Below are 57,287 nucleotides of genomic sequence, written 5' to 3'. Positions count from 1 at the left end.
GGAAGTGGCACTGCGATCTGGCCAGAAATAGCGATTGACGAAAATCAACCGAGGCGCGGCCACCGACTGTCTCGACAGCTCGTTCATGGCGTTCTCGGACGCTTTGCAACGTCATCGACCTGGCCGACCGCAATTCCCGTTACCGATCGTATAGCGGCGGGCAGATCAATCCCCTCGCGCCGCATGAGCGCCTCGATCTCCTCGATCCGGATGTCGACGTAAAGACGGTACCAGAAGCCCTGCAGGACATGGAACTGAAAGCCCCGCCTCCCGTCGAGAAAACCGAGCGCGAAGACGTAGCGCAGGAGAAAGAACGCCAAAGCGCGCAAGCCCGAGGGTAATCGACGGTAGATACGATCCTTGATCCATCGCTTGATCCGCGCCTGCCGCGTCATGGTCAGTCCGGTGGACTCTTCCCTCCTTTCGTTCAGCAGGAGTTCGATCGCTTCGCGGTTGGCATAGGCCTGGTGTTTGTCGGTCCACCAGGCAAGATCGTTGAGATTGTCGTCAAGCAGTTCGATATCGAGTTTGGCCACCGGCCCATCGACGACGATGTGTTCGTCCATCCAGCGCGCCTCGCATCGGCCAAGTCCGGCGCGAAACAGACGCAACTGCCGCGTGCGGGCGAGGCCGCGCCTGATTGGTTTACCGCGAAAGGTCATCGTGCGCGTGAAGGTGAAGCCTGCGGCTCCCGGGCGGTCGGCAAGTTGTTCTGCGAAGCGGCGATACCAGCCCTTTTCGAGTATCTCGTCCGCGTCGAGACGCAAGACCCATTCCGCATCCTTGTCGACAAGCCGGAGCCCATGATTGAACTGGGCGGCGTGATTGACCCAGGGATTGGTTTCGAAGCGCGCTCCCATTTCCCTCGCGATGGCTTCTGTCGCATCGGTACTGCCCGAATCCAGGACGATGACGCTGTCGCTATCAGCAGCCACGCTGGCGATAGCACGGCGCAGATGTCGCTCCTCGTTTTTGGTGAGGATGATAGTCGTGACTCGCGGATCGTTCATCGGTCGGCTGGCTGCTCGGTGATCAGCTTGTTGTCGGCGTCTTCCACGAACAGGGCACTTTCGCTGACGGGCCGGGCGGGATTGCCGGCGACCACCGTGTTCACGGCTACGTCCTTCATGACGACGGCGCCGGCGGCCACGACCGCACCTTCGGCCAGGGTGACGCCGGGTCCGATCAATGCCCGAGCCGCGATCCAGGCCTTGGCCTTCAACTCGATCGGGGCTCCAACGAGTGTGAAGGCGCTGTCGAGCGTGTGGCTCGCCGTGCAAAGATACGACTTCTGACTGACGGTAGCCCCACGCCCGAGCCGTACCGGCGCGACGTTGTAGCAATCGGTTTCCGGACCCAGGCACGAACCGTCTTCCATCACGAGATTCCACGGTGCCCAGATCCGTGCCGATGGATAAGCGTTCGTCGCCCGTCCCATTCTCGCGCCGAAAAGTCTCAAGAGAAAGCGTCGCCATGTATGAAGCGGGACCGGGGTAGGGCGAAACATGGTGAACCAGACGAACGTCCAGGCAAACCGCTTTACTCGAAGCGGGAAATCCGGCGGGGGAAGCGGGTCATGAGCCATGATGAATGCAACGCGCCGAAACCGGACCTGTCCAGTCGCGCCCTTCGATCCCGATCACGTGATGGCGGCGAGGGCCGCGGCGGAAGGGGTTGATTTAAACGCGCCGCCATTTCAACGCAACCACCGACTCGAGCGCTGGCAGCCGGACCGGATGATGCCTTGGCGGAACGATGCCATCCCGGCGGTTCACGTTCGCGATCCGAACCAGCTGACCATAAAGGGAGGATACCCGTGACGTTATCGGTGGGCATGGTCCTAACCAGCATATCGCGCAATGCGGGCGGTTTGTTCAATTCGGTGAGAGCGGCAGTGCAGCAGCTCGAACTGGCCGGTTGCGAAGTCAGTGTCTACGCCATCCGCGACGAATTCAGCGAAGCGGACCTTGCCGCCTGGCGTCCGATCGTCCCGCGTCTGTTCGACGCCGCAGGTCCACCTTCGCTCGGCTACGCGCCCACGTTATCAGGCGCGCTCGGTGATCACGACGTGCTCCATCAGCATGGCCTCTGGCAGGCTATATCGATTACGACTGCGCGCTGGGGACACCGTACCGGTCGTCCTACCGTGATCGCGCCACGCGGCATGCTCGACCCCTGGGCGCTTCGAAACAGTGGCTGGAAAAAAAGGATTGCGAGCGCGCTGTACGAGAACCGCAATTTGCGAACCGCTGCCTGCATTCAGGTTCTCGGTCTGTCGGAAGCGCGATCGGTGCGCGCCGCCGGGCTGGCGGCGCCCCTCGCCGTCATACCCAACGCCATCACCCCGCCGCTGAAGGACTGCGCGGAACGCTTCGATCGTTCCGGACGGCGAACACTGCTTTTCCTCGGCCGCCTCCATCCCAAGAAAGGTCTGTCCGAGCTGATCGAGGCGTGGGGCCACCTTGCGCAAAGCAGTCCCGCTCTGGTTCGCAAGTGGCGACTGGAACTGGCCGGGTGGGACGATGGCGGACACCTGGAGGCGCTGCGACGGCAGGCGGCGAACTTGCCGGATGCGTGCGAGGTCATCTTTCCCGGCCCCGTGTTCGACGATAGCAAGCACGAGGCGTTCTGCCGCGCGGACGCCTTCATTCTCCCCTCCTATTCGGAAGGCCTCCCGATGGCGGTCCTCGAAGCATGGGCCTATTCCCTTCCGACTTTCATCACAGATGAATGCAATCTTCCCGAAGCGTTCGCCGAGGGCGCCGCAATCCGGATCGAAAGGGATCCCCGAAAACTGGCCGAAACTCTGTCCGCGCGACTGGAAGAGAACAACGAAGCGATCGGAGCACGCGCACGCCAGCTATGTGCAGAACGGTTCACCTGGTCCAGCGTCGCTGGCAATCTGATACAAACCTATCGCTGGCTTCGGTTCGGAGAAGAGATGCCCGCGTGCGTGATTCCGCGCGCCGGAGCGGTAGACGACTTCACTGGTTTCGGAAAAAGGCAGAACCCGGCGCATTAGGGACAAAGTGGCTTTATGCGTTTTCGTACGACGTTCGGCTCGGGGCGAGCGTGAACGTCTCCTGGCTGGGTCGCGCCGCCCGCATGTCGGATCGGAACCAGCACACACTTGATTCGCTCCCCTTCTCGAAGGGAGACTACTCATCGCCAAACCCCAGATCGTATGGTTGCGCCGCGACCTGCGCCTGCGCGATCAGGCAGCATTCTGCGCCGCCGCCGATGCCGGCCCGGTAATCCCGGTATACGTCCTCGATGACGAGACCCCGGGAAATCGAAAACTGGGCGGCGCGGCGCGCTGGTGGCTGCACCATTCACTGAAGTCGCTCGATGACGATCTCGGCCGACACCATTCGAAACTTGTCCTGAGACGGGGAAGGGCTGCGGACATACTGGCCGAACTCGTCGCGCAAACCGGTGCCGGTGCCGTCCACGGCATCCATCATTATGAGCCCTGGTGGCGCGAGGCGGAAAGGGACTTGGCCGAAAGGACAGAATTGCACCTGTATCACGGCAATTACCTCATGCCGCCCGGCAAGGTTACGACTGGCGCTGGTGATCCGTACAAAATCTTTACCCCGTTCAAGAACGCCATGTTCGACCGCATTCACGGCTTCGACGTGCTGGAAGAGCCTTCGTTGACCAATCCAGACGACTGGCCCGAAAGCGACAGGCTGGACGACCTGAACTTGTTGCCGAGTACGCCTGACTGGTCGGGCGGCATCGGCGAGGCGTGGACGCCGGGCACCAACGCTGCAATAGCAAGATTCGAGGACTTCCTGGACAAGGTTTCCGATTACGAGGATGACCGCAATCTTCCGAGCGAAGACGGGTCTTCCCGCATGAGCCCCCACCTGCATCACGGCGAAGTCTCGCCACGAATGCTGTGGGACGCCATGAGCCGGCATACCAGCGAAGGAGCGCGTACCTATCGTAGCGAGCTGATCTGGCGCGATTTCGCGCAGAACCTAATCTATCAGTTCCCCGACTATCCCGAGAAATCGTACCGCGACGGGTATGACGACCATCTGTGGCGAAACCCCAACCGCGGTCACTTAATCGAGAGTGAGCTGGAAGCCTGGCAGAACGGGCGGACCGGATACCCCATTGTCGATGCGGGAATGCGGCAGCTCTGGCAGACAGGCTGGATGCACAATCGCGTGCGGATGATCGCAGCGAGTTTTCTCATCAAGCATCTGCTGATCGACTGGCGTCACGGCGAACGGTGGTTCTGGGATACGCTTGTCGATGCCGATTACGGCTCCAACGGGTGCAATTGGCAGTGGGTCAGCGGAACCGGCGTCGATAGCAATATGTTCGTTCGCATCATGGCACCGCTCAGCCAATCGGAAAAATTCGACGCGGCGGACTACATTCGCAAATTCGTACCCGAACTTGCCGACATGTCGGATGAGCAGATACACGATCCCCCGGACGAGTGCCGACCCGAGGCCTACCCGGCGAAACTCATCGGCCACAAGGAGGCCCGCGAGAGGGCGCTCGAGGCCTATCATGCGATGAAGGATTAGAGGCGTTCCGCATCTTGCCGGTGTGGAGCCGCCTCGTCATAAGGCCGACCATGCACGGGACGAACGCGCGCGGCGGTGAATTGTTGAAGGGTGGCAGGCGGTTCGGTCCGAAGCCCGGTATGCTGACGCGGATAATTTCGCCCGGTGCGCGGAAGATCCTGAACAAGATCGACGGCGGTCTGAAGACCGGCACGTTGATCGGACATCTGCCGGACGGCAGCACCGTAACGTTAGGCGGGCACGCGCCCGGTTTCGAGTGCGAGGTGACCGTTCACGACTGGCGCGCGCTGATGCGGCTGGCACTCGGCGGATCGGTGGGTTGGTACGAGGCGTGGGCGGCGGGGGAGTGGTCGAGTCCCGACCCGGTGCCGCTCTTCGCCCTGTTCATGGCCAACACGACAGGATTGGGTGACATCGCGCGGGCCAAGGGGCCGTGGCGCCTGGCTGCCAAAGCGTTCCATTCACTGCGTGCGAATACGCCGGCTCGCGCTGAACGGAACATTCATGCGCACTACGACCTCGGAAACGATTTCTATGCAGCATGGCTCGACCCGACGATGAGCTACTCATCGGCTATAGACATGCAGGCAACCGCAGCGCTCGAGGATTCGCAAGTCGCGAAATGGCATCGCCTGTCCGAGCGAGTGGGCGATCCCGACACGGTTCTCGAGATCGGCTGCGGCTGGGGGGCGTTGTCGGCGTATTTCGCCGAGAAGGGCTGCGACGTGACTGCTATCAGCCTCTCGGATGAGCAACTGGAGTGGGCGCGCGAGAGGTATCCGGACGTGCAGTTCCGCAAGCAGGACTACCGTGCCGTTCGCGGGCGGTTCGATGCCATCGTCAGCGTTGAAATGGTCGAGGCCCTGGGCCGGGAATACTGGCCGGACTTCATGGATTGTCTTGCCCGCAACCTCAACCCCGGAGGATGCGCCGCCCTTCAGTTCATCACCATTCGCGAGGACGTGTTCGATGCCTACGCCGCGAGCGCGGATTTCATCCAGGCTTACGTATTTCCCGGCGGCATGCTTATTTGCGCCAGCGAATTTCGGCGACTTGCCGAAGAACGAGGGCTTTTGTGGAAGGATCAGGAAGATTTCGGTCTCGATTATGCCGAGACACTAAGAGCATGGCGCGAGAATTTCGATCGCGCGGTGGCCGAAGACCGGTTGCCTGCGGGTTTCGATCGCGGCTTCTGCGACCTGTGGCGCTACTACCTCCAATACTGCGAAGGCGGTTTTCGCGGCGGGGGGATAGACGTGAGCCAGGTCACGCTCATTAAACCGCTTGGCGGAAAAGGGTGAGCGAAGCGGTAGGACTAAGTTTACGCGCCGCTGCTAGGGCGCGGGGGTGGTCGATCTGTCTCCTCAATCGCTTGCCCGGACGCAGGATGTGACGCGCGTCCTGCTCGTCATCGGCACACGTCCCGAAGCGATCAAGATGCTTCCCGTCGTGCAGGCGCTCCGAAACCTGCCCGAAATCGACCTGAGTGTGGTCACTACGGGGCAGCACCGGCACATGCTGGATCAGGTTTTCGTCGTCTTCGGTGAGCGGCCTGACATCGATCTCGACCTCATGCAGCCCGGGCAATCATTGGGCGGCGTTACCGCAGGCGTCATGCGGGAAATGGAAACGCTGATTGCCGAGCGTCAGCCTGGCCTGGTCGTGGTCCACGGCGATACGACGTCCGCGATGGCCGCTTCGCTGGCGGCATTCTATGCGCAGGTTCCCGTCGGGCATGTCGAGGCTGGATTGAGAAGTCATGACATTCACCGCCCCTGGCCCGAGGAATATAACCGGATATCCATCGATTCCGTGGCCGAACTCCTCTGGGCTCCGACCGAAGGAGCGGCCGACAATCTGCGCGCCGAACGGGCGTATCGACGGAACATCACCATCACCGGCAATACCGGCATTGACGCATTGCTGCATGTCGCGTGCAGGCTCACCGGGGACGAACTGGGCACCCTGAACCTTTCTCTCGACCCGGCGAAGAAGCTGGTCCTCGTCACTGGACACCGCCGGGAAAGCTTCGGCGAGGGTTTTTCCCGCATCTGTGATGCTCTCTCCCGACTGGCGACTCGGGGTGATGTCGAAATCGTCTATCCGGTCCACCTCAATCCTAAAGTGAAAGACGTGGTGGAAGAGCGACTGGGTCATTGCCGGGGCATCCACCTCGTCCCGCCGGTCGATTACGTAACGATGGTCGCCTTGATTAAGGCAGCGCATCTCGTGCTCACCGACAGTGGCGGCATTCAGGAAGAAGCGCCTGCGCTCGGCAAGCCGGTGCTCGTCATGCGAGACGTGACCGAGCGGCCAGAGGCGGTGGGAACAGGTGTAGCCAGTCTCGTCGGAACCGATTCCGCGAAGATCTTCGCGGCGGCGTCACGCCTGCTCGACGACGACGATTACTACGCCGGCCGCGCGCGCGCGGTGTTCCCCTACGGCGACGGCACGGCGGCCGAGAAGATCGCTGCGAGTGTGGCGCAGTTCGTGAAGGCGCGGGCGCGATGAGGATTTGCACCGTCGGCCTCGGTTATATCGGGCTGCCCACCGCCGCCATGATGGCCAGCCGCGGGCATGAGGTCATCGGCCTCGATGTCAACCAGGCGGTGGTCGAGGCAGTCAACGCGGGGCGCGCGCATTTTCAGGAACCGGACCTGCAGATGCTTCTTTCGGCGAGCGTCGATACCGGACGTCTGCGCGCGACGACGACGCCCGAACCGGCGGAATTCTTCGTCATCGCCGTGCCCACACCGTTGGTTGATGAGGGACCGGACATGACCTTCGTTGAACGGGCGGCGCGAATGATCGCGCCCGTGCTGGAGAAGGGCAACGTCGTCATCCTCGAATCGACGTCGCCCGTCGGCAGTACGGAGCGGCTGGCTGAAATCTTCACCGAAGAACGGCCCGATCTCGCATTTCCCCGCTACCGCGACGAGGACAGCCGCGCCGATGTGGCACTGTGCCATTGTCCTGAACGGATTTTGCCCGGACAGATGCTGCGCGAACTGGTCAGCAACGACCGCATAATCGGCGGCATGACTCTCGACTGCGCGCACAAGGCGGCACGACTGTATCAAAGCTTCGTGATGGGCACCTGTTACGTCACCGACAGCCGCGTCGCGGAACTGTGCAAACTTTCCGAGAATGCCTATCGCGACGTCAACATCGCCTTTGCAAACGAATTGTCGATCATCTGCGAGAAGCTGGGCACGGATATCTGGCAGGTGCGCGAGCTGGCGAACCAGCACCCCCGCGTCAACATCCTGCAACCGGGCGCGGGGGTGGGCGGGCACTGCATCGCCGTCGATCCCTGGTTCATCGTCCATTCCGCGCCCGAGGAAGCGCGCCTCATCCGCACGGCGCGGATCGTGAACGACGACAAGCCGCACCGCGTCGTCGCCACGGTCGCGCGGCTGGCCGACCGCTTCAAGCGACCCACGATCGCGTGTCATGGCATCACCTACAAGCCGGACGTTGACGACGTGCGCGAAAGCCCGGCGCTGGAAATCGTGGAGGAAATCGCAAAGCTGGACGGCGCGCAGGTGCTTGTCGTGGAACCCAATCTCGACCGGTTGCCCACATCGCTGAGCGGGCGGGAAAACGTGCGCCTCGTATCCTCCGACGAAGCGCGCGGCGCTGCCGACATCGTCGCCTTCCTCGTTGGGCACCGGCAGTTCCGGCGGCTGGACGCGGACAGCTATTTGTCGAAGGCCGTGGTTGATACGACCGGCATGTTCTCGACACGCAAGGCAAGGGCGATGGAGCGGGATTGAGGAGTCGTATCGCGCAACGGCCAACGCTATATCGCGTTTTCGGATGACATGCCGGATAGCGGTCAGACAGTCTCGTTTTCCCCCGTTCCGATCCGTCCGCATACCACCGGCGGAACATTCAGGTTCATCGCCAACTGGGATCTTGCGGGAGGCGGAACGGTGCATGCGCACGACGGTGGAGTCGCGCTCGTCCTCAGACGGGGCCAGGGTGGCAAGGGTTGGGCACGCAACGCCCTGCGCAATTATGGCCGCTTCGAACTTTATCGCGAATCCTGCGGTCGCCTTCGCATTGTCTCACACTTGATCGCTTGATCGAGCGCCGAAAGACGTTTTCGCGATGCGCTAGCCGCGATAGGTGCCGTCTCCGCGATAACGGGCGAGGATGTTGTCGTGCACGATGGGCGAGAGCAGATTGGAAAACGCGCAGCCGGCGACCCCGTTTTCCCACCACACGACCTCCGATTGCAACGATTCGAGACCCGGCAGGGTCAGCCAGCAGATCGAGCCGACATGCATGCGGTTCAGTGCGGTGGCCGAAAAGCCGCTGAGCGAGAGGTCGTTTACGACCGTCTGAAACGAACGCATACCGGAGGTGCGCAACTGCGCCGGGATGACGATCTTGGTGCGGACAGCGCTGCGATCCTCCTGCGCGGCGACTTCGTAGCGGCCAAGCGTGTTCTGCATGGTCATCGTGCGGGTTCCCCATCCGTCGTTGGTGCGTGGCACGATGAAGACGAAGCTTCGCGCCGTGCTTTTCGCACAGTGTCGCAGACTGCCTAACAACAGATTAGCGCGGATGGTTAATCGGGTTCGGGAACCCGCTCACGATGCAGATTGGCAAAGTCCTCGACGCAAAGCGTGGCGATCCGATCCGCCACCACGTCCGGCGACTTGACAGTCTGCGGATCCTCTCCGGGATAGGCGCGGGCGCGCATCTCGGTGCGGGTAGCGCCCGGATCGAGAATAGCCACGCGGTTCTCGGAAATGCGCTCCACCTCCTGCCCGTAGGTCAGCAGCAGGTTGTCGAACGCCGCCTTGGTGCTGGCATAAGCGCTCCAGAACGGTCGCGGTTCAGCGCCTACCGAGCTGGTAAGGCCGATGACCCGCCCGGCTTCGGCGCGTTTGAGCAGCGGATCGAAAGCGGCGAGCAGCGCCTGCGTGGCCAGCAGGTTGAGGGTTATCGCCTGATTGAACTGCTTGCCATCGATCTGGGTCACCGGGGTCAATGTCGGCAGGTAGGCCGCCGCGATGATAAGGATATCAAGCTTTTCCCACCGCTCCGCCACGGCCTGGGAAAGTTTGGCGATCGAATCGCTTTCTGCCAGATCCATAGGGGCGATGGTGGACGTGCCGCCGTCGGCATGAATAGCATCTTCGACATCTTCCAGCTCACGCACCTTGCGTGCGGTCAGGATCACGTGAGCGCCGTGTGCGGCCAGCGCTTTCGCGGTCGCCGCGCCAATGCCCCGGCTGGCTCCGGTGACGAGGGCGACCTTGCCGGCGAGCGGCTTGCTTGCGTCGGTTTCTGCCATCAGGCTACCTTGTTCACGGGAAGGGTAAGCTGCGCTTCGCGGTCGTGCCGCTGCGCCAGATCAGTCAGCGGCGTCGGATATTCGCCAGTAAAACAAGCGTCGCAGTATTGCGGACTGTCGCCATCGCGAGAAGCCAGACCGACCGCGCGGTAAAGGCCATTTATCGATACGAAGGAAAGGCTGTCGGCCTGAATGAATTCCCGCATGGCGGACAGATCCATCCGTCCCGCCAGCAACTTGGACCGTTCGGGCGTGTCGACCCCGTAGTAGCATCCATGACCAGTAGGCGGACTGGCCACGCGGAAGTGAACTTCGGCAGCACCTGCATCGCGCATCATCTGTACGATCTTGAGACTGGTCGTCCCGCGCACGATGGAATCGTCGATGAGCACGATGCGCTTGCCTTCCACGATCGCGCGGTTGGCGTTGTGTTTTCGCTTCACGCCCGCATTGCGGGCTCCGTCGGAGGGCTGGATGAAAGTCCGGCCCACGTAATGCGAACGTATGATGCCAAGCTCGAAGGGAATCTCGGACTGCTGCGAGTAACCGATGGCGGCCGGCACACCGCTGTCGGGAACGGGCACCACGAGATCGGCGTCGCATGGCGCCTCGCGCGCGAGTTCGATGCCGATGTTCTTGCGGCTTTCGTAAACGCTGCGCTGATTGAAAATGGAATCGGGCCGGCTGAAATAGACGTGCTCGAATATGCAGGGCCGGGCCTTGCGCTCGCCGAAGGGCCGGTGAGAACGGACCGTGCCGTCGAAATCGACTTCGATGAATTCGCCTGGATCGACCTGTCGGGTGAATTCCGCTCCCACTACGTCCAACGCCACGGTCTCGCTGGCGAAGACGATCGCGTCCCCGAGCTTGCCCATGACGAGCGGCCGAATGCCGAGCGGATCGCGGCAGGCGGCCATGCCACGCGGCGTCATCACGATGAGGGCGTAGGCACCCTCGACCAGTCGAAGCGCGTCGATCAGCTTGTCGAGCATGGTGGGATAGCGACTGGTGGCGACCAGATGGATGATGACTTCCGTGTCGCTGGTGGACTGGAAGATCGCACCCTTGCCGACCAGTTCGGATCGCAAAGCGCGCGAATTGGAGATATTACCGTTGTGCGCAACCGCGAAACCGCCACTCGCCAGTTCGGCATAGAGCGGCTGCACGTTGCGCAAACCTGCCCCGCCAGTCGTCGAATACCGAACGTGACCCATCGCCACGTGTCCTGGCAACTCGGCAATCGAATCGCCGGACGAAAAATTGTCCGCGACATGTCCCAGGCCTCGGCGCGTGAAGAATTCGGCACCGTCGAAACTGGTTATGCCGACCGCTTCCTGCCCCCGGTGTTGCAAGGCGTGGAGGCCCAGCGCGGTTGCGGCGGCGGCATCTGCCCCCCCGATGACACCGAACACGCCGCACTCCTCGTGCAGTTTGTCGTCGTCCGTGTCGCGCGGATTCTGGGCGAAGGTCATCGGATTACCGTCGAGTGAGAGAGGCGATGCTCCAATGGCGTCGTTGCCGCCCGATTACAAGGGTAGCTACGGCTCGCGAGCGCGTTCGCTACTGGTTTCGCCGGGTCGCTCGATCTTGTGCCGGGCCTGAAGTCGCTTGGCGAGCAACGAGGCGGCGGCGGCGAAACAGGCCCCCACGAACCAGCCGGCGAGGACGTCGCTCGGCCAGTGTACGCCGAGATAGACGCGCGTGCAGCCGATCAGCAGGACAAGCATGACCGCGGCACCGATCAGATAGACCTGCAATCGCCTCTGCTCCTGGCCACGCGCCACCAGCACGGCGAGGGTAAGGTACACTATTGCCGAGTTCATCGAGTGGCCGCTGGGAAAACTCGCCGAACTGACATCGACGAGGTGGGGCACGATTTCCGGCCGGGCGCGGTCGAACAGGCTCTTGATGACGGTACTCAGAAACGCTCCCCCAGCGATTGTAGCGGCGACGAAGACGCTGTGTGCGAACTTCCGCTGGGCCAGAAGGAAGCCAGCCGCGAAAATGGTGACGAGGGTCAGGACGGGGGCACCACCCAGCGCGGTGAAGGACACCATCGCCGGTTCCAGCCAATGCGGCCCGATCGGGACAGCCGGATCACTCGCCTGGCGCAAACCTACCACGATGGCCTTGTCGAGCGCGAAGGTATCGCCTTCAGCCACCTCTGAAGCGAGCATGATCAGCCCGAGCAGGGCTGCCGCGAACAAGAGAAACGCTACAAGGATGCGGCTGTCGGTCCGGTGCGGACGGAGGATTCGGGAAACTGCCGGGGCCTGGTTCATTGTGGAATTCCGCTCATGGCGCAGCCAACGCGCCGGCGGCTGCATAGGTTTCGCGAGGACGGGAGAACGGCAGGTAAGAGGGCGAAAGATGCAACGCCAGACGGGCTCGAGGGTTTGGCGTCATGCAGAAGAAGTCAAGGAGGACATCTCGATGAAAGAAACGCGAACCGAAACCGATTCCATCGGACCGATTCAGGTTCCCGCCGACGCCTATTGGGGAGCGCAGACCCAGCGCAGTCTCCAGAATTTCCCGTTCCCCCCGCATCAGCGTATGCCGATCGAGATCGTTCATGCGCAGGCCGCGGTCAAGCAGGCCGCGGCGCGGGTCAACAGAAAGCACGGTCTGCAAACCCCCCTGGCCGACGCGATAGAAGCCGCGGCGCGACGCGTGCGCGCAGGCGAGTTCGACGATGCCTTTCCACTCTCGATCTTCCAGACTGGAAGCGGCACTCAGACGAACATGAACGTCAACGAAGTGATCGCCGCGATCGCCAACGAGAATCTGGCCGGGGTGCGCGGTGGAAATTCGCCCGTTCATCCGAACGATCACGTCAATCGGTCGCAAAGCTCGAACGACAGCTTTCCGACGGCGCTGCATATCGCCGCCTTGCTGGCGACCCGGGGGAGCCTTCTTCCGGCCCTGGGTTCGCTGCATTCGGCGCTGGACAAGAAGGCAGGGGCTTTCGCGGATATCGTCAAGATCGGTCGTACGCACACGCAAGACGCAACCCCCCTGACGCTGGGACAGGAGTTTTCCGGCTACGCGGCGCAGATTGCCAGCTGCCGCGAGCGCGTGGAGGATTCGGTTGAACGCGATCTGCGCGTCCTCGCGATCGGCGGAACGGCGGTGGGAACCGGTCTCAACGCGCCTGACGGCTGGCGTAACGACATGGTCGCCGAACTTTCGGACATCACCGGCGAGATGTTCCGTCCTGCCGAGAACGTCTTCGAGCAGCTTGCCGCCAAGGACGGGCTTGTGTCTTTCTCCGGCGCCCTCAACACCCTGGCCGTGGCCCTGAACAAGATCGCCAATGACATGCGTCTGCTGGCGTCCGGTCCACGCTCGGGCCTGGGAGAGTTGTCCCTGCCGGCCAACGAACCGGGAAGCTCCATCATGCCGGGCAAGGTCAACCCGACGCAGGTCGAGATGCTGACGATGGTCGCGGCTCAGGTGATCGGCAATCATCAGGCAGTCACGCTCGGCGGCATGCAGGGCCAGTTCGAGTTGAATACGTTCATGCCGTTGATCGGGTCGAATGTCCTGCGATCAATCGAGTTGCTGTCCATCGCAATGAACAGCTTCGCTCGCCGATGCGTCGAAGGGATAGAACCGAACAAGGACAGGATAGCCGAACTGGTCGACCGTTCCTTGATGCTGGTGACAGCCCTCGCGCCCGAAATCGGTTATGACAACGCTGCGAAAATCGCCAAGCACGCGCTCGGAAACGATCTGACACTCAGGGAAGCCGGGCTCGAACTGGGCCTGGTCGATGGAGATACATTCGACCGTCTCGTCCGTCCCCGTGATATGGTTTAGCGGCTCTGCCGCAGGGGCCCCGGGGCTGTGAGATACGCGGGAAACGACGAAAATTGGTCGGGGAGAGAGGATTCCCGACCTTTTTTCGACCGCTTCTGAAGAAGCCCAGAAAACAGCCATTTTCACGATCTCGAACAGAGCGTGTGGCACAATTTGTGGCACAATCTGTGGTACAGTGCGAGAATAAATTTATCCGTTCCATCTTACCCCACAGCGTGAGCAAAAGTGTGCTCGAAGGCATGGTCAATTCGAAGCCTTCCATTGGACCCGTCAAAGGCCGTCCCCGACCCGCGCGGAGACCGAGGCCTCGGCACACGCCTATGGAAAGCGGGGCGGTAAGGGTCGATTTTTTTATCGGGTAAAGGCAGTTAGTGGACTTAGAGCGCTGTCTCCAAACAGAGAATCGCAAAGCGCAATAGATGCCAAGAACGGGGTGGGGTGTTGTGAGTACCGAGGCATTTTTCGATTCACCAATACTCAATTCGCCCTATCGGCGCCCAGAACGGCATTGGCAGTTGGGCGACGGAGGCCAACCCACCGGCGTAGTCGAGCACGGTCGACGCCGCAGCGACCTCACCACTCCGATACCCAAGCCCAGAGCGACGCGCGGCAAGAGCGCAGCGCAGGCTGACATTTTCGCGGACGCGCTCGGTGACATCTATGACCCGACAGAGATCATCAACGGTATCCGTCAGGCCATCGATACTTGGCGGGAGCTTCCAGAAAGCCAGTGGCAGGTAACGCCTACAACCGCGCGTCTCTTGCGCCATTGGCGCTCCGGCGAAATGCCGCTCCCTCCGTTCTTCTGCCAGATCGAGGCGGTCGAGACCGTGATCTGGCTGACCGAAGTGGCGGGCAAGCCCGAGCATAAAGGGCGCAAGGCGAAGCTCGCTACCGCGCAGCGCTACTGGGAGCATCTCTTCGCGGCTAACGAGGCATCGAACCCGGATCTGGTCCGTATGGCGCTTAAGCTGGCGACGGGTGCTGGCAAAACGACAGTCATGGCGATGCTAATCGCCTGGCATACACTCAACGCCGTGCGCCATCCCAACGCCAAGCGCTTCTCCAAGGGTTTCCTGATCGTAGCCCCTGGCATCACCATCAAGGACCGCTTGCGCGTCCTGCAGCCGAACGATCCCGAGAGCTATTACAGCACCCGGCACATCGTGCCTGAGGATATGCTCCGCGACCTTGGGCAAGCCAAGATTGTCATCACCAACTACCATTCCTTCAAGAAGAAGGACGAGGTAAGTCTCAACAAGGTCCAGCAGGCTGCTCTGGCGACCGAGCCCAAGCAGGAAAGCGATGGGTCCATGCTCCGGCGGGTGGCTGGGCCTCTGATGGGCATGAAGAACATCGTCGTTCTCAACGACGAAGCGCATCACTGCTATCGAGAACGCCCGCTATCGCCGGAAGAGGAAAAGGCGCTCAAGGGCGATGAAAAGGCGGAGGCCAAGGAAGCCAACGAAGCCGCCCGCCTGTGGATCAGCGGGCTGGAGGCGGTGAAGCGGACGCTCGGCCTCAATATGGTCTACGACCTCTCTGCCACGCCCTTCTTCCTGCGCGGTTCCGGCTACCGCGAAGGCTCGCTTTTCGGCTGGGTGATGAGCGATTTCTCGCTCATGGACGCGATTGAGTGCGGGATTGTCAAGCTGCCACGCGTGCCCATCATGGACAATGTCGAGGGCGGCGACACGCCGATGTTCCGCAACCTATGGGAGCATGTCGGGACGAAGCTTCCCAAAAAGGGGCGCGCCAAATCTGGGTTCGATGATCCGCAGAAGCTACCCAACGAACTTCTCTCCGCGATCGACGCGCTTTATGGGCATTACGAGAAGACCTTCGATAGCTGGAAGGAGCACGGCCTCGGCGTCGAGCCTGTCTTCATCGTCGTCTGCAACAACACAGCCACCAGCAAGCTGGTTCACGATTACATCGCCGGCTATGAGATCGAGGACAAGGACGGCAACAGGCGCCTGATGGCGGGCGCGTGCAAGCTGTTCCGCAACTTCGACCCTGATGGCGTTGCCCTCCCGAAGATGCGGACCTTGCTGATCGATAGTCAGCAGGTCGAAAGCGGCGAGGCGATCAGTACCGAATTCAAAACCGCTGCAGAACCGGAAATCGCCCGTTTCAAGGACGAACTGGTCCAGCGTACCGGCGATCGGGCTGCGGCTGAGAAGATCGACGACACCGCTATCCTGCGCGAGGTCATGAACACCGTCGGTCGTCCCGGTCAGCTGGGCGAAGCCATACGGTGTGTCGTATCGGTATCGATGCTCACAGAGGGCTGGGACGCAAATACGGTGACGCATGTTCTCGGCGTCCGCGCGTTCGGCACGCAGCTCCTGTGCGAGCAGGTTATCGGCCGAGCGCTGCGGCGTGTTTCCTATCGATTGAACGACGAAGACCGCTTCGACGTCGAATACGCGGATATCTTCGGCATACCCTTCGACTTCACCGCGCAGCCCCAGAACGCCACGATCAAGCCTCCGCCGCCAATGGTGCGGGTCGAGGCGATCAGCCCGGAGCGCGATGACGTCGAAATCCGCTTTCCCCGTGTCGAGGGATATCGGACCGAATTGCCGCGGGACACGCTTCGGGCCGAGTTCACCGACGACTCGACGCTGGAGCTTACCCCTGACCTTGTCGGGGCCGCGCAGACCGTGAACTCGGGCATCGTGGGCGAAGAGGCTGAGATGAACCTCGAGCATCTTGCGGATACACGCCCGGCAACCATTCAGCTTCGCCTCGCGGATCGCATCGTTCGGCGCCGTCTTACCGAGGACGGTGAGGTTCCGAACCCGGCGCTCATCATGGAGATGCGCAAGATCGTGCGCCGCTGGATGAGCGAACATCTCGTCTGCAAGGGCAATACTCAACAAGCGCAGCTGCTCTATTACGATATCGCGGACAGGGTAGCGGATCGAATCATGGCGGCGATCACTCGCGGGGCCGCGGGCGGCAACCGCGTAATCGCCATGCTCGATCCCTATAACCGGGAAGGTTCGACCCGGCATGTGGGTTTCAACACGAGCCAGGACAGATACGAGACCGGTCCGAAATGTCACATCAATTACGCCATCGCGGACAGTGACTGGGAGCTCGAATTCTGCCGCGTTGCCGACGCACATCCGCGCGTGCTGGCATGGGTTAAGAACCACAACCTCGGCTTCGAAGTGCCCTATCGTGCCGGCGGCGAGGCGCGACGATATCGACCGGACTTCATCTTGCAGATCGACGACGGAAATGGCGCGGACGACCCGCTCAATCTCGTGGTCGAGATCAAGGGGTTCCGCGATGAAGACGCCAAGGACAAGGCTGACACGATGGCTACCTACTGGGTGCCCGGGGTGAACAACCTCGGGACCATGGGGCGCTGGGCCTTTGCCGAGTTCACCGACAAATGGACGATACAGACCGAGTTCGAAGGCGTGATCAAACAATGGATTGACAGGGTTGTGGCATGAGCGAACCTCGCAACATTGCGGTGGTGACTGTCGACTGGTCCGACGACTACACCGGTGGCGAGCTTTCAGGGCGCTGGGGCCAAGAAGGGCATGAAAAGTATATCTTCCGTCCGTATCGGAAGCAGTATTATGGATATTTTCCGCCCAACGGCGGCAACTTCCCTGTGACACAAAGTGGTGACGACTGGCTGATTTTTTTCGTGTCCAGGCCGACCAAGGCTGATCCGTCTGTCGTAGTAGGCTGGTATGAGAACGCTTCAATCATCGGGGGCAATCGTCCCCGGCCAGATGCTGACAATCTGGAAGATTCTCACGACATCGGCCCTTTCAGCTATTCGGCGCGTGCGCCCTACGCAGTAAGCATTCCGGCGGCAGCGAGAGATTGCTTGCTGCCGAAGGGAGATAGCCTTCGATCATTTTCCTATGTCCGCGAAAATGGCGTCGATAAGAAGTCGAGGATGGAGCTGGTCAAGCCACTCCTGAAATATCGGGAAAGAGTGAGCGACGGCGCGAGTGATGATGGCGTCGATCCTGGTGCTGCAGCTCCGATTGACCCCGTCCTGAAACGCAAGGTCGAGCGCGCCGCCATCTCGGCTGTGAAGGCCGACTTTGGCAAAGCCTATCGTTTCAAGGACAGGCAACAACAGCGGGGTTTCGGCTACGATCTCGAATTTGCGGATCGCTCGACCGGGGAGATTTGGTGTGTCGAGGTGAAAGGCACTGCGGGTGGACGGGACGCGTTTTACATCACTCGGTCGGAGCGCAACGCTGATGTCAGGATTAAAGCCGAAGATGGGGAGAATAGTCTCCGCCGCTGGCAACTCGCGCTAGTAACGAACGCCCTCGATCCCAAGCGCCGTCGAATACAGTATTTCGATGCCGCACAAATGGAGTCGAGCTTCGAGTTTCAATGTCTGCAGTGGCAGGCCGTTCCTAAAGACAAGGACCCCGCCTGATGGCCAAGAAACCCCTCCGCGTCGAAACGCTCACGCATCACGAGGCGACGCGCAAGAATGCGCCCACGGCGGAGCTCGAGACCTTCGTCGATGCCGAGACCAAGCGGCCGATCGAGGTGGCTTACGAGCGGCGCAACCGCGATCTCGATCCGCAGCTGGTGTGGCGGGGGAAGGATGTGGCGGACTGGTCGGACCTCGTGGTCGAGGCGCCGCCGCTCTACATCCAGGAGAAGATTCATCCCAAGGCGCTAATCGAAGATCTGAAGCGCGCCAGTCAGCGCGACGAAGCCGACGACGCGCCGGACCTATTCGCCGATTTCAACGGCGTCGATCCGGAGGCGCGGACCGAATTCTACGCGCATGACCAGCACTGGTCGAACCGCATGATCCTGGGCGACGGGCTGAAGGTGATGGCATCTCTGGCCGAGCGCGAGGGGCTGAAGGGCCAGGTGCAGTGCATCTATATCGACCCGCCCTATGGCATCAAGTTCAACTCCAACTTCCAGTGGTCCACCACATCGCGCGACGTGAAGGACGGCAAGGCCGACCACCTCACCCGCGAGCCGGAACAGGTGAAGGCCTTCCGCGACACCTGGGCGGACGGCATTCACTCCTACCTCACCTATCTGCGCGATCGCTTGACCGTGGCGCGCGATCTCCTGACCGAGAGCGGCAGCGTCTTCGTCCAGATCGGCGACGAGAACGTCCACCGTGTGCGGGCGCTTATGGACGAGGTGTTCGGGGAGGAGAATTTTTGTACGCAGGTCATGTTTCGTAAGACGACCGGCAAAGGCGCGGGAGTTTTGGACAATACGGTCGATTTCATTGTTTGGTATGCCAAATCTCGCGAAACCGTAAAATACCGGCCTCTCTACGAGATGCGGGACCCTTCGGAGGAGGTGAACCTCCGTCTGGTTTTGCTACCAGATGGCACTCGGCGGCGCTTGACCACGGACGAATTTGAAGGCCGTGAAGCGTTGCCAGATGGTGCTCGAATTTATCGACCTAATCCGCTTACCAGTGCCCGAAGCGCTAGCGGTGGCGATCTCCGGGAATATCATTTTCAGGCAACCCGTTTCACTCCTGGGGGCGGAACTTTCAAAACGAATAAGCGAGGTCTCGATCAGCTTACGAAGGCTGATCGACTGATGGGCGTGGGTCGATCTCTGAATTACATCCGATACTTCGACGACTTTCCCGTAAAACCTCGGAACGATGTTTGGGACGACACTCGAACTGGCGGGTTCGGAGAAGAGAAAATCTACGTCGTCCAGACGGTAAGTAAGGCCGCCGAACGCTGCATCCTGATGACCACCGATCCCGGCGATCTGGTGCTCGATCCCACCTGCGGCTCGGGCACCACCGCCTATGTAGCCGAGCAGTGGGGGCGGCGGTGGATCACGATCGACACGAGCCGGGTCGCGCTCGCGCTCGCCCGGGCGCGGATCATGGGCGCGCGCTATCCCTGGTATCTGCTCGCCGACAGCCGCGAAGGGCAGGTGAAGGAAGGCGAGATCACCCGCACCCCGCCGCGCGACACGCCGACGCAGGGCCGCATCCGCCAGGGCTTCGTCTACAAGCGCGTGCCGCACATCACGCTCAAAAGCATCGCCAACAATGCCGAGATCGACACGATCTGGGAGGAGTATCAGGAAAAGCTCGAACCCCTGCGCGCCGACATCAACGCGATGCGCGGCCGGGACGGCTCCGACCCCGACCTGCCGCCCTTCGAGGAATGGACCATGCCGCGCGAACCCGGCGCGCCGTGGCCTGAAGATGCTGCAAAGGCGCTGGAGAAGGCGCGCGGACCCGGCTCCGATGCCGTGCGCACCAAGTGGCTTACTAAGCTGAACGAGGAACTGGACCGCGACTACACGCTGGAGACGCTGCCCGAACACCCTGTCGATCCGTGGAACGACCCGCGCGCCGAGGAACTGCACGCCGAATGGTGGCGCTTGCGCATCGAGCGCCAGCAGGAAATCGACGCCAGCATCGCCGCCAAGGCGGACACCGAATATCTCTACGACCAGCCTTACGAGGACAAAACGCGCGTGCGTGTGGCTGGCCCCTTCACGGTCGAGAGCCTTTCACCCCACCGCGTCCCCGCCGTGGACGTGGACGACAGCCTGTTCGACGAGATCGAGGCGGCTGAGGGCAGGGCCAAGAAGGGCGAAAGCGGCGAACGCGCCGACTTCGCCGAAATGGTGCTCGAAAACCTCAAGCGCTCGGGCGTCCAGCAGCGTGCCAAGGACGACAAGCTCGTATTCGAAAGCATGAAGCTGTGGCCCGGCGAATGGATCGTCGCCGAAGGCATCGTGCGCCAGAAATCGCTGACCGAAGCCGAGGACGAAGAGGAAACCGAAGCCGGCCCGACACGCCGTGCCGCGGTATTCGTTGGCCCCGAATACGGCACCATCACGCGCCCGCAGGTCGTCGCCGCTGCACGTGAGGCACAGGAGAACGGCTTCGACATCCTGATAGCGGCTGCCTTCAACTTCGATGCGCACGCCGGTGAGGTCACCAAGATGGGCCCGCTCACCGTCCTGCAGGCCCGCATCAATCCCGACCTGCACATGCCAGACCTTGCGAATACGGGCGCTGGCAACCTGTTCACCGTATTCGGCGAGCCTGACATTCAGGTGCACGACGAAGGCGCCAATGAAAACGGCGAGGGCATGGTCAGCATCGAGGTGATGGGCGTCGATATGTATAAGGGCGGCCAGATCGAAAGCGGCGATGCCGACGACATCGCCGTGTGGTTCATCGACACCGACTACAATTACGAAAGCTTCTTCGTCCGCCACGCCTACTTCCCTGGTGCCAACGATCCCTACAAGGCGCTGAAGACAACGCTGAAAGCGGAGGTGGATCAGGAAGCCTGGGACAGCCTCAATCGCGTGCGTTCACGGCCGTTCGCAAAGCCGAAGGATGGCCGCGTGGCCGTGAAGGTGGTGAACCACCTCGGCGACGAGGTGATGAAGGTGCTGGAGGTTTAGGCGGGATGCACAGAAACCTGCGCATTGCGGACTTCGGGGAAGATGAAGACCTGTTTGAGGATTCGAACGGTAGACCACTCTATCAGCCGATTGAGATTGATTGGTCGCGACCGTCCCGCATCGAACGCGACGGGACTATACCTTTCAAGGATGAGGGTGAGGTTTATCGTAATGGGTATCTCTACGCTATCGTTCGCAATCACGGTAACCAAAGAACGCGGGATCGCATTGTCTACATCGGGATAACCAACGACCTCAAAAAGCGATTTCGCAACCATCCAAAGGTGGATGAAATTCGCAGCCAGTATGGCGAAACGAGCATCAGCATTGGCACGATTACCACGCCGGGCCGCAAGCCTAACGGCGAGACGCGAGTGCTCTTCCGCGAGGAGATCGAGCACATCCTGATTTGGGTTCTTCATGAGGATCTCTGGAACGACCGGAAGACCATGTGTGTGCCCGGCCAAGGATCCAACGGCGGACGCGCCCTCGACATACAGAACAAGGGCTTCACCTTCAGCGGCAGGATGCCGCGGAGGATCGTGTTTCCGTGGGCCGCCATCATACCGCGCTGTAATAACACCAGCCGATGACCCTTCTCTACGCCTCGACCTTCGCCGATGCGCTCGCCAAGCTTACCCATCAGGAGCAGAAGCAGGTCAAGATCACGACCGTCGACCTGATGATGGACCCGAAGGGCACTGGTCTCAGTCTTGAACGGCTGACGAGGGCAGGGGACGACAAGGTCTGGTCGGCGCGCGTATCGCGGGACCTGCGTATCATCCTGCGGCGTGACGGCGAAGACAACCTGCTCGCATATGTCGGCCACCACAACGATGCCTACCGCTGGGCGGAGCGGCGCAAGTTCATTCCCCACGAGCGGTCCGGCGCCATGCAGATCGTGGAGGTGATCGAAGGCCAAGAGAAAGCCGAGCCTGAATACGGTGACCATTCCAGCGCGATGGAAACTGCTGGAGAAGTGGTCCAGCCCTTCTGGTCGTTGACGGACGACCAGCTCCTCGATGTCGGCGTACCACGCGAATGGCTGAAGCATGTGCAGGTGATGCCGGAGGATGAGATCGACACCCTGTTCGACCGACTTCCGGCGGAGGCTGCGGAAGCCCTCTATGATTTTGCGACGGGCGGGAAACTTGAGGATCATATTGTCACCCCAGCCGAACCGGGCGCCGATCCCTACGCCCATCCCGACGCACAGCGGCGCTTCCGCGTATTCGACAATGTCGACGAACTGACCGCGGCGCTCGATGCTCCTTTCGAGAAATGGGCAGTCTTCCTGCACCCGGCGCAGCGTGAACTCGTGCGCCGGAAGGTGACCGGCCCGACCCGCGTTACCGGATCAGCCGGAACGGGTAAGACCATCGTGGCACTCCATCGCGCCGTGTATTTTGCAGAGCAGAGCGAAACCACACGCGTCCTCCTGACCACCTTCTCACCAGAACTTGCGCGATCATTGTCCGCAAAGCTCGAAATCCAGACGCAGGCTGTTCCCGAGTTGCGTGAGCGCATTGCGGTCCGGCCGCTCGATGAAGCAGCGTTGGAGTTGTATTGCCAGCAGTTCGGCGAGCTAGATATTGTCAACCATAGCCATATACGGGAGCTGATTGAGAAAGCCCTATCGGAAGGCCTCGGTGGCGACCTTACACGGCAATTCCTGCTGGAAGAATGGCAGGAGTTGGTCGATGCCTGGGGCGTAACCGACCCGGAGAGCTACGCCACACTTCCTCGTATAGGTCGACGAACCCGATTGGGTCCGAAGCAGCGGGAGGCCGCGTGGGCCGTATTCGACCACATTCGAACCCGGATGGCCGAGCGTGGCTTGGTAACCTGCGCTATGATTTATGACCGCTTGACGGGGTGGCTTCAGGACGGCGGCGCAATTCCCTTCGAACATGTCGTCGTCGACGAAGCGCAAGACCTCACAGTCGCACAGGTCCGCTTCCTCGCGGCGGTGGGCAAGGGGCGAAACGATGCCCTCTTTCTTGCAGGCGATATCGGGCAGCGCATATTCCGGCTGCCCTTCAGCTGGGCGAAGCTGGGTCTCGACATTAGGGGCCGGAGCCATTCGCTGCGGGTGAACTACCGCACGTCGCACCAGATCAGGGCAATGGCAGATCGCCTGCTTCCGCCTGCGATTACTGACCTGGATGGCGTGGAAGAGGGGCGGCGTGGCACGGTATCGATTTTCGATGGTCCCGTTCCGGAAGTTAAATTGCTGGACGATACCGAAGCCGAAGCGGATTTCGTGAGCAGTTGGCTTCGGCGGTGCATGACCTCCGGCATCCCTGCGAAGCAAATTGCATTGCTGGTTCGTAGCTCCGATCAGCTTGATCGCGCCCGGAAGTCTGCCGAAAACATTGTCACCGCATCCGCCGATGCCGAGGCACCCATCGTAACTGTTATGCATGATGCGAAGGGGCTGGAATTCCGAGCGGTAGCGGTGATGGCTTGCGACGAGGACGTAATCCCTGATCCACAACGGCTAGCCTCGATCGGCGATGTCGCCGAGATGGAAAGCGTGTACGAAACGGAGCGACACTTGCTCTACGTGGCATGCACGCGTGCGCGTGACCAATTGCTTGTAACCGGTATCGCGCCTGGCAGCGAGTTTCTCGACGATCTCCGATAGGCATCTCAAACTGCTACGCGGCGCTCCGGATTGTGAGGCGCTATCAGTTGGCTTGACGGAGAGCGATTTGAGGACAGAACATTCCGTGATACTCGCAAGTGATATACCCTTCGCAATATGCATGTAATCTGATGGCGCATTCTTTGTCGACGTTGGCATGAGCATCGTCGTTGCCGAGGGAAAGCTTCTTGGAGTCGTACGCACCAGCGCCAGTACGCCTGAAGATCGGGGAACATTCCAGAAGCATGTTCGCTTCGGCGACGGCGATCCCGACGCGGCCTACACGAAGAATGTGCAGATCGCGGAACTCAACGCGCTCAACGCCTGCCACGCCGTGATGAAGTAAGAGAAGATCAACGGCATTTACCTCGACTTAGAAGGCGAGATGAATTCGAATTACACGATTGATGGGAACCACATGTCCAATGAGTAAAATTGTGTGCCTTACCCATGAATTTGTCGATGCGATCCCGGAAAAGGTCCAACCCGGCAAGCTCTACGTCTCGACCGAGTTTGCAACTGTCGTGCATAGCTGTGCGTGCGGCTGCGGGATGGAGGTTGTGACCCCGCTCACTCCAACAGATTGGAAGTTGATATTCGACGGCGAAACCGTTTCGCTGTCGCCATCGATAGGGAACTGGAGCTTTCAATGCCGCTCTCACTATTGGATTAGGCGCGGCGAGGTTCAGTGGGCAGGCGATTGGACGGACGAAGAGATAGCGGCGGGTCGAGCGAATGATCACACCAACAAGGAGCGCCGATACGACCGTGAAATCAGAGGTGGACGCGTGGCTATAAGTTCAAAGAAGCGAGGGCTAGCGAAGAGGCTGCTTGATTGGCTTTTTGGACGATAGGTTTTGAAAAAGTAGACGACTGCTTTTGGGACCTAGCTGTCGCTATTCGAATGACCGAAAAGGGGGCGCAAAGCCGACTTTGATCTCGCCCAATTTTCAAGAGGAGAAACTCAGTTTCGAGTCCCGAGAAAGCCACCCCAGGGACGTCGAACTGATTGGAGCGCCATCGAAAAATCAAATGCGCCTAGCTTCGAGGCCCGCAGTTTAGGCCGTGTTGACAAAAGCCCTGAGCCATAGTCTGGCGGCGGCGAGGTTGAGGAAGCTCTCAAAGGAGAGGACAGTCTTGTCATATCGGGTGGCGATACGCCATTGCTGTTTGAGCTTGCCGAACATGCGCTCGACGCGGTTGCGATCCCGGTATCGGCGATAATCGGGATGCTCTGGCACCTTGCGGTTTGAGCGGGGTGGGATGATCGGCAGGATACCCCGGATCAGCAGGCTTTCGCGGAGGCGATCCCCGTCATAGCCTTTGTCTGCCAACAGCGCCTTGGGCGTAGCGACGGGAATTTGCATCAATGGCTCAGCGGCAGTGTAGTTGGATGCCTCCCCACCGGTCAGGATGAAGCCGACAGGCAGTCCCTGATTGTCGCAGCGGGCATGGATTTTGCTCGTAAAGCCACCGCGTGATCGACCAAGAGCGTTCGTAAGCGCCCCCCTTTTCCGCCCGCTGCCGGGACGTGGCCGCGAACGGAAGTGCTGTCGATCATGCGTTGCGAGTCATCGGTGAGGCCCAGATCAACCAGCGTTTGCAGCAGGGCATCCCACACGCCCTGTTCGGCCCAGCGCCGGAACCGGACATAGACCGAGTTCCACTTGCCGTATCGCTCGTGCATGTCGCGCCAGGGACACCCGACCCGCAAGACGTGGAGCATGCCGTTGAGAAAGCGCCGGTTATCGCCCGCCGGTCGCGCCCAGCGACCACGCTCAGCCGGCAGCAGCGGCCCGATCAACTCCCATTCTGCATCCGACAAATCCCCGCGACCCATGACTGCTCGCCAAAAAGCAGTCTTGAATCAGAACCAGACGGCTTTGGGAATCCCTTTTGTCAATACGACCTAGTAGAGCCGCCAAAACGCGCATTCTAACAAAGATACATTTTTTTGATTTGGCATATCATCGGTCCTTCCAACGCGAACGCCGTCCGTGATTGTTTCCATCCGTCCAAGAGAAATCGGTTTGATAACGTAACGGACGAAGCGGTGATTGCGCATAAACTTCCGCACGCGAGGTCTTTCCCGACTGCGCACCTCTTGCTAGTAAGCTAGCAGCACGAAGGAAAACAACGTTTGGCTCCACTTGAAATTCGTCTGAGAAAATCTGCGTCTGCTGCACTGACTGAGTTGTCGACAGCCAATCGAACGACTGCCAGGCATTTGATGGATCGCGCTGTCGGGTTTTGCATTGATCTACCGTGCGAGAATTATTTGGCTTCCGAGTCCCGGGCAACATCACTCATCAATTCCGCGTCTTCAAGGGGAGTGTCGCTATGCGGAATGACGGTCATCTTGCCATCGTTCTCGAGGATGACCCAGTTCGCATCCGTGAGCCGAGCGAAGCCTTGCTCGCGTAACACCGCGTAGATCTCAGCCTGCGAGATCCGTTCCTGCCGCATTGCCTCCTGTTTTATCCGTCCATTGTCGAGCAACAGGCGGGGGCGGGCCTTGATCAGTCTGCACACGATATCGCTGCGCAGGACGAACCATGTTACCAGCCATTGCAAAGCAAACAGGATGACGATTGAAAGCGCGGCATCAGCGATGCTCACGTCCTTAAGCAATATGCCCGAGGCAGCAAGACTACCTACCGCTACCGTAACGATCCAGTCAAAATTGTTCATCTGCCCGGTGGTTCGTTTGCCCGCAAGGCGGGTCATCAGGATGATAAGAAAGTAGAACACGACTGCGCTGATCGCCACGCTTTCGAGGCGATCGAGGCCATTGAACCAGGTGTCGATGGATTCGTTCATGATGATACCTTGCCACATCCTTCGGCTAAGCCGAGCTTTAAAAATGTTTTCTGCCGGCCTATGATCGGTGCCTACTCCTTGGTCTCGCCGACGGTGTCCGCCACGACCGCGCCACGCTCACCCATCGCCTCGGGAGCTCCCGTGGTCGTATCCTTGCGAGTCTGGTGCTCGATCTCGGAATCCAGTTCCGCGCCCAGAAGCACGATGTAGGCCGACAGCCACAACCAGGTCAGTAGGACGATGACACCACCCAATGTGCCGTAGGTCTCGTTATAGCTGCCGAAATTGCGGACATAGAACGAGAAGCCTATCGAGCCTGCGATCCAGATGAGGATAGCCAACGACGAGCCCGGCGTGATCCAGCGCCACTTTGGATCGTCGCGCGAGGGACCATAGCGATACAACACGGATAGGCCGCCCACCGCGATGATTGCCAGCACGAGCCAACGCGCGTATGTCAGCACCGCTTCCCAGTTCGCGGAGATGCCGATCGCATCGAGCAGGATTGGGACTCCGAGCATGAAACCGATCGCGACGAGAAGCGCGATGATCAGCAATACGGTCAGGCTAAGCGCCACGAGATTGAGCCGGACGAACCCGCGATCCTCGTCCTCGTCGTAGGCGACGTTCATACCTTCCATCAACGTCTTCATGCCTTTCGACGCGCCATAGATCGCCAACAGGGTGCTGAGCAGCGCCGCCCAACCCAGCGACGTGTCGGCCCCCGTCGCCACCTTTCGAGCTTGGGCCTGCAGAATGCGCGCTGCATCGGCGGGCAGTGCACCCGTCCAAGCTTCGATCTGCGTCTCGATCACCGCGGGATCGACGATAAGGCCGGCTATCGAGATCGTCGCCGCGATCGCTGGAAAGGCCGCCAACAGGCCGAAGAAGGCAACGCCGGCGGACACCACGGACACATGATCGTCGCTCAGTTCGTCCTTGGTCCGCAACAGGATGTCCTTCCATCCCGACAAAGGGATGTGGGCAGGACGGGTCGCCGAACGGCCTCTTTGATTTGAATGTTTCTGATCTGACATACCGACGTTTACGCAAGTCCGGGACTGCAGGTTCCTCATGTCGAGCGAAGCGCGTAAAAGACGCGCTGTTACTTGATGTGTGTTAAGTTGGAACAGTTTAGCGTTGAAAGTGGTTCGCCTTAACGAAACAGTATTGGGACAGGAGATATCGAATGACGGAAAATTCATCATCCGCCCCGAGCGGCTCTGGCGATGTTCGGAGCGAGCTGAAGGGCGATGCAAACGATTTGGCTGAGACCGCCAAAGGCCGCGCTAAGCGCGAAGCGCAATCTCGCAAAGAGGAGGCGAGCAGCGTCGCTAAGTCGACCTCCTCGGCGTTGCGGTCCGCGGCGCAGGAGTTGGAGAACGACGAGCAAGCCCCGACCTGGCTCTCTTCCGGATTCCGGCAAGCGGCCGACAAGCTCGCTGACATGGCCGGCACTCTTCAGGGAAAGAGCGTCGGCGACATAACGCAGCAAACCAATCGCTTCGCGCGCGAGAACCCGGGGACGTTCCTTGCCGGTTCGGCCGCCGCCGGGTTCGCACTGGCGCGCATTTTGCGGGCGGGCGTGGAGCATAAGGATCAGACGGAGTCTCCCGCAGCAGATTTCGGCTCGACCGGTGGTAGTTCGTATCGAGGAACGACAACCTCCCCGGTATCGACGGCGGGTTCCGGAGGTGCGCTATGAACCGCGATCCGCATACGACCGACATCAGCGGTCAAGCCCGCAATGACACCTCGAACGAGAACGTTGTCGATTTGCTCGGCAAACTGACCCACCAGGGCGCCCATCTCGCCCAGGAACAGTTGAATCTTGTGCAGGCTGAAATGCGCGAGGCGGTCAACGACATCAAGCAGGCGATCGCGGCCAGCCTCGGCGCCGCGGTGGTCGGCATCGCGGGTCTGGGCGTGCTGCTGATGGGGCTCGCTTATCTCCTGGGTGATGCGATCGACGATCTGGGTCTTGGCACCCTTATCGTCGGCGTCATCACGCTCATCATCGCTGGCATCCTCTTCATGGGGGCGCGCAAGAAGCTCGCCGCAACCAACCTATCCCCGCAACGCACGATAGAGACCGCCGAGCGCACGCCCGACGCGGCGACCGGCAACCTCACCGGACCTGGAGCACGCTAATGACCGATACCGACACCCGCGATCCGGACGAGATCGAACGGGAAATCCGCCAGACCCAGCGCGAGATGAGCCGAACCGTCGACACGATCGGCGAGCAGTTTACCCCCCGCAGCCTTCTCAACGCCTTGCTCGATAAGGCGGAAGAGAACGATGTCGATGCTCGCGCGATCCTTGACGGTGCGCGCCGCAACCCGATAGCTTTGGGGCTGATCGCTGCCGGTGGCATCTGGCTCATAAGTGACAGCGATGCCAAACTTTCGACCTTCAAGTCCTCGGACGACGATGCGATGACAGGCGACAGCTGGATCGATGGCCCTGAGCATCTTCACCACCGCGGTTATGTCGATCATATGGCTCGCATCGAACCGCGCGCCGACGAGGACGACCTCAGCTACCGCCGGCGACGCGACGATGCGCGAGCAAGCTACCTTATGATCGAGCGCGGTCACGACGAGGAGGAAAGCGGCTTCCGGAAGCGGCTCGACGACGCGACCGAGCAGATGCGACAACGGCGCGATCATCTCGTGCAGCAAGCGAGTTCTTTGGGCCGCAAGTCGCGCGAGCAAGGCGACCGAGCTACAGAGAAGGTTCAGGGCGCATACTACGATAATCCTATTCTGGGTGGTTTGGCGGCTGCGTTGGTCGGAGCAATTGCTGGTGCCGCTATTCCCGCGACGCGGACCGAGGAAGAGCAACTGGGATCCCTCGGAGCGAAGGCGCTCGACAAGGCCGAAGGGCACGCCGAGCACCTCGCCGAGAAGGCGCGCGCTAAAAAGGATGAAGTGGTATCGAAGGCCGAGAATAAGATGGCGGCGGAAGAAAAGTCGACAAGCGCTTCGCCTTCGGCAGGATAATCTTTCGTCCTTGCGCTGGGCGCTGCGATGTTAGCCCCGGACGGCAAGCCTTGAATCGTTCGTTACTGGCTGCGTCTATTTGGGATTGATATAGAAAGGCCCGCCATTCAATGGCGGGCCTTTCCTTACCTGCCAGTTTGTCAAACCCAGCGAATTACATCGTGTCAGCCTGATCCTCGAGCTGTTCGGCCTGCTGTTCGGTCTCGGCGGCTTCAGCCGCCATGCCTGCGTCCTCCAGAGCATCCGCCTGCGCTTCGAGCGCTTCGGACTGCTCGTCGATAACCTCGCCCATGGCTTCGGTCGCCTCTTCCTGAACGTCTTGCTGTTCCTCGGCAACGCTGTCGCAAGCCCCGATGGCTAGAAATAGCGGCGCGGCACATAGGACAGTTTTCTTCATCTCATTCCCCTTGACTGGTTTCTCGAATATGGGCCTAGGCGGGTCGCCGAAAGTAAGCAAGCAATGGCGGAAAGGCCTTCTGCATCACCATATAGCGGAGGCATCCAACATGGCACAGCGCGGCAGCTTACGACTCCGATTGCTGCGGTTTTGTATCGTTGTCCTAGTCCCGAAAGCTGACCTAGCTGCCCTGTTGAGTGCTGCGATCGACCGCTTCAAGAAATTCGACGACGGCCCGGCTGCTTTGGAAGCCAGCATCGCAGTTGCCATTCGGTGTGCCTCCGAAGTCCATGTAGCCTTCGAGTGAAGGATTGTAGGCGAACACCGAGAAGGGACCACCAAATCCCACTGAGACAAGACTGTGCCCAGCGCCGGGATACGTCCGCACCTCGACAATATCGCTTTTTCCCGCTGCGACCAGCCTCTGCCTGATCCGCTCGGCGCTGATCCAGGATGGCCAGATACCGTCTTCCGCGCCGGCTAGAACCAGGATCGGAACGTCGATGGATCCGAATGCCGTACCGAATTCGGCCTCTAGGCTCAGGACTCATTGCGGCGACCAGAAGATGACGGTTGCGGCGATGCAGATGGCGGACATGAAGGTGTGGGCGCATCGGTCGTAGCGGGTGTGGATGCGGCGCCAGTCCTTGAGCTTGCCGAACATGTTCTCGACCTTGTGACGCTGGCGGTAGAGGACCGTGTCGTGCGGGATGGGCACTTTGCGGTTGGTCTTCGACGGGATGCAGGCTGCGATGCCGCGCTGCTCCTGAGCGGCGCGGAACCAGTCGGCATCGTAGCCTCGGTCGGCGAGCAACGCCTTGGCCTTTGGGGAAGGCATCGACCATTAGCGCAGCGCCCTTGTAGTCGCTCATCTTCCCTTCGCTGAGCAGCATGATAAGCGGGCGGCCTTGGCCATCGCAGACGGCGTGAAGGTTTGAGTTCAGGCCGCCTTTGGTGCGCCCGATACGTCTGAGTAGAGCCCCTTTTTTAGCAGGCTTGCCGCCGTCTGGTGCGCCTTGAGATGGTGGCGTCGATCATCAGTCGATCCGGCTTCCCGCCCATGGCCGCCAGTTCGGCGAAGATGCGGTTGAACACGCCCAGGCGGCTCCAGCGGATGAACAGGTTGTAGACCGTCTTGTGAGGACCATAGGCGGGAGGCGCATCCCGCCAGCGCAGCCCGTTCCAGATCACGAAGATGATGCCGCTCACGATCCGGCGGTCATCGACCCGCGGAATGCCATGCGACAGGGGAAACCACGGCTCAATCCGGCGCATCTGCGCCTCGCTCAATAACCACAGATCAGACAATCGCAGCGCCTCCTCGACACCGCCATTGAACCAATCCATCGCTTCCAGTGCAAGCAGTTTAATGGGTCCTGAGCCTAGTTCGACAGCTTCATAGTTGTCCTCAGCGTCATCTAGTCCGAAGCAGTATCACCGATCTTCTCGTCCGCTACCATGATCATTTCCTGGAGCGCCTTCACGTGCTGCTGAAAGGCCCGTCGGCCCTTCGACGTGAGCGCTGCCCAAGTTCGCTGGCGGCCGTTCCGCGGCGCTTTCTTGATCGACACATAGCCCGCTTCTGAGAGTGTCGAGAGATGTTTCGAAAGAGCCGAGTCACTCACCTCGATGACGTCTCGAATGACCGAGAATTCGGCTTCGTCGGCGCGGAGAAGAATTGCTGCGATCTGCAGGCGCGCGGAAGCGTTGAACATCTCGTCGAGACCCACGCTCATAACCTCCCTTGACGCACATCTGCGCGATACACCCGTTCCCAGATCCAGCTGAGTCCCGATGTCCCGAGAGCGACGGTTGACAACGTCACCCAGAACCATGGATCGTCGGTCGGGTCCTCGAACTGGGTGAGGACGATGACCAGCGCGGATAGGTTCAGGACGATGATCGCTGCTACGATCCACACGGTCCTGCCTCGTTGATATCCGCTCACGAACATGCCGTGACGCCTCTTATCGTCCCGGACAATCAACAACATCAGGACCATTGCCGTCACGAAGACCACGGCTGTGACATCACGAGGGAGAGCTACTGCCGCGACAATCAGCGTCATGAGCAATCCACCGGCAAAATGCCTCCAGATCGGCCACCTCATTCGTCTCGCCAGACGATTATTCGTGGACTCGAGAGCTGCCAGTGCGTCCCGTGGGTCCTCAGAGTTGTTCATGTGCTTGCCTCCGTCTCGACAACCGTAGCTGCTCCTGCCGGCATTGCTGGCAAGGCCCCCTCACTCGCCTCTGCACTTGCACGTCGCCTAGCCAGATACTGGGAAACCAAAGGCCTGATCACCAAGCCGATCATATCGATGAGCACGTGCATCGCAATCGGCTTGATGACGGATCCGCTCGAGAGATAGAACCAGAAGAAGAGCGCACCCATCGCACTGGTCGCGAGAACACCCTTCAAACCCTGATACCAGTGCGCCAATCCGAATGCCGCGATCGAGATCATCAGCGACGCCGATATTGATCCGGTAGCTTCCAGCACCAACAGCGGGAGAGCGACGCGATAGAAGATTTCCTCGCTGATGCCGGCATTCAAAGCCAGAGGGATGCAGCATGCCACCTCCTTTCCGTTGCGCGGCAGAAGAGCTTCAATGTCGCCGACCACCGGTTGTGACATCTTCTTCAACCGCCGACGCCAGACCACGGCCGTGATGGTAAGGCCTAGAAGCAAGCCAATTGCCATTCCGAGCACCGTTTCAAAGCTGGAACCTTCGGGTTCCGAAGCTGCCTCGAAGGGAGCGATCAATGGCGCGAATTCAACGGGCACTGAGTATAGTGAGTCCAGTCTTCCGAAGGTCAGCAGCACGGCTAACCCGCCGACACCGAAAAGCGCCATCGGAACGACAGTCCATCGGCGGTAGAAGCGAACCCGGTCCGCGCTGGAATCAAACTTCTTGAAAGCTGCGTAGTCGCGCGAATCGCGCCAAGACATCCACGCGAGCCCGCACAGCACGACCAGAAGGACCAAACTGTCTACCAACACCATTGCCAAACCCTCACTTTCCTCGAAGGGAAATGACTAGATGCGACTTTCCTTCGAGGCAAGTCAAAACTTTCCTCCTTGGAAAATGACCTACACGCTACAGTGCGCGGGTAACCTGATGACAGGAGATAAGCGGGGGTTCTGAAGTAGGGCTGGTTCTTTCAATCCTTATCGATCGACAATTATCTGTCGCGACGTCCGCATCAGAAAGCTCGTTCGATGATCATCTCTTAACCAAAACTAGGGCGCGAAGCCGCCGTTGCGAGCGGCGCAATGGACGGTGACACGACCAAGAGCAGGTTCGATATACCTACACTCGACCGGTAATTTGTTGTGGAAGAGCGCCGGAATGGCAGGTGTTGGGCCGGTAGCGGACAGTCCGTTTATTGGGTTCGCCAAACTCCAGAGCTGCACTTCACCTAACGACTCATACGTTCAGCCAACGCGGAATCGGTTAGATCGATAACGCGGCCAGCGTCGACCCAGACTACCGTAGCGTGAGGTCACTTCTGCCGGGTGGTATGGTGTTTCTCTGGACCGTAGCAGCAGTCGACCTCTTTCAGGACTTCTTCTGTCGGTCCGGTCTCCCCCGATATGATCGAGATATCACCGGTGCTTTCCAAGACGATCGAGCGAACATCGGATAGGTCATGAATACCTTGCAGGCGGGGTTTATAGAGGACATCGCTTTCGCTCACACGCGTCTGAGCAAGCGCGCCTTCCAGTATCTTACCGTTATGCATCAGCATGATCGGATCGTTCTCAATCATAAGCTGGAACGCCCGCGATCCGCGGCGTAGCCGCGCCAATATCAACTGCGCTATCAGTAACGCAAGAATAGCGCTCAATGCCTGAATCAGCGCCGTCCATTCGGTAACGGTTGCTGCTGAAGCGAGCAGCGAACCGGTCGCGAGCGTAATGACGAAATCGATGGAAGTCATCTTCGAGAATGTGCGCAGTCCGATAACACGCACGACAAGAATGACCCAGACGAGCGTAATGAGGCCAAGCGCGGCTCCGCGAATGATTGCGTCGGGGTAGTCACTCAAACCAAATATGCTTTGATTTCCTTGAGCCTTTTGGGGGGGGGGCAAGCTATCTCAGCCCGCAAGGAGCAGGCCTAACTGCAGACAGTAACCGCTCGCTTGCCCGGGCGGTCGATCCCGCACGATTCCTGATTCCGAGTCCAGTTTTCCATTTCTGGCGAAAGTTAGTCGGACAAACTTTCTAAGGCGGTAGGTGGGCCGAAAGGAGACTGTCGGCCTATCCTTGGGCCACCGACCAAAGCTGCCTCAGCAAACGCCCCCGTCGCGGCCGGCAGTAGCTCGCACTAATCCTTCGGACGCTCCGGAGCAGCCTCTTCCCGAGCGAAAGGCTTGTGCAGGCGGTCGATGCGATATTCGGCCCGAACTTCGCTTGCCGCGCTGAGCCATGGCACTGCCTCCGCGAAGATAAGGCGAGCACTCTGTCCATCCATCGGAAGGTCGTTCGGTCCGGTCCAGTTGACCAGCAGGCAGACGCCATCTTGGGAAAGACTTTGCCAAGCAAGGTCCGCGACCCGCGCAATCTCGTTGCGCGAGAGAAAGTAGAGGATCTCGGAGAATACGATCAGGTCGAAGGTCCCTTCCGGCCATTCCCGGGGAACTTCGGCTCGGACGAGCGAGACGTGGTTGAGATCGGCGAGGCGCGATTCTGCCAGCCGCAGAGCGGCAGACGAGACGTCGATGCCCAAAACAGCGTCGCACACGCTCGCCAGTTCCGCCGTCAGCACGCCATTTGCGCATCCGACCTCCAACGCACGCTCGAATCGGTTGGGAAAAAGCATCGTCAGTGTCGCACGCCGTTTGGCCGCCTCGTACGCCTTGCTCTCGAAGCCCCATGGGTCGGGGTCGGCCGCGAAGAGCGCATCGAACGTCTCCCGCCGGTCCGACGGGTCATCTTTCATGGAGGAAGACCTCGGGATGGCTCGCGAAGTGTTCGAACAATGCGGGCGGCATAGTAAAGCCTGCCGAATCGTCGTCGATCAGGTCGGTCATTTGGGAGGCATAGGCGTCCATCGCGTCGCACTTCGCACGGTGAAACCGGCTATCGAAGAACAGGCTCAAGCGGTCCGGCACGGGACGCTCGCCGAAGCGCCCCCACACCGCGAAGCTCCAGAGCGCAGCGCCCGTTAGGTCGGAGAGCATCCGCGCCACGATGCCAGCAGTCCGGTGATCGCAATGCGGATCCCCAAGCCATGTCGACCAGATCGAGGTCGCATTCGCAACGCAGGGGTGGTCCAGAAGGCGATCGACGACCTGCGGGGCGCTTTCGTCCGTCGTCTTGCCATCGGGTAGATGCGCACGGACCACGGGAATCGATTTGTCGGGAGCGAGCGCCGTCAGCGCGTTGTCGAACTCGGCCGCTCGCACCGCAACGCGTCGCGCAGTGTCGAATTTGCGCGAATTGGGGTGCGAGCCTTCGCCGTCGGTCAGCAACAGGATGGCGACCTCACGCCCCTCGGCGACCGCTGCAGCCAGCGCCATGCCGCAGCCCAGTGTCTCGTCGTCCGGATGAGGGGCGATGATCAGCAAGCGGCCCGGCGGAGCCAGCACTTCGAGAGACACGCGCCGGACTGACCGGGCGGCACGTAGAACCGAGCCTTCGGGCAGAGTGGGAACGCTCATAGCTGCTCGGCGCGTGCGGCCATCACTGCCAATGTCTCGGCCGCTCTGGCGCGTTTCGCGTCGGGTACGGCCTGGCATAGGAACAAACGCAGGTCCCCCATCATGCGGTAAACGAACGAGCCTTCGACATGTGCCGCCATGCCGAGCGCGCGCTCGGCATTCTCAATCACCAGTCGGCACGCATCCTCGGTCACCTCACGTGCGAGTAAGGATAACGCAGCCTTGTGGCCCGCAGCTCCGTCCGCTTCGACCTCATCGGCAGCACGCAGCAGCCAAAGTCGAGCCGATTCTATCGCGATCGCGCTGGCAACGATACGGCCCTGCTGGTTCGGCTCCTCGGCACGCTTGCGGTCGGTCAGTTGCCCCAGCATCGCATGATACAGCGCTTCGGCGCCGCCGAGATGGGCCGCGCAGTAGCGCCAGATACCGCCCTCGAAATGAGGTTCGCGCAGGTAGTCCCCCGGGGTGCCAATCAGCGCATCGTCGCGGACGCTGACCCCTGAGAACTGGTATCGACCCGATTGGGTGGCACGCATCCCACCCATCGACCAAGCCGAATAATCGCACCGCTCAGGCTCGTTTGCCGGGACGAGCAGCAACTGCTGGCCTTCCGCCGTCGCGACAGTGACCATTGCCTGCCCGACGAGCCCAAGGCCGGAGGCGAAGCGCTTGGCTCCAGTTAACGCCACCTCGTCCCCGCGACGATCGAAGTCGAGCGGTTCGGCGGGATCATCGGCACCCCACACGCCAAGAAGCGCGCCTTCTTCGATTGCTTTCGCCGCATTGCTCGCGGTGCCCTCGCTGCCATACAGCGCGATGAGCTTGACCGCGTTCATGTGGCCTTCGAACAACCTTGCCAACGACAGGTTAGCCCGGCCGAGCGCGCGCAATGCATCGAAAGCATCGCGCGTTCCGGCTGGTCCGCAGCCCCAGCCTTCGCCGCCCCACCGCTGGGGCAAGCAGGCGCGAAGCCAGCCGCGTTCGGCCAACAGCGAAACCTCCTCTGCCAGCGAACCGCAGGAGCAATCCGAGGCTGGAGCCAGTTGGCGAACCGCCGTTTCGAGCTCGCGAGTCGAAGCCGCGTCAGGCATTGCCCAGACCGTAACTAGCCGCAAGCTTGCGCGCAATCCGCAGTTCGCGCTGCACGGCGCTGAACGTCATCGGGGCGCGGGTTTTGGAGCGCGCATGAAACCCCCTGCTCGTGCCGCCGAATATCTCCATCCACAAGGTCGCTTCGTCGTGCAGGAGCCATACCGGCTTTAAACGGGAATCGCATTCCGGATCGGCAGAAAGGACCCTTTCCGCCAAGGCATCGCCGCATCCCCCCAATGCCCGTCCGGCAAGGCGGGCGGAGGTGCGGGTTCCGAAATTCTCCATCGCCTTGACCGCGAACCCCGCCCCAAGCATCGCATCGCACAATGCGCGATCTTCCCCTACGGGAGGGGTCGGCAGGCCGCCGAGCCTGAGATAGCTCGATGTCTTCATGACAAGGCTCGCTCCGGAAGGCCGGAAGGCGAGGGTACTTACCCGCCCGCGCGTCCAGTGTCGCCAGAGGCGTTCGCAAAGGCCGAGATAGGCGCGCTCGGCATCGCCGACTTCGCGGACTTGCGCCGGCAGTGCGGATAACTCGGCTTCATCGAGCAGGACATCTTCGCAGATGAGGTCGTAGCCTTCTGACAGGAGGCGGAGCCCCTTATCGATCCAGCCCTTGCCCACCATCGTGTCGGCATCGGTGGTGAAGAGAGCACCTTGGGGCGCCGCCCGCGCCGCCAAATCGAGCGCGAGCCTGCGGGAGTGCGGTGCGTTGCAGATTGTGCGATCAAACGACACTTCAACCGCTAAGAACGGTATGCCCCCGCGCAGAGCCCATCGCTCGATGATTTTTGGCGAAGCATCGCTCGTATCGTTCAGCACGAACACCGCGCAGCCAGTGAAGGGCGTGCCATGCATGGCAGTGGAAATTGCCTCGAGCGTGGCCGGGAGGCGGGATTCCTCGTCGCGTACGGGAATGGCGATCGCGAAGTCGCAACCGCGCTTCAGTGAGCCCGTGAACCCCGTTAACTCGGCCTTGTCGACGAACGGCGGGCTCGCAAGAAGGGCAACAAGTTCGGCCTCTTCCGTCGATGCCGATCTTGGGCCCGGTCCTTCGAGTGAAAGGTCGGGCATGGAAAATGGGGATCGGACCTCATGGTGCCCGACCCCAGCCAGTGCAGTCATTTCGCCGCCAAGTTTACGCTGCGTTCGGCGAGATCGCTCAGGTTCTCATCCGTATTGTAGATGTCTTCGGTGATCGCATCGAGTTTGGCGACATGGTCGCTCTTGCCCAGCGCTTCGGCGAAGGCCTTTGTGGTGCCAAAGCCGCAGATGCCGTAATGGCACATACGCTGATACTGGGCGACGATGATAACGTCGCGCACGTCATCGTCGGAAATATCGGCATCGAGGGCGTGCTTGCGAGCCTCCTTCACAAGGCCTTCCATCCCCTTGCAATGCTCTTTCTCGTCCACTCCGCAATCATCGAGCAGTTCCTTGATCGTCTTGGTGTGCTTGGCGATGCCCTCGGCACCCTTTTCCAGCTTCGTCTTGAGCGTGGCGTCACCTGCCTTGCTCGCCAGTTCGCGCACGACCTTTTCCATCTGGTCGTTGGCAGACCACAGGTCGGCCAGTTCTTCAGTGTAACAATCGGTGAGGTTTTCCGGAGCGGACATGGGCTGTTCCTTCGCGCTTGGTTCGCGCTCGCGAGACATCTTGCGAGCTGGAATCATAAAAATGAAGAAGGTTTTCGTTCCCGAACGGGAAAGACAATTTGCTACAATCATCAAATGTTAGTTGGTTCGCAAAGAAAGGCTTAGCAAAACGCAGCCGACGTAGATTCGTCTCTCAATTTAATATTTGTTAGCGGCGTAATTTTATTGACGTGTGCACAGATATTTTTTGGCGAGAGTGCAACCCTTGGCGAAGGGCGCCGTTGGAGTGGGATAGAACCCCCAACATCGGAGCACTCAATGGCCAAAGAACTCGACCTGTCCAAAGGCGGAGCCAACCATCAGAAGCCCAAGGGCGATGATGATGTGATGACCACCGCACAGGGTCATCCGATTTCGGACGATCAGAACTGGCTGACCGCCGGTCCGCGCGGCCCGCAGCTGCTCGAAGACCAGATTGCGCGCGAGAAGATCTTCCATTTCGACCACGAACGCATTCCCGAGCGTGTGGTTCACGCTCGCGGGTATGGCGTGCATGGCCATTTCGAGCTGAAGAAAGCGATCCCGCAGTATTCGCGGGCGCGGATCTTCAATGAAGAGGGCGTTAAAGTGCCCACCTTCACACGCTTCTCGACCGTGGCGGGCAACAAGGGATCGCCTGATCTGGCGCGCGACGTGGCTGGGCCTCCAGTCGGTGATCTGGGACGAAGCGCTCAAGGTCAACGGGATGGACCCCGACTTCCATCGCCGCGACATGTGGGATGCGATCGACGCGGGAGACTTCCCGCAGTGGGATCTAGGCATCCAGGTGTTCGACGAGGAATTCGCCGAGCAGTTCGAATTCGACGGGCTGGATGCGACCAAGATCATTCCGGAAGAGCAGGTTCCGGTCGAGATCATCGGCACGCTGACACTCGACGCCAATGTCGATAACTTCTTCGCCGAGACGGAGCAGGTAGCATTCTGCACGCAGAACCTGGTGCCGGGCATCGACCATTCGGACGATCCGCTGCTGCAAGGGCGCAACTTCAGCTATCTCGACACGCAGCTGAAGCGGCTGGGCGGCCCCAACTTCACGCATCTGCCGATTAACGCGCCCAAGTGCCCGGTGCGCCACTTCCAGCAGGATGGGCACATGGCCATGACCAACCCCAAGGGCCGCTTGAATTACGAGCCCAACAGCTGGGGCGATGGCGACGGCGCGGAGGAAGATCGCGGCCCTCGCGCCTGCCCGATGAAGGGGTTTCAGAGCTATGAGGCTCCGGTCGAAGGACCCAAATTGCGCGTGCGCAGCGAGACCTTCGCCGATCACTACAGCCAGGCGCGCCAGTTCTACGTCAGCCAGACCCCGGTCGAGCAGACGCATATGGGAAACGCGCTGACCTTCGAGCTGTCGAAGGTTGGCCGCATGAGCATTCGCAAGCGGATGATCGGCCATCTGCGGCACATCGACGAGGGTCTCGCGCAGGAGGTGGCCGACGGGATCGGCCTTCCCGAACTGCCCGAAAAGGTCCCCGCAGCGCGCGACCCGATCACAGACTTGGCCGAAAGCCCCGCGCTCTCGATCCTCAAAAACGGCCCTGGCACCTTCAAGGGCCGCAAGCTCGGCATTTATATTGCCGAAGGCGCAGATGCGGATGTCGTCAAGGCGCTGAAGGATGCCGCGACCGACGCGGGCGGCATGGTCGAAATCGTCGCACCGCACGTGGCCGGTGCCAAGCTTTCCGATGGCAAAATGATGGAAGCCGACGAAAAGATCGATGGCGGTCCCTCGGTCACCTACGACGCGGTGGCCGTGGTGATGAGCGAGGCTTCGGCCAAGCGCTACAACACCGACAAGCCGAGCATCGACTTCGTCAACGACGCCTTCGCCCATGCGAAATTCGTCGCCTACGTCCCCGCGGTCAAACCGCTCTTCGAGACGGCCGGCGTGTGGAACTGGATGGACGACGGCTTCGTCGATGTCTCGTCGGGCAAGGATGCGGCCAGTGCCTTCATCGAGAAGAGCGGCGAGCTGCGTTTCTGGGACCGCGAGAGCGTGAAGCAGGATTGAGTGGAAAGGACACCGACATGAAAAACAATCGAGAAATCGGCATTGCAGGCAGTGTCGCCGCCGCGGGCGTTGCGCTTGGCGCCGTGGCCTTCGGCGCTTTCCTCTCCCGCCGGCACGAAGGCGGCGGCGACGATGCGCCGAAACTGGCCCGCCGGAAGAATCAGGGTGAACACGCGCTGGTGGGCCGCACGGTCACGATCCGCAAGCCCGCCGCCGAGCTCTATGTCTATTGGCGGGACTTCGGTAATTTGCCCGAGTTCATGGAGAACGTCGAGCGGATCACCAAGCAGGGCGGAACGAAGGGCCGTGCGACTTGGACGATCAAGGCGCCCGCCGGGACGACGGTCGACCTGAAGACCGAGATCACCGACGATGTCGAGAACGAACGGATCGCTTGGGCATCGGTCGAAGGCTCGGATATCGAGACTACCGGCTAGGTGACCTTTACCGAAGCGCCCGGCGATCGCGGCACACGGGTCTCGCTCCGGATCGAATACGACGCACCGGGCGGCGCCATCGGGCGCGGGATTGCCAAGGCCTTCCTGCGCGAACCCGAAGTCCAGGCCCGGCACGACCTCAAGCGTTTCAAGATGCTGATGGAGACGGGCGAGATTGCCACCTCCGCGCACCGCAAGAGCGAAACGCGCAAAGCAAAACAGCAGGAGAACGGATAATGCGCGCACTCACATGGCACGGAACGCACGACGTCCGCGTTGATAGCGTGCCCGATCCCGAAATCATCAATCCGCGCGACGCGATCCTAAAGATCACCTCCACCGCGATCTGCGGTTCGGACCTGCACCTGTACGACGGTGTCATCCCCGGCGTGGCCCCGGGCGACGTCCTCGGCCACGAATTCATGGGCGAAGTCGTGGAGACCGGTAAGGACAGTACGCTCAAGAAGGGCCAGCGCGTGGTCGTGCCCTTCACAATCAGCTGCGGCAACTGCTTCCATTGCCAGATCACGCAATACTCCGCGTACGAAAATTCCAACCCGGCGGAAAAGCAGGACATGTCGGCCACGCTTTACGGCCATCCGATGGCTGCGCTGTTCGGCTATTCGCACCTGACGGGCGGCTATTCGGGCGGTCAGGCCGAATATGTCCGTGTGCCGTTTTCCGATGTCGGGCCGATCGTGATCCCCGACCATCTCGAGGACGAGAAGGTGCTGCCCCTCTCCGATATCCTGCCGACCGGCTGGATGGGGGCGGAAAATGCGGATATCCAACCCGACGACACGGTCGCCGTATGGGGCTGCGGCCCGGTGGGGCTGTTCGCGATCCAGTCCGCCATCATCATGGGCGCGAGCAAGGTGATCGCGATCGATCACTATCCGCACCGGCTCGAACTGGCTAAGCAACTCGGCGCCGAAGTGATCAACTTCAAGACCACCGAAGTGCGCGAAGCATTGATGGCAATGTCGGGCGGGATCGGTGTCGACGCGGTGATCGACGCGGTCGGCATGGAATCGCACGGTTTCGCGGTCGACAACATGCTCGACATGGTCAAGCAGACCGTCGGCATAGGCGCAGACCGTGCAGCGGCGCTCAAGCAGGCGATCCTAGCGGTGCGTCCCGGCGGGCGCGTCTCGATCCCCGGCGTATATGGTGGGATGACAGACAAGTTCCCGTTGGGCCCGCTGATGGAAAAGGGGCTGCAGGTGCGCGCCGGCCAGACCCACGTACAGCGCTACACCAAACCGCTGCTCGACAAGATCGAGGATGGCACTATCGACACCACCTTCCTCATCTCCCACCGCCTGCCGCTCGAAGACGCCGCGCGCGGTTACAAGAACTTCCGCGAAGAGCAGGACAGCTGGACCAAGGTCGTCCTCAAGCCTGGCATGGAAGCGGGAGCTACCGCGTGAGCAAGAACCCGGCGACAAGCTTTCGGGTCTGTGCGTCGTAACCGGCGCCTCCAGCGGCATCGGGCTCGAATTGGCGAAACTTGCAGCGAAGGACGGATGCGATCTAGTGTTGGTGGCGGATCGCGATCTGGCCTCCGCCGCCGGCGCCGTGCGCGGATGCACCGCCGCCTAGCGCAGCCCGAACCCTAGCATTGGCGAGAACCTTTCTGACAGAATTGGCCGCGAATTACTGAACGTTATGGCACAGCACTTGCCTCCAACCTTGGCAATGTTTGCCTAGTGGACGCAAGCAAGCGCTATTATCGGGACGTCGGCGGCACATTCTCCTGACAGCCGCCGAGGAAGGTGCGCCTTTCGCTGTGATAGAAGATGCGAAAAACCCTGCCGCTTGAAAGGGCTTATTCAAGCGATCGCCAACGTCGATGAAGGAGCACTGCTTTCGCGGCTAGAGGCCCCTAGAGTCGAACGCAACGCGAAGGCTCGCCGGTAAGGTAGCGTGATCAAGACCGTCGGGCTAATGTGTCGCTAAGGCGGCGGGGTCCGCTTCCGGGAGATCCCGAAACATTCTCTAACGACCGAAATTAAGGCGCGAAGCTGCCGTATTGGTGCTATCCGAGCGGCCGAGGGCATAGACCGCGATTAACACGAAAAATTTAGCGTGACCCGCTGAAAGCGGACCCGCTCGACCTAGCTCCACTTTTCTTGGAAATTCCAGCGTCGGAGCGAATGCGCCGATGACGGCCCGACCCAACTCTCGATCGCGCCTCCATTGGCAATAGACGAATAGGCAAGGGGTCGAGGTGGAGGGTGATTTTGGGGACATACCGCTGGACGAACTCGAGCCGTTCCTGCAGGACGACCTCAAGCCCTTCGGTTTTGATCCGCTTCGAATAATGCTTGGCGTTCGTACCGGAACGGGCGTGCCCCATAATTTCAGCCCGCATGATCTCGTTGACCCCGTCCACCTCGTAGAACGATGAGCCGAGCGCACGGATGGAATGGATATCAGGCCCTTTGCCCTTGTCGTTCACCTCGACCTCCATACGGTCGGTGATCCACTGGACCATATACCGCCAGGCGCGATCGTAGAATTGAGCACCACCGCGCTTGCTCTCGAATAAGTAGAGTTCGGGAAAGAGCGCAGTGTGGCCTTCAGCCCGGATAGCGGACACGTAATCCAGGAATCCCAGTCGAAGAATTTCGTCATGAAGCGGGAGCTTGCGCCGGCGCGCGATCCGCTTCTCGCCAGCCTTTTCGCCATCCCTGCCGCGGGTTAGATTTTCGCGGATGTAAATATGCGGAACGGGGTGGTCATCGAATACGTCGACGATTTCGAGCCCACAGATTTCTTCCCGGCAAGCGTGGGTGTAATACCAGATTAACGGTGCCCAGAAGGCCGCGTCATGCCAAACATGCGGGCGCGCGCATTCGTCCTTCAAGCGGTTCTTGCCTGCTCCTCCACCTAAGTAAAGCGGCGAGCGGAAAAGGCATTCGAGCTCTTCCTTCTTCCACGGCGGGCGAAGTTCGGCATTCTCGTCTTGTTGTATTGCAACCGTCGCACCGGCGAAATCCATGATCAGGACGTTGTGAATGCGCGGCTTCCACGACGTGAGCGCGAGGTGCTTGGCGACCGTGCTCATGGTGCTGAGGTCACGATTGACTGTTTTAAGGTTCCGGGCCGTGGCCGGAGTGATGGGGGCGACTTCGCTGATAACGTCCTCGAATGGCCTGGACATGGCGCCCTTCTCTGGGCTCCCGAAACGAAACGTAGACGGGCGGCGGTTCAGCCCGTTCTTGAACCGGGCGACGTCACGATGGTCATACGTCCCGAGCTCACGATCGCCGGTGATCCAGGCGAAGGACTGCATTATCCGGCGCTGTTGTTTGAGGTCGCCTTTCCAGACCTTGTCCTGTTTGAGCTCAAATAGGACGTCCTCGATAATCTCGCTGAACTTGCGGTTATCGTAGATCGCGAACGGGCATTCCGTAGGCGGTGCGGGCGAGGGCAGGTTCGTTTGTGCGACCGGCGCAGCGACGCCTTCGGCACCCGCCAGCAAGGCCGCTACAGCGGGAGGCAATTCGCCCAGATCGGCGGTCGTTGCCCGCATGGGATCAGCGGCATCGAGAACGTCGTTGTCGAACATGCGCTGCGCCCGTGTGCAAGCCGATGCGCCAGCCCGGATCAGGTGTGTGCGCGCAGCAGCAATGTTGGCGTCGCTGGTCGTCGCACCGATCGCTTTCGGGGCCGAAATTACGTATTCGTCAGAAAGCGCATCGCGTATCTGATCGACCAGCGGGCGTGCCCACTCCGGTGTCACGTCATTTTCGGCTGTTTCCCGATTGGCGGCGTCGAGCTTGGCCCTCTCGAATGCATCCATATCGTGACGCGGATTGGGAAGGCGAAGCTGCCGGTATGCTTCGCCGTGCCGGGCAGCCTCTTCAATCACCGAGGAAGACCAGGGGGCATCGGCATACGCATCCGATAACCAAGAGCCGAGCTGCTGCTCCAACTCCCGGCGGAAAATGGCCTCGATCTCGACGCCGGTCAGGTTGCGCTGGCCTTCCAGCATGGTCTTCACGTCCGCCCTTACAATTACGAAACGCGCCGCCAGGATCGCTACGCGCTCACGCGCGGCGCCCGGATCGGCAGTCTGCAACGCCAAGGTTAGCGGTTTGGAGATAATATTTCGGAAATGGATCCGGCGGCGGAAGGAATAGCGGCCCTCGATCCGGATGGTGAAGGGTATGCGGCTCATCGATAACGACCTTACCGCACGTGCTACCGCTATGTGTGTTGGTCGTGTGACCAACACCGGGCGGAAGCCCATGCTAAAAGGCGGAAATCTGCGGCTTAGCGCGCTAAAATGGTCGGGGAGAGAGGATTCGAACCTCCGGCCCCTGCCTCCCGAAGACAGTGCTCTACCAGGCTGAGCTACTCCCCGACCGGTGCGTGGCGGGGTGTCCCCCCCCGCGAGGCAGAGCGCGCCTATAGGAGGCGCATCGGGCACTGGCAAGCGCCTCTTTTGCGCGTATCGTCCTGCACGACGAGCGGAGATATTGCGTTGCGAAGGCCGCGCTGTCACTAGAGCGGCGATTTGCGCGTGCTCGGATGGTGGGGCGAACGAAACATGACGATCGTGATTACGGGGGCGGCGGGCTTCATCGGATCGGCCCTTGCCGAGACGCTTCTTGCCCGCGGTGACAACGTTCTGGGTATCGACAATCTGAACGACTACTACGATCCGCAGATCAAGCGGGACCGGTTGGCGCGAGTGCAAGGCTCCGCAGGTGGCAACAGGTTCGCCTTCGCCAACTGCGACTTTTCCGACATGGCCGCGCTGAAAACTGCGGTAGGAGACCGGAAGATCGAGGCGATAGTTCATCTCGGCGCCCAGGCGGGAGTGCGTTACTCGCTCGAGAACCCGGCCGCCTACATCCAGTCGAACCTCGTCGGTCATGCGAACATGTTGGAGATCGCGCGGCACAGCGAGGTTGGTCACCTGGTCTATGCCAGTTCGAGTTCGGTCTATGGCGGTAACGACAAGCTGCCTTTTTCCGTGGACGACAGGGTCGATCACCCGCTTTCGCTTTACGCCGCGACGAAGAAGGCGGACGAGTTGATGAGTGAAACCTACGCGCACCTCTATCGCCTGCCGCAGACCGGTCTTCGCTTCTTCACCGTGTACGGGCCGTGGGGGCGGCCGGACATGGCGATGTGGATCTTCACCCGGAAAATCCTCGCGGGCGATCCGATCCCGGTCTTCAACAAGGGTGAGATGTGGCGCGATTTCACCTTCATAGACGACATCGTCGCCGGAGTGGTTGCAGCGCTCGACAAGCCGCCGGCGGACGACGGTCTGGTCAAAGCGGGCGGTTCTTCGAAACCGCACGCGATTTACAACATTGGCAACAATCGCTCCGAAAAGCTGACCCGCGTGATCGGCCTGATCGAACAGGCGTGTGGCCGGAAGGCAGAGATCGATTATCAGCCCATGCAGAATGGCGATGTTCAGCGCACCTACGCCGATATCGACGCGATCAGGAATGATCTGGGTTACGAACCTACGACCGGCATCGATGTCGGCATACCGCGCTTCGTCGATTGGTACCGGGACTATCACGGCTCCTGATCGCGCACGCAGTTTGGCATGCGTGCCCGCGCGGTGCTAGCGCCCCCGATCATGAACGATTCTGCCGGCCGTCACTACGAGTGGCAATATCTCGATCTGATGCGCCATGTCTGGGAGCATGGGGACGAGCGCATGGATCGCACCGGCGTGGGTACGCGATCGGTCTTCGGGACGATGTTGCGCTTCGACCTTTCCGGCGGACGCGTTCCGCTCCTCACGACGAAACGCGTGTACTGGAAGGCGGCGGCACGCGAAATGCTCTGGTTCCTTACCGGCAGCACCAACATTCGTCCGCTGCTGGAACAGGGCGTCACCATCTGGAGCGACTGGCCGCTTGCCCGCTACCGGCGAGAAACCGGAGACGCCATCGCGCAGGAAGACTTCGAGGCGCGCATCGTGGCGGAAGAAGACTTCGCGCGGCGCTGGGGCGATCTCGGTCCCGTCTACGGTAAGCAATGGGTCGATTGGCCGACCTATCGGTATGGTCCCGACGGTCGGTACGAAAAGGGGCCGGGCATCAACCAGGTGTCGCAGGTGATCGAGAGCCTGAAGGCCGATCCCGGCGGCAGGCGGCACATCATCGAAGGCTGGAACGTCGCCGAGCTGGACAGGATGGCGTTACCGCCATGCCACAAGACCTATCAGTTTCACGTAATCGGGAGCGGAAGGGACGCCCGGCTCAATTGCCTGCTCTACCAGCGCAGTTGCGATGTCGCTCTGGGATTGCCGTTCAACCTTTTCGGGGCGGCGATGCTGTGCCGGATGGTGGCGGCGCAGACAAGTATGCGCCCCGGGGAACTGATCTGGGCAGGAGGTGACACGCACCTCTATCTCAACCATGCGGAGCTTGTTCGAACACAGCTTGCCCGGGAACCGGCGGGCGAGCCGCGGCTTGCCCTTGTGAGAGTTCCGGAAACCATCTTTGATTACCGGTTCGAGGATTTTGCCGTCACCGACTATGCGCCGCAAGGGCCGATCAGGGCGCCGGTCGCGGTCTAGCAGGCGATTGACGGTTTCAGGCGAAACTAATAGAGTTGCGCCTGCTTGAAAGATTTGTTTCGGGAGAGAGCGAGCATGGCAGACAGCACGGACATCGCAGGGCACAATCGCCCGCGGCTCGCGCTGCATGTACCCGAACCGAAATACCGTCCAGGCGATACGGTCGACTTCAATCATATCGAAACCGGCGAGGCGGGCGCGCAGCCACGTCCCGACGAGACATGCGAGGCGCGTGAGACGTTCCCGCTATGCGATGACCTCATCCGCGTGCTGGGCGATGACGACCGGGCGCACGGTCCGTGGAATCCCGGTCTTGCGCCCGATACGCTGCGAACCATCCTGCGCGAAATGGCGCTTGTGCGGGCCTTCGACACCCGTCTTTATCGCGCGCAGCGGCAGGGCAAGACCAGCTTCTATATGAAATGCACCGGGGAGGAGGCGACCAGCGTAGCGGCCACGCATGCGCTGGCTGCGGACGACATGATCTTTCCCTCCTACCGTCAGCAGGGCTGCCTGATCGCGCGGGGATACGACCTCGTGGAAATGGTCAACCAGATCTATTCGAACAAGGGCGACAAGCTGAAGGGCCGCCAGCTGCCGATCATGTATTGCTCGAAGCGATTGAGCTTTTTCTCGATCAGCGGCAACCTCGCCACGCAGTACCCGCAGGCGGTAGGTTTCGCCATGGCGAGCGCGATCAAGGGCGACAGCCGGATCGCCGCCAGCTGGCTGGGGGAGGGGTCCACTGCCGAAGGAGACTTCCATTCCGCGCTGACCTTTGCTGCTGTCTACAATGCGCCGGTTGTCCTCAACGTCATCAACAATCAGTGGGCGATCAGCAGCTTTTCCGGCTTCGCGGGTGCGGAGCGGGCGACCTTCGCCGCGCGCGCCATCGGCTATGGCATCGCCGGGCTTCGGGTGGACGGAAACGATCCGCTTGCCGTGTTCGCGGCGGAACGATGGGCGGCGGATCGGGCACGCTCCAACGCCGGCCCCACGCTCATCGAACACTTCACCTATCGTGCCGAAGGCCATTCCACTTCGGACGATCCTGCAGCTTATCGCAGCGCGGAGGAGCGGAGCGAGTGGCCATTGGGCGACCCGATAACCCGTCTGGCGAACCACCTCATCGCGCTTGGCGAATGGTCGGAGGAACGGCAGGAAGAAATGGACGCCGAAATAGATGCCGAGGTCCGCAAAGCCGTGAAGGAGGCGGAGAAGAACGGCATCCTCGGCCATGGTCTTCATCATCCCGACCGAACCATGTTCGAAGACGTGTTCGAGGAGCTGCCCTGGCATCTGAAAGAGCAAAGCAGACAGGCAATTCACGAACGCGAAGTCAAATATCCCGAAGGCAAGGATTGGTGAGCGCGGTGAGCGAGACCGAAACCGGGGGTTCCGCCGTCGTTGACGCCGGCGCCGAAGAAACGAAGCAGATGAACATGATCGAGGCGATCAATTCCGCGCTCGATTGCATGCTGGCGAAGGATGACGACGTTATTCTGCTGGGCGAGGATATCGGCTATTTCGGCGGCGTGTTTCGCTGCACCGCCGGATTGCAGGAGAAATACGGCAAGACCCGCGTGTTTGATACGCCGATTTCCGAATGCGGGATCATCGGTGTCGCTGTCGGCATGGGTGCGTATGGCATGCGGCCCGTCCCCGAAATCCAGTTTGCCGACTACATCTATCCCGGCCTCGATCAGCTCGTTAGCGAGGCGGCGCGGCTGCGCTATCGCTCGGCGGCCGAATTCATCGCGCCCATGACCGTGCGCAGCCCCTTCGGTGGCGGTATTTTCGGGGGACAAACCCACAGTCAGAGCCCCGAAAGCTTTTTCACTCATGTGTCGGGTATGAAGACCGTCGTTCCGTCGTTCCGTCGACCCCCTACGACGCGAAGGGCCTGCTGATCGCCGCGATCGAAGACAACGATCCTGTCATCTTCTTCGAGCCAAAGCGCATCTACAACGGCCCGTTCGACGGCTATTACGACAAACCCGCCAAACCGTGGAAGGGTCAACCCGCAGCGCAGGTACCCCAGGGGTATTATCGCATCGAACTCGGCACGGCTAACATCGTGCGCGAAGGCGCGGCGATGACCGTTCTCGCCTATGGCACGATGGTCCATGTCGTGAAGGCCGTCTGCGAGGACAAGGGCGTCGATGCGGAAATCCTCGACCTGCGCACGCTCGTGCCGCTCGATATAGAGCCTGTGGAAAAGTCGGTGAAGAAGACGGGGAAATGCCTGATCGTCCATGAGGCGACGCGCACTTCGGGCTTCGGCGCCGAGCTTTCCGCGCTGGTTACCGAGCGCTGTTTCTATCACCTCGAAAGCCCGGTCGAACGGGTCACCGGTTTCGACACGCCCTATCCGCACAGCCTCGAATGGGCCTATTTTCCCGGCCCGGTCCGCATCGGCGAGGCTATCGACAAGATGCTGGAAGACTGATCGCCATGACAAAGTTCACGTTCAACCTCCCCGATATCGGCGAAGGGATTGCGGAAGCGGAAATCGTCGCCTGGCACGTAAAGCCAGGTGATACCGTGGAAGAGGATAGTCCGCTCGCCGACATGATGACCGACAAGGCGACGGTCGAGATGGAAAGCCCCGTGGCGGGGAAAGTTCTCGAGGTTGCCGGCGAAGCTGGCGATACGGTCGCAATCGGCGGAATGCTGGTGGTCATCGAGGTCGAGGGCGAGGTGCCCGATGACGTGGCGGAGGAAAACAAGGCGGCGGCCGAAGACGGGGGGCGCGACGCGAGTGAAGCCGACGCCCCGGCGCCCAGGTCCGACGAAGTCGAGAAGCGGATCGAGGTGGAAAATCCCGACCCTTCGGACCCGGAGGATGCGAAACAGGCGGCAGAGGAGAGGGAAGCGCCATCAGCGACCAACTCCGGCCAGAACACGAGCGGCGCGACGTCGCAGGCGGGGCCAGACTCGCACACGAAGGTTCTCGCGTCCCCGGTAGTTCGCAAGCGCGCGAAGGATCTGGGCATCGACCTTGCCGAGGTAAAACCCCAGGCCGACGGACGCGTGCGTCATGCCGATCTGGACGCCTTCATCAGCTACAACGGCGGATTTTCCGGCAGCGCGGCTTCCCGTTCCGATCAGGAAATAAAGGTCATCGGCCTGAGGAAGCGCATCGCCGAAAACATGGCCGCGTCCAAGCGCCATATTCCTCATTTCTCCTATGTCGAGGAAACGGACGTCACCGCGCTTGAGGAAACCCGCGCGCAGCTTAATGCCGACCGTCGGGATCGTCCCAAGCTGACGATGCTTCCGCTACTCATCACAGCTATCTGCCGGACCCTGCCGGACTTCCCCATGATCAACGCGCGCTACGACGACGAAGCGCGCGTTGTCACCCGCCACGGGGCTGTGCATCTGGGCATGGCGACCATGACCGATAACGGCTTGATGGTGCCCGTCATTCGCAACGCTCACACCATGAACTTGTGGCAACTGGCGCGCGAGATCGCCCGATTGGCCGAGGCCGCGCGCGAGGGCAGCGCGAAGTCGGAGGAACTGTCCGGCTCTACCCTGACCGTGACATCGCTGGGGCCGCTGGGCGGCGTAGCGACGACGCCGGTGATCAACCGGCCGGAGGTGGCGATTATCGGGCCGAACCGCATCATCGAGCGCCCGATGTTCGTAACCGATGGTCAGGGCGGCGAGCGCATCGCGAAACGCAAGCTCATGAACATCTCGATCAGTTGCGATCACCGGGTCGTTGACGGCTACGATGCCGCCGCTTTCGTTCAGGAACTCAAGAAGCGGATCGAGGCGCCCGCGACTATTCTAGCCGGATGATTTTCGCGCGTTCGCGCCGGGTTTTGCGCGGACGTAAAAAAGGGCGGCGAGGTCAGTTGACAGCCTACCGCCCCTGTCTTAGAGGCGCGCTTCCCAAGCGGTGCAACGCCTCTTGCAAGGCGGCAAGTTTTGCGGGTGTAGCTCAGTTGGTTAGAGCGCCGGCCTGTCACGCCGGAGGTCGCGGGTTCGAGTCCCGTCACTCGCGCCACTTGGGATCATTCGCCAATTCACGTCTGATGGCGGTCGCATGCATGGGCGCTGCGCCCGGCGACCTTGCTTTTGCGGATGGTTCCGTCGCAACGCGGACATTTTGCGCCATCCTCGCGGCTGCCGATCAGCCAGCTTCGCGGAAGGTCGTCGTAATCAGCGTTCACCTCGCAAACGCGGGTCAGTATCCTGCGCATATCGGCGTACATATCGCCGATCGTCTTTCCGGACAGGTCCGATGCCGTCCGATCGGGTGCGACACCCGTTTGAAACAGGATCTCGTCTGACCAAAGATTGCCGATTCCGGCCAGTTTGTGCTGGGCCATCAGCGCGCCCTTGATCGTTCCGTTCGTGCCGCCGATGACGTTCAGAAAGTCTTCGCGTGACATGTCCAGCGCATCCGGGCCGAAGCCGATGCGTTCGATCTCTTCGCCCGGTGAATCCACTACCCGTACCCAGCCAAGCTTTCGCGGACAGCGATAGGCAAGCCGGCGCGTACCTTCGAAGCGGATCAGGAACTTGGTATAATCGGGCGCGTCGCGTTCGTCCGCGTCGAAAGGGAGAAGCTTTCCGGTCATGCCCAGATGCACGCAAATCCAGGGACCAGTCTGTGACCCTGCGAAGATCAGCTTTCCGTGGCGATGCGTTTGGGTGAACTGCCGCCCGGCCAGACGGCCGAGCTCGTTATCGCCGGGAAGCTCGATGTAGCTGATGTCCTTACCGAGCGTGGCTTCCTCGATCGTGCGATTGAGGCATTGTTCTGCAACACGACGGCGATTGGCTTCCGCTTCGGGGAGTTCGGGCATGTTGCCCAAACGTCAGCCCCAGCGACCGGTTTCCATCCAGATGAGAAACCGACGCAAGGGCAGCAACCATGCGACACCGAGGATAAGGTAGATCGCGGTCTGCGCCAGGACCGGCCAGTCACCGATCAGGGGAGGAGCGAACAGCGCGACAAGGGCCCCGTAGATCGCCAGTCCCAGGCACAGGCCGAGAATGCCCACCGGAATACGCCAGTTCGGTTCCTGCCTCATGCGAATGGTCCGTAGATGCGGCTTGGCGTCACGATGGCGGTCAGACTGACGTCGTGCTCCTCGAGGGGAAGCGCCTCGATCCTTTGAACGTCCCAGGCAAGACCGATGGCGGTCGTTCGGGGATGATCGGCAAGCCATCGGTCGTAGAAGCCGCCACCCTGTCCAATCCTTTCGCCGCGCTCCGTAAATCCCAGAAGCGGCACGAAAAGCACATCGGGCACGATCTTTTCTGCATCCGGTGCGGGTTGCATCACGCCGAACGGACCCCTCTCCAGATCGGTTTCCGAGAACGGATCGGTATGGCGGCGGAAACTCATCTCTCCGTCGCCATCCTCGATACGGGGTAGCGCGATGACATGTCCTTCTTCGAGGAAGAACCGGGCATAGGAAGCGGCGGGCGCCTCGCCTTTAAGAGCCCGGTAAAGACCGACGCTGGCCCCCCGGGGCACGATTTCGCGAACCGGGGCGGGCGGTTGGCGGAAAACCAGCGCCGATACGCTGGCGGGCAGCGCGGCAGCGTGTTCGTCGCGCGCGGTTCGGAGATGCTGTCGGATCGCGGCCTTGCTGTCTGTATCGCTCACGCTCGGGCCTTCTGTTCGAAAGTGGCGGGACCACCATGGGTCGTTTGCCGGGAGAATCCACTGACGCCTAAGGGTCAGGTGGGTGCCGTATGCCCCGACCCCACGGCCGAACCGGTGGGCCAGGGCAGGGACAGCTCCCTTGGATTTGCTTATAGCCTCAGGGATATCGAAGGCTCGTGCCGGGCAGTCCCGCCGAGTGTCTATCTAGGACGCCGCTACGCCGTTCTCAAGCCGTTCCGCCAGCAATTCCAGCCGTTCGGCCAGCTGTTCGAGGCGGGCCGTCTCGGTTTCGTCGATCGCTGCCGCAGGTGGGGGCTGTGCCGAATGGACCGACGCAGACGCACCAGTCTGCGCCTCGTGCAATTCGTCAGCCAGCAGCAGCGCGGCGAACAGCAATGTCCGCTCGGCCGTCTGACCCGTCACCCCCTGCTTGGCGAGTTTCGCTTTTATCGATTCGCCCAGCGCCTCGATATGTGCTTCCTCGCCCGGCGCGCAGGCAATGGTGTAGCGACGACCGACGATTTCCAATGTCACGTTGCTCACGCAATCACGCCCCAGCTTCCAGTTCCGCGATCAGGCGATCGATCCGTTCCAGCGCTTCACCCGCTTCGCTCTTGAGGCTTTCGAAACGGAAGCGCAGCTGCTCGTCTTCCCTGCTCGCGGCAGCCTCGATCCGGTCGGACGCAGCAGCAATCCGGTCGAGCGCCTGCGCGATGCGGTCCTGTACGTCCATGTCGAGTAGGCTAGCGAATATGCGGGGAACGGCAAAGGCTTGACGCCGGAAGCTGTGAATAAACCGCAACCTGGCGACCGTGCGGCGGCCGGCCCGGCGCGCCCTCTGGAGGCCTTCGGCTTGACCTCGCACCCGTGCCCCACCACACACGCGCCAGACGAATCGCCCCCGCGGCGGCCCCATCCAGGCCGCGCCCTCGTGCGACGGAGAGAGCATGACCGAGCACCCTGACCGCTTTGCCGGCATGGCCAATTCCATCCGCGCCCTTTCGATGGACGCCGTGCAGCAGGCGAATTCGGGACATCCCGGAATGCCGATGGGCATGGCCGACGTCGCCACGGTTCTTTGGACCGAGTATCTCAAGCACGATCCCGCCGCTCCGGGCTGGGCCGACCGCGACCGCTTCGTGCTGAGCGCCGGGCATGGATCGATGCTGATCTATTCGCTGCTCTATCTGACAGGGTACGAAGCACCGACGATCGAGGACATCCGCAATTTCCGGCAACTCGGCTCGCCTTGTGCGGGCCATCCGGAAAACTTTCTGCTGGAAGCGGTCGAGGCGACTACCGGGCCGCTTGGACAGGGCGTGGCGATGGCAGTCGGCATGGCCATTGCCGAACGGCATCTCAACAGCGAATTCGGCGACGCGCTGGTCGATCATGATACGTGGGTTATCGCGGGCGACGGCTGTCTCATGGAGGGGATCAACCACGAGGCGATCGGCCTTGCGGGTCATCTGAGCCTGGGACGCCTCAATGTCCTGTGGGACGATAACCGCATAACCATCGACGGACCGACCGATCTCTCGACGAGCGAGGACATCAAGGCCCGCTATGCCGCGACCGGCTGGCACGTCACCGAATGCGACGGTCACGATCCAGTCGATATCCGGCGTGCGCTGGACGAGGCGAAGGCCGAATTGCAGCGACCCTCGCTCGTCGCCTGCCGCACGGTGATCGGCAAGGGCGCTCCCACCATGGCTGGCACGAGCAAGGTGCATGGCGCCGCCCTGGGCGAAGACGAGGTGGCAGCTGCGCGCAAATCGCTGGGATGGACGCACGATCCTTTCGTCATCCCCGATGACATACTCGAAGACTGGCGAGCCAGCACTTCACGCGGGGCATCGGCCCGGTCCGATTGGGACGACCGTCTGGCCGGTTCTTCACGAAAGGCCGAGTTCGAGCGCCGCATGGCGGGCGACCTGCCGGCGAAGTTCAGCCTGAGCGACTACGCCCAGTCCCTGATGAAGAATCCGCAGAAGGTCGCCACGCGCAAGGCAAGCGAGATGGCGCTGGAACAGATCAACGGCCGGTTGCCCGATACGATCGGCGGCAGCGCCGATCTCACCGGTTCGAACAATACCAGGGCCGGGGGCATCGGCGCCTTCACGGCAAAGGACCGGTCGGGCCGCTACATCTACTACGGCATCCGCGAATTCGGCATGGCCGCGGCAATGAACGGAATGGCCCTACATGGCGGCATCATTCCTTACGGCGGCACCTTCCTCATCTTCACCGATTACTGCCGGGGGGCCATCCGCCTTTCCGCCCTCCAGCGGCTACGCGTCGTCTACGTGATGACGCATGACAGTATCGGCCTGGGCGAGGACGGTCCGACCCATCAGCCGATCGAGCACCTGCAAAGCTTGCGCGCAATGCCCAATCTGCTGGTCATGCGCCCGGCGGACGCGGTGGAGACGGCGGAGTGCTGGGAGATCGCGCTGCGCCAGACAAGTAGGCCGAGCTTGCTGGCGCTGAGCCGGCAGGGTCTGCCGCAAGTCCGCAACGCCCCCGAGGACACCGATCAGTGCTCGCGCGGGGCGTATCGCCTCAAGAAAGCCGGCAACAAGCGGCGCGTGATCCTGATTGCGACCGGGTCCGAAGTTTATTTGGCACTCGATTGCGCGGAGCGGCTCGAAAAGGAAGGCGTGGGCGCCGACGTGGTTTCCATGGTTTGCACCGAACTTTTCGATGAGCAGGACGAGGCCTACAAGGCGGACATCCTGCCCAACGTCCCGCCGGAAGACATTTTGCGCGTCAGCATAGAGGCGGGCACGACGTTCGGTTGGGAACGCTATACGATGGCGAACGGTCTCAATATCGGGCTCGACCGGTTCGGCGCGTCCGCCCCGGCAGGGGACCTGTTCGACAAATTCGGCTTCACGGCGGACGCCATCGTCCCGAAAATCATCGACAGCATCAAAAATTAGGCAGGAGTAGGCAGCATGGCGACCAGAGTTGCAATCAATGGTTTCGGACGGATCGGCCGCCTGGTGGCGCGCGCCATTCTTGAGCGCGACGACCACGATCTCGAACTCGTATCGATCAACGATCTCGCCGATACCGAAGCCAACGCGTTATTGTTTCAATACGATTCGACGCATGGCCGCTTCCCCGGCACCGTAGAGACGGGCGACAAGTCCATCTCGGTGAACGGTCACACGATCCAGGTCACGTCGGAGCGCGATCCCGGCAATCTGCCGCACAAGGATCAGGACATCGACATCGTGCTGGAATGCACCGGCTTCTTCCAGTCCGACGAAGCGGCGCGCCCCCATATCGGCGCCGGCGCGAGGAAGGTTCTGATCTCCGCCCCGGCGACGGGGGTTTCGAAGACGATCGTCTTCGGCGTCAACCAGGATACGCTGACGGCCGACGACGATATCGTTTCCAACGCCAGTTGCACGACGAACTGCCTCGCCCCCGTGGCCAAGGTTTGCCACGATACGGTGGGGATAGAGCGTGGTTTCATGACCACGATCCATTCCTACACCAACGATCAGCGCATGCTCGACCAGATGCACAAGGACATGCGCCGGGCGCGGGGCGGCGCGCAGAACATCATTCCCACCACTACCGGTGCGGCGCGCGCCGTGGGTCTGGTGCTGCCGGATCTGAAGGGCAAGCTCGACGGGTCGAGCGTTCGCGTCCCGACGCCGAACGTCTCGCTTATCGACCTCGTCTTCACGCCCCGGCGCGATACCAGCGCAGACGAGTTGAACGAGGCGCTTCGCGCCGCTTCGCAGGGTGCGATGAAGGGGGTGCTGGATTACACGGACCGGCCGCTCGTCAGTAGCGATTTCAATCACTACCCAGCCTCCTCTACGGTCGATTCGATGGAAACGGCGGTTCTCGAAGGCAAGCTGGCGCGCGTGGTGAGCTGGTACGACAATGAATGGGGCTTTTCCAATCGCATGATCGATACGGCGGGCGTCATGGCCGGATTGCTGTAGGAGGATGCGGGGGTATGACGTGAGCGACTTCAAGACGCTTGACGACCTTCCCGACGATCTATCCGGGCAGCGCGCGCTCGTCCGGGTCGATCTCAACCTGCCGATGAAGGACGGGCTGGCGACCGATCTCACGCGGGCAAGGGCCGTCGCACCCACCATTCTCGAGCTGTCAGATCGCGGCGCGAAAGTCTTGCTGCTCGCGCATTACGGCCGCCCGGGTGGAGAGCGGCACTCGACGATGTCCCTCAGCTACGTGCAGGGCGCGCTCGAACGCGTTATCGATCGCGAGGTCATGTTCGTGT

The 57,287-nt window shown here is 61.0% G+C and carries 52 protein-coding genes, 2 tRNA genes, 1 other RNA gene and 5 pseudogenes (2 of these 60 running past the window's edge); 30 read left to right on the top strand and 30 right to left on the bottom strand.

What is annotated here, in order from left to right:
- The 3 genes in view from EG799_RS02030 to EG799_RS02020 are tightly spaced (each overlapping or abutting the next) and all read right to left on the bottom strand, a layout consistent with a single transcriptional unit that may run on beyond the window.
- A protein-coding gene (locus EG799_RS02030; protein ID WP_123878094.1) for a glycosyltransferase family 4 protein crosses the window boundary here: on the bottom strand, nt 1–87 show its 5' end (the start). The gene continues 1,170 nt to the left of window position 1, outside the view; the window shows 87 of its 1,257 coding nt (coding positions 1–87); the start codon lies at nt 85–87; the stop codon falls past the left edge of the window.
- Nucleotides 84–1,010: a glycosyltransferase family 2 protein gene (locus EG799_RS02025; protein ID WP_123878092.1), complete on the bottom strand. Its 927-nt coding sequence runs from the start codon at nt 1,008–1,010 to the stop codon at nt 84–86. The genes EG799_RS02030 and EG799_RS02025 overlap by 4 nt, the downstream gene beginning before the upstream one ends.
- Nucleotides 1,007–1,438: an LbetaH domain-containing protein gene (locus EG799_RS02020; RefSeq protein ID WP_199798260.1), complete on the bottom strand. Its 432-nt coding sequence runs from the start codon at nt 1,436–1,438 to the stop codon at nt 1,007–1,009. Before EG799_RS02020 ends, EG799_RS02025 begins: the two co-directional genes overlap by 4 nt.
- A 378-nt stretch (nt 1,439–1,816) precedes the next feature.
- Here EG799_RS02020 and EG799_RS02015 point away from each other — a divergent pair, with 378 nt between their 5' ends.
- The 5 genes from EG799_RS02015 to wecC all read left to right on the top strand — a co-directional run bounded on the left by EG799_RS02015 (nt 1,817) and on the right by wecC (nt 8,323).
- A complete protein-coding gene (locus EG799_RS02015) occupies nt 1,817–3,022 on the top strand; it encodes a glycosyltransferase (protein WP_123878088.1) in 1,206 nt (401 codons plus the stop codon).
- Between the two features lie 142 nt (nt 3,023–3,164).
- Nucleotides 3,165–4,547, top strand: coding sequence for a cryptochrome/photolyase family protein (locus EG799_RS02010; RefSeq protein ID WP_123878086.1), 1,383 nt, complete (start codon nt 3,165–3,167; stop codon nt 4,545–4,547).
- Nucleotides 4,548–4,597: 50 nt separating this feature from the next.
- On the top strand, nt 4,598–5,848 hold the full coding sequence (locus EG799_RS02005; RefSeq protein ID WP_123878084.1) for an SAM-dependent methyltransferase: 1,251 nt from the start codon (nt 4,598–4,600) through the stop codon (nt 5,846–5,848).
- A gap of 88 nt (nt 5,849–5,936) precedes the next feature.
- Nucleotides 5,937–7,058, top strand: a complete 1,122-nt coding sequence (gene wecB / locus EG799_RS02000) for a non-hydrolyzing UDP-N-acetylglucosamine 2-epimerase (protein ID WP_123878082.1) — start codon at nt 5,937–5,939, stop codon at nt 7,056–7,058.
- The gene (wecC, locus tag EG799_RS01995) at nt 7,055–8,323 is read left to right on the top strand and encodes a UDP-N-acetyl-D-mannosamine dehydrogenase (RefSeq protein ID WP_123878080.1); all 1,269 of its coding nucleotides are present in this window, start codon (nt 7,055–7,057) and stop codon (nt 8,321–8,323) included. Before wecB ends, wecC begins: the two co-directional genes overlap by 4 nt.
- A gap of 342 nt (nt 8,324–8,665) precedes the next feature.
- Here the strand turns inward: wecC and EG799_RS01990 are convergent, their stop codons facing one another.
- From EG799_RS01990 to EG799_RS01975, 4 genes are all read right to left on the bottom strand, one after another.
- Nucleotides 8,666–9,013 carry a PilZ domain-containing protein gene (locus tag EG799_RS01990; protein ID WP_123882605.1) on the bottom strand — a complete coding sequence of 116 codons (348 nt, stop codon included), beginning with the start codon at nt 9,011–9,013 and terminating at the stop codon, nt 8,666–8,668.
- Nucleotides 9,014–9,123: 110 nt separating this feature from the next.
- Nucleotides 9,124–9,855 carry an SDR family NAD(P)-dependent oxidoreductase gene (locus EG799_RS01985; RefSeq protein ID WP_123878078.1) on the bottom strand — a complete coding sequence of 244 codons (732 nt, stop codon included), beginning with the start codon at nt 9,853–9,855 and terminating at the stop codon, nt 9,124–9,126.
- Nucleotides 9,855–11,327 carry an amidophosphoribosyltransferase gene (gene purF, locus EG799_RS01980; RefSeq protein ID WP_123878076.1) on the bottom strand — a complete coding sequence of 491 codons (1,473 nt, stop codon included), beginning with the start codon at nt 11,325–11,327 and terminating at the stop codon, nt 9,855–9,857. The genes EG799_RS01985 and purF overlap by 1 nt, the downstream gene beginning before the upstream one ends.
- A gap of 66 nt (nt 11,328–11,393) precedes the next feature.
- Nucleotides 11,394–12,137 carry a phosphatase PAP2 family protein gene (locus EG799_RS01975; protein ID WP_123878074.1) on the bottom strand — a complete coding sequence of 248 codons (744 nt, stop codon included), beginning with the start codon at nt 12,135–12,137 and terminating at the stop codon, nt 11,394–11,396.
- 151 nt (nt 12,138–12,288) lie between these two features.
- Between EG799_RS01975 and fumC the strand changes: the two genes are divergently transcribed.
- The 8 genes from fumC to EG799_RS14155 all read left to right on the top strand — a co-directional run bounded on the left by fumC (nt 12,289) and on the right by EG799_RS14155 (nt 24,597).
- On the top strand, nt 12,289–13,674 hold the full coding sequence (gene fumC, locus EG799_RS01970) for a class II fumarate hydratase (RefSeq protein WP_123878072.1): 1,386 nt from the start codon (nt 12,289–12,291) through the stop codon (nt 13,672–13,674).
- A gap of 443 nt (nt 13,675–14,117) precedes the next feature.
- A complete protein-coding gene (locus EG799_RS01965; protein WP_234028973.1) occupies nt 14,118–17,144 on the top strand; it encodes a BPTD_3080 family restriction endonuclease in 3,027 nt (1,008 codons plus the stop codon).
- The gene (locus EG799_RS01960; protein WP_123878068.1) at nt 17,141–18,100 is read left to right on the top strand and encodes a protein NO VEIN domain-containing protein; all 960 of its coding nucleotides are present in this window, start codon (nt 17,141–17,143) and stop codon (nt 18,098–18,100) included. Before EG799_RS01965 ends, EG799_RS01960 begins: the two co-directional genes overlap by 4 nt.
- Entirely contained in the window at nt 18,100–21,096 is a 2,997-nt protein-coding gene (locus EG799_RS01955; protein ID WP_123878066.1) for a site-specific DNA-methyltransferase, read from the top strand. The genes EG799_RS01960 and EG799_RS01955 overlap by 1 nt, the downstream gene beginning before the upstream one ends.
- A gap of 5 nt (nt 21,097–21,101) precedes the next feature.
- Complete coding sequence (locus EG799_RS01950; RefSeq protein ID WP_123878064.1) at nt 21,102–21,689, top strand: GIY-YIG nuclease family protein; 588 nt, start codon at nt 21,102–21,104, stop codon at nt 21,687–21,689.
- Nucleotides 21,686–23,743 (top strand): 3'-5' exonuclease, encoded by a 2,058-nt coding sequence (locus EG799_RS01945; RefSeq protein ID WP_123878062.1) that lies wholly within the window; start codon nt 21,686–21,688, stop codon nt 23,741–23,743. The genes EG799_RS01950 and EG799_RS01945 overlap by 4 nt, the downstream gene beginning before the upstream one ends.
- Nucleotides 23,744–23,900: 157 nt before the next feature.
- Entirely contained in the window at nt 23,901–24,089 is a 189-nt protein-coding gene (locus tag EG799_RS01940; RefSeq protein ID WP_123878060.1) for a hypothetical protein, read from the top strand.
- 61 nt (nt 24,090–24,150) lie between these two features.
- Nucleotides 24,151–24,597, top strand: a complete 447-nt coding sequence (locus tag EG799_RS14155; protein WP_325051120.1) for a DUF6527 family protein — start codon at nt 24,151–24,153, stop codon at nt 24,595–24,597.
- Between the two features lie 204 nt (nt 24,598–24,801).
- Here EG799_RS14155 and EG799_RS01935 read toward each other — a convergent pair.
- The 3 genes and pseudogenes from EG799_RS01935 to EG799_RS01925 form a co-directional block, all read right to left on the bottom strand.
- A pseudogene (locus tag EG799_RS01935) lies at nt 24,802–25,583 on the bottom strand (IS5 family transposase).
- Nucleotides 25,584–26,017: 434 nt separating this feature from the next.
- On the bottom strand, nt 26,018–26,563 hold the full coding sequence (locus tag EG799_RS01930; protein WP_158610985.1) for a DUF421 domain-containing protein: 546 nt from the start codon (nt 26,561–26,563) through the stop codon (nt 26,018–26,020).
- A gap of 71 nt (nt 26,564–26,634) precedes the next feature.
- Entirely contained in the window at nt 26,635–27,513 is an 879-nt protein-coding gene (locus EG799_RS01925; RefSeq protein ID WP_199798259.1) for a YihY/virulence factor BrkB family protein, read from the bottom strand.
- Nucleotides 27,514–27,752: 239 nt separating this feature from the next.
- Between EG799_RS01925 and EG799_RS01920 the strand changes: the two genes are divergently transcribed.
- From EG799_RS01920 to EG799_RS01910, 3 genes are read left to right on the top strand one after another with little or no spacing between them, the layout of a single operon-like run.
- Nucleotides 27,753–28,268, top strand: a complete 516-nt coding sequence (locus EG799_RS01920; RefSeq protein WP_123878053.1) for a hypothetical protein — start codon at nt 27,753–27,755, stop codon at nt 28,266–28,268.
- Nucleotides 28,265–28,714 (top strand): phage holin family protein, encoded by a 450-nt coding sequence (locus EG799_RS01915; RefSeq protein ID WP_123878051.1) that lies wholly within the window; start codon nt 28,265–28,267, stop codon nt 28,712–28,714. The genes EG799_RS01920 and EG799_RS01915 overlap by 4 nt, the downstream gene beginning before the upstream one ends.
- Nucleotides 28,714–29,568, top strand: coding sequence for a DUF3618 domain-containing protein (locus tag EG799_RS01910; protein ID WP_123878049.1), 855 nt, complete (start codon nt 28,714–28,716; stop codon nt 29,566–29,568). Before EG799_RS01915 ends, EG799_RS01910 begins: the two co-directional genes overlap by 1 nt.
- A 154-nt stretch (nt 29,569–29,722) precedes the next feature.
- Here EG799_RS01910 and EG799_RS01905 read toward each other — a convergent pair whose 3' ends face one another.
- The 12 genes and pseudogenes from EG799_RS01905 to EG799_RS01850 form a co-directional block, all read right to left on the bottom strand.
- Nucleotides 29,723–29,965, bottom strand: coding sequence for a hypothetical protein (locus EG799_RS01905; protein WP_123878047.1), 243 nt, complete (start codon nt 29,963–29,965; stop codon nt 29,723–29,725).
- A gap of 181 nt (nt 29,966–30,146) precedes the next feature.
- A complete protein-coding gene (locus EG799_RS14350) occupies nt 30,147–30,470 on the bottom strand; it encodes an acyl-CoA thioester hydrolase/BAAT C-terminal domain-containing protein (protein ID WP_407641234.1) in 324 nt (107 codons plus the stop codon).
- Between the two features lie 42 nt (nt 30,471–30,512).
- Nucleotides 30,513–31,273: pseudogene (locus EG799_RS01895) on the bottom strand (IS5 family transposase).
- Nucleotides 31,274–31,383: 110 nt separating this feature from the next.
- Nucleotides 31,384–31,701 carry a winged helix-turn-helix domain-containing protein gene (locus EG799_RS01890; RefSeq protein ID WP_123878045.1) on the bottom strand — a complete coding sequence of 106 codons (318 nt, stop codon included), beginning with the start codon at nt 31,699–31,701 and terminating at the stop codon, nt 31,384–31,386.
- A complete protein-coding gene (locus EG799_RS01885) occupies nt 31,698–32,033 on the bottom strand; it encodes a hypothetical protein (RefSeq protein WP_123878043.1) in 336 nt (111 codons plus the stop codon). The genes EG799_RS01890 and EG799_RS01885 overlap by 4 nt, the downstream gene beginning before the upstream one ends.
- 110 nt (nt 32,034–32,143) lie before the next feature.
- Nucleotides 32,144–32,971: a CPBP family intramembrane glutamic endopeptidase gene (locus tag EG799_RS01880; protein ID WP_234029173.1), complete on the bottom strand. Its 828-nt coding sequence runs from the start codon at nt 32,969–32,971 to the stop codon at nt 32,144–32,146.
- Nucleotides 32,972–33,471: 500 nt separating this feature from the next.
- Nucleotides 33,472–34,017: a DUF421 domain-containing protein gene (locus EG799_RS01875; RefSeq protein ID WP_199798258.1), complete on the bottom strand. Its 546-nt coding sequence runs from the start codon at nt 34,015–34,017 to the stop codon at nt 33,472–33,474.
- A 281-nt stretch (nt 34,018–34,298) separates the two neighbouring features.
- The gene (locus EG799_RS01870; RefSeq protein WP_123878039.1) at nt 34,299–34,913 is read right to left on the bottom strand and encodes a class I SAM-dependent DNA methyltransferase; all 615 of its coding nucleotides are present in this window, start codon (nt 34,911–34,913) and stop codon (nt 34,299–34,301) included.
- Entirely contained in the window at nt 34,903–35,634 is a 732-nt protein-coding gene (locus tag EG799_RS01865) for a PIG-L deacetylase family protein (RefSeq protein ID WP_158610984.1), read from the bottom strand. Before EG799_RS01865 ends, EG799_RS01870 begins: the two co-directional genes overlap by 11 nt.
- Nucleotides 35,631–36,623, bottom strand: a complete 993-nt coding sequence (locus EG799_RS01860; protein WP_158610983.1) for an acyl-CoA dehydrogenase family protein — start codon at nt 36,621–36,623, stop codon at nt 35,631–35,633. Before EG799_RS01860 ends, EG799_RS01865 begins: the two co-directional genes overlap by 4 nt.
- A gap of 94 nt (nt 36,624–36,717) precedes the next feature.
- On the bottom strand, nt 36,718–37,554 hold the full coding sequence (locus EG799_RS01855; RefSeq protein WP_234028971.1) for a hypothetical protein: 837 nt from the start codon (nt 37,552–37,554) through the stop codon (nt 36,718–36,720).
- Between the two features lie 293 nt (nt 37,555–37,847).
- Nucleotides 37,848–38,342, bottom strand: a complete 495-nt coding sequence (locus tag EG799_RS01850) for a YciE/YciF ferroxidase family protein (protein ID WP_123878031.1) — start codon at nt 38,340–38,342, stop codon at nt 37,848–37,850.
- A 297-nt stretch (nt 38,343–38,639) separates the two neighbouring features.
- On the opposite strand from EG799_RS01850, the pseudogene EG799_RS01845 reads away from it, so the two are divergent.
- The 5 genes and pseudogenes from EG799_RS01845 to EG799_RS14140 all read left to right on the top strand — a co-directional run.
- A pseudogene (locus EG799_RS01845) lies at nt 38,640–40,392 on the top strand (catalase).
- Nucleotides 40,393–40,409: 17 nt separating this feature from the next.
- Complete coding sequence (locus EG799_RS14150) at nt 40,410–40,829, top strand: SRPBCC family protein (protein WP_234028970.1); 420 nt, start codon at nt 40,410–40,412, stop codon at nt 40,827–40,829.
- Nucleotides 40,830–41,066, top strand: a complete 237-nt coding sequence (locus tag EG799_RS14145) for an SRPBCC family protein (protein WP_234028969.1) — start codon at nt 40,830–40,832, stop codon at nt 41,064–41,066.
- Complete coding sequence (locus EG799_RS01835) at nt 41,066–42,259, top strand: zinc-dependent alcohol dehydrogenase (protein ID WP_123878029.1); 1,194 nt, start codon at nt 41,066–41,068, stop codon at nt 42,257–42,259. The genes EG799_RS14145 and EG799_RS01835 overlap by 1 nt, the downstream gene beginning before the upstream one ends.
- Nucleotides 42,260–42,287: 28 nt before the next feature.
- A pseudogene (locus EG799_RS14140) lies at nt 42,288–42,407 on the top strand (SDR family NAD(P)-dependent oxidoreductase); the annotation flags it as partial.
- A gap of 505 nt (nt 42,408–42,912) precedes the next feature.
- Here EG799_RS14140 and EG799_RS01825 read toward each other — a convergent pair.
- Together EG799_RS01825 and EG799_RS01820 are read right to left on the bottom strand one after the other, a co-directional pair.
- Nucleotides 42,913–45,015, bottom strand: a complete 2,103-nt coding sequence (locus EG799_RS01825; protein ID WP_123878027.1) for a site-specific integrase — start codon at nt 45,013–45,015, stop codon at nt 42,913–42,915.
- Nucleotides 45,016–45,124: 109 nt separating this feature from the next.
- Nucleotides 45,125–45,201 (bottom strand) — tRNA-Pro (locus EG799_RS01820).
- A 186-nt stretch (nt 45,202–45,387) separates the two neighbouring features.
- Between EG799_RS01820 and EG799_RS01815 the strand changes: the two genes are divergently transcribed.
- The 6 genes and pseudogenes from EG799_RS01815 (at nt 45,388) to EG799_RS01790 (ending at nt 51,406) form a co-directional block, all read left to right on the top strand.
- Nucleotides 45,388–46,389, top strand: a complete 1,002-nt coding sequence (locus tag EG799_RS01815; protein WP_123878025.1) for an NAD-dependent epimerase/dehydratase family protein — start codon at nt 45,388–45,390, stop codon at nt 46,387–46,389.
- A 51-nt stretch (nt 46,390–46,440) separates the two neighbouring features.
- Entirely contained in the window at nt 46,441–47,388 is a 948-nt protein-coding gene (thyA, locus tag EG799_RS01810) for a thymidylate synthase (RefSeq protein ID WP_234028968.1), read from the top strand.
- 75 nt (nt 47,389–47,463) lie between these two features.
- Nucleotides 47,464–48,756 (top strand): thiamine pyrophosphate-dependent enzyme, encoded by a 1,293-nt coding sequence (locus EG799_RS01805; RefSeq protein WP_123878023.1) that lies wholly within the window; start codon nt 47,464–47,466, stop codon nt 48,754–48,756.
- A gap of 68 nt (nt 48,757–48,824) precedes the next feature.
- Nucleotides 48,825–49,837: pseudogene (locus tag EG799_RS01800) on the top strand (alpha-ketoacid dehydrogenase subunit beta).
- A gap of 5 nt (nt 49,838–49,842) precedes the next feature.
- On the top strand, nt 49,843–51,198 hold the full coding sequence (locus tag EG799_RS01795; RefSeq protein WP_123878021.1) for a dihydrolipoamide acetyltransferase family protein: 1,356 nt from the start codon (nt 49,843–49,845) through the stop codon (nt 51,196–51,198).
- A 131-nt stretch (nt 51,199–51,329) separates the two neighbouring features.
- Nucleotides 51,330–51,406: transfer RNA gene (locus EG799_RS01790), tRNA-Asp, on the top strand.
- A gap of 19 nt (nt 51,407–51,425) precedes the next feature.
- Here the strand turns inward: EG799_RS01790 and EG799_RS01785 are convergent.
- From EG799_RS01785 to EG799_RS01760, 6 genes are all read right to left on the bottom strand, one after another.
- Nucleotides 51,426–52,211 carry a DNA-formamidopyrimidine glycosylase family protein gene (locus EG799_RS01785; RefSeq protein ID WP_123878019.1) on the bottom strand — a complete coding sequence of 262 codons (786 nt, stop codon included), beginning with the start codon at nt 52,209–52,211 and terminating at the stop codon, nt 51,426–51,428.
- A 12-nt stretch (nt 52,212–52,223) separates the two neighbouring features.
- A complete protein-coding gene (locus EG799_RS01780) occupies nt 52,224–52,439 on the bottom strand; it encodes a DUF2842 domain-containing protein (protein WP_123878017.1) in 216 nt (71 codons plus the stop codon).
- Entirely contained in the window at nt 52,436–53,020 is a 585-nt protein-coding gene (locus EG799_RS01775) for a 5-formyltetrahydrofolate cyclo-ligase (RefSeq protein ID WP_123878015.1), read from the bottom strand. The genes EG799_RS01780 and EG799_RS01775 overlap by 4 nt, the downstream gene beginning before the upstream one ends.
- A gap of 23 nt (nt 53,021–53,043) precedes the next feature.
- A non-coding RNA gene (ssrS, locus tag EG799_RS01770) (6S RNA) lies at nt 53,044–53,213 on the bottom strand.
- Between the two features lie 11 nt (nt 53,214–53,224).
- Nucleotides 53,225–53,563 carry a cell division protein ZapA gene (gene zapA / locus EG799_RS01765; RefSeq protein WP_123878012.1) on the bottom strand — a complete coding sequence of 113 codons (339 nt, stop codon included), beginning with the start codon at nt 53,561–53,563 and terminating at the stop codon, nt 53,225–53,227.
- Between the two features lie 4 nt (nt 53,564–53,567).
- A complete protein-coding gene (locus tag EG799_RS01760) occupies nt 53,568–53,753 on the bottom strand; it encodes a hypothetical protein (RefSeq protein ID WP_123878011.1) in 186 nt (61 codons plus the stop codon).
- Between the two features lie 214 nt (nt 53,754–53,967).
- Between EG799_RS01760 and tkt the strand changes: the two genes are divergently transcribed.
- The 3 genes in view from tkt to EG799_RS01745 are tightly spaced (at most 19 nt apart) and all read left to right on the top strand, a layout consistent with a single transcriptional unit that may run on beyond the window.
- Nucleotides 53,968–55,962: a transketolase gene (tkt, locus tag EG799_RS01755; RefSeq protein WP_123878009.1), complete on the top strand. Its 1,995-nt coding sequence runs from the start codon at nt 53,968–53,970 to the stop codon at nt 55,960–55,962.
- A gap of 15 nt (nt 55,963–55,977) precedes the next feature.
- On the top strand, nt 55,978–56,985 hold the full coding sequence (gene gap, locus EG799_RS01750; RefSeq protein ID WP_123878007.1) for a type I glyceraldehyde-3-phosphate dehydrogenase: 1,008 nt from the start codon (nt 55,978–55,980) through the stop codon (nt 56,983–56,985).
- 19 nt (nt 56,986–57,004) lie between these two features.
- A protein-coding gene (locus EG799_RS01745) for a phosphoglycerate kinase (RefSeq protein ID WP_123878005.1) crosses the window boundary here: on the top strand, nt 57,005–57,287 show its beginning. 920 nt of this gene lie beyond the right edge of the window; 283 of the gene's 1,203 nt are visible here — the first part of the coding sequence; its start codon is at nt 57,005–57,007; the stop codon falls past the right edge of the window.

The organism is Aurantiacibacter spongiae (assembly GCF_003815535.1).
GTDB lineage: Bacteria > Pseudomonadota > Alphaproteobacteria > Sphingomonadales > Sphingomonadaceae > Alteraurantiacibacter > Alteraurantiacibacter spongiae.
This window is presented reverse-complemented; position numbering and strand designations above follow the sequence as displayed.

Excerpts from the sequence above, each read along its gene's own strand:
- EG799_RS01760 (WP_123878011.1), bottom strand. The coding sequence starts at position 53,753 with ATGGACGTACAGGACCGCATCGCGCAGGCGCTCGACCGGATTGCTGCT.
- EG799_RS02020 (WP_199798260.1), bottom strand. The coding sequence starts at position 1,438 with ATGGGACGGGCGACGAACGCTTATCCATCGGCACGGATCTGGGCACCG.
- EG799_RS01915 (WP_123878051.1), top strand. The coding sequence starts at position 28,265 with ATGAACCGCGATCCGCATACGACCGACATCAGCGGTCAAGCCCGCAAT.
- EG799_RS01910 (WP_123878049.1), top strand. The coding sequence starts at position 28,714 with ATGACCGATACCGACACCCGCGATCCGGACGAGATCGAACGGGAAATC.
- thyA (WP_234028968.1), top strand. The coding sequence starts at position 46,441 with ATGAACGATTCTGCCGGCCGTCACTACGAGTGGCAATATCTCGATCTG.
- purF (WP_123878076.1), bottom strand. The coding sequence starts at position 11,327 with ATGACCTTCGCCCAGAATCCGCGCGACACGGACGACGACAAACTGCAC.
- EG799_RS01940 (WP_123878060.1), top strand. The coding sequence starts at position 23,901 with ATGAGCATCGTCGTTGCCGAGGGAAAGCTTCTTGGAGTCGTACGCACC.
- EG799_RS01870 (WP_123878039.1), bottom strand. The coding sequence starts at position 34,913 with ATGAAAGATGACCCGTCGGACCGGCGGGAGACGTTCGATGCGCTCTTC.
- EG799_RS01880 (WP_234029173.1), bottom strand. The coding sequence starts at position 32,971 with ATGGTGTTGGTAGACAGTTTGGTCCTTCTGGTCGTGCTGTGCGGGCTC.
- EG799_RS01905 (WP_123878047.1), bottom strand. The coding sequence starts at position 29,965 with ATGAAGAAAACTGTCCTATGTGCCGCGCCGCTATTTCTAGCCATCGGG.
- EG799_RS01835 (WP_123878029.1), top strand. The coding sequence starts at position 41,066 with ATGCGCGCACTCACATGGCACGGAACGCACGACGTCCGCGTTGATAGC.
- EG799_RS01920 (WP_123878053.1), top strand. The coding sequence starts at position 27,753 with ATGACGGAAAATTCATCATCCGCCCCGAGCGGCTCTGGCGATGTTCGG.
- EG799_RS14155 (WP_325051120.1), top strand. The coding sequence starts at position 24,151 with ATGGGAACCACATGTCCAATGAGTAAAATTGTGTGCCTTACCCATGAA.
- EG799_RS01945 (WP_123878062.1), top strand. The coding sequence starts at position 21,686 with ATGACCCTTCTCTACGCCTCGACCTTCGCCGATGCGCTCGCCAAGCTT.
- EG799_RS14150 (WP_234028970.1), top strand. The coding sequence starts at position 40,410 with ATGAAAAACAATCGAGAAATCGGCATTGCAGGCAGTGTCGCCGCCGCG.
- EG799_RS01930 (WP_158610985.1), bottom strand. The coding sequence starts at position 26,563 with ATGAACGAATCCATCGACACCTGGTTCAATGGCCTCGATCGCCTCGAA.
- EG799_RS01815 (WP_123878025.1), top strand. The coding sequence starts at position 45,388 with ATGACGATCGTGATTACGGGGGCGGCGGGCTTCATCGGATCGGCCCTT.
- fumC (WP_123878072.1), top strand. The coding sequence starts at position 12,289 with ATGAAAGAAACGCGAACCGAAACCGATTCCATCGGACCGATTCAGGTT.
- EG799_RS01825 (WP_123878027.1), bottom strand. The coding sequence starts at position 45,015 with ATGAGCCGCATACCCTTCACCATCCGGATCGAGGGCCGCTATTCCTTC.
- EG799_RS01805 (WP_123878023.1), top strand. The coding sequence starts at position 47,464 with ATGGCAGACAGCACGGACATCGCAGGGCACAATCGCCCGCGGCTCGCG.
- EG799_RS02005 (WP_123878084.1), top strand. The coding sequence starts at position 4,598 with ATGCACGGGACGAACGCGCGCGGCGGTGAATTGTTGAAGGGTGGCAGG.
- EG799_RS01955 (WP_123878066.1), top strand. The coding sequence starts at position 18,100 with ATGGCCAAGAAACCCCTCCGCGTCGAAACGCTCACGCATCACGAGGCG.
- gap (WP_123878007.1), top strand. The coding sequence starts at position 55,978 with ATGGCGACCAGAGTTGCAATCAATGGTTTCGGACGGATCGGCCGCCTG.
- EG799_RS01890 (WP_123878045.1), bottom strand. The coding sequence starts at position 31,701 with ATGAGCGTGGGTCTCGACGAGATGTTCAACGCTTCCGCGCGCCTGCAG.
- wecC (WP_123878080.1), top strand. The coding sequence starts at position 7,055 with ATGAGGATTTGCACCGTCGGCCTCGGTTATATCGGGCTGCCCACCGCC.
- EG799_RS01865 (WP_158610984.1), bottom strand. The coding sequence starts at position 35,634 with ATGAGCGTTCCCACTCTGCCCGAAGGCTCGGTTCTACGTGCCGCCCGG.
- tkt (WP_123878009.1), top strand. The coding sequence starts at position 53,968 with ATGACCGAGCACCCTGACCGCTTTGCCGGCATGGCCAATTCCATCCGC.
- EG799_RS02025 (WP_123878092.1), bottom strand. The coding sequence starts at position 1,010 with ATGAACGATCCGCGAGTCACGACTATCATCCTCACCAAAAACGAGGAG.
- EG799_RS01850 (WP_123878031.1), bottom strand. The coding sequence starts at position 38,342 with ATGTCCGCTCCGGAAAACCTCACCGATTGTTACACTGAAGAACTGGCC.
- EG799_RS01885 (WP_123878043.1), bottom strand. The coding sequence starts at position 32,033 with ATGACGCTGATTGTCGCGGCAGTAGCTCTCCCTCGTGATGTCACAGCC.
- EG799_RS01990 (WP_123882605.1), bottom strand. The coding sequence starts at position 9,013 with ATGACCATGCAGAACACGCTTGGCCGCTACGAAGTCGCCGCGCAGGAG.
- EG799_RS01950 (WP_123878064.1), top strand. The coding sequence starts at position 21,102 with ATGCACAGAAACCTGCGCATTGCGGACTTCGGGGAAGATGAAGACCTG.
- EG799_RS01985 (WP_123878078.1), bottom strand. The coding sequence starts at position 9,855 with ATGGCAGAAACCGACGCAAGCAAGCCGCTCGCCGGCAAGGTCGCCCTC.
- EG799_RS01780 (WP_123878017.1), bottom strand. The coding sequence starts at position 52,439 with ATGAGGCAGGAACCGAACTGGCGTATTCCGGTGGGCATTCTCGGCCTG.
- EG799_RS01975 (WP_123878074.1), bottom strand. The coding sequence starts at position 12,137 with ATGAACCAGGCCCCGGCAGTTTCCCGAATCCTCCGTCCGCACCGGACC.
- EG799_RS01960 (WP_123878068.1), top strand. The coding sequence starts at position 17,141 with ATGAGCGAACCTCGCAACATTGCGGTGGTGACTGTCGACTGGTCCGAC.
- EG799_RS01795 (WP_123878021.1), top strand. The coding sequence starts at position 49,843 with ATGACAAAGTTCACGTTCAACCTCCCCGATATCGGCGAAGGGATTGCG.
- EG799_RS01785 (WP_123878019.1), bottom strand. The coding sequence starts at position 52,211 with ATGCCCGAACTCCCCGAAGCGGAAGCCAATCGCCGTCGTGTTGCAGAA.